At 74.1% G+C, this 57,205-nt stretch carries 45 protein-coding genes, 5 tRNA genes, 1 pseudogene and 1 riboswitch (2 of these 52 cut by a window edge); of the genes and pseudogenes, 29 read left to right on the top strand and 22 right to left on the bottom strand.

What is annotated here, in order from left to right; genetic code table 11:
• Nucleotides 1-1,060, top strand: partial view of a hypothetical protein gene (locus tag ACZ5WK_RS19875; protein WP_465548683.1) — the 3' portion only. 107 nt of this gene lie to the left of the window's left edge; only the last 1,060 of its 1,167 coding nucleotides appear in the window; its start codon lies off the left edge, out of view; the stop codon is at nt 1,058-1,060.
• A 32-nt stretch (nt 1,061-1,092) separates the two neighbouring features.
• Here the strand turns inward: ACZ5WK_RS19875 and ACZ5WK_RS19870 are convergent, their stop codons facing one another.
• The gene (locus ACZ5WK_RS19870) at nt 1,093-2,742 is read right to left on the bottom strand and encodes a helicase HerA-like domain-containing protein (RefSeq protein ID WP_465548682.1); all 1,650 of its coding nucleotides are present in this window, start codon (nt 2,740-2,742) and stop codon (nt 1,093-1,095) included.
• 148 nt (nt 2,743-2,890) lie between these two features.
• Here ACZ5WK_RS19870 and ACZ5WK_RS19865 point away from each other — a divergent pair, with 148 nt between their 5' ends.
• Both ACZ5WK_RS19865 and ACZ5WK_RS19860 read left to right on the top strand, forming a co-directional pair.
• Nucleotides 2,891-3,187 (top strand): type II toxin-antitoxin system VapB family antitoxin, encoded by a 297-nt coding sequence (locus tag ACZ5WK_RS19865; RefSeq protein ID WP_030061387.1) that lies wholly within the window; start codon nt 2,891-2,893, stop codon nt 3,185-3,187.
• Between the two features lie 235 nt (nt 3,188-3,422).
• Nucleotides 3,423-4,094, top strand: coding sequence for a LytR C-terminal domain-containing protein (locus tag ACZ5WK_RS19860; RefSeq protein WP_465548703.1), 672 nt, complete (start codon nt 3,423-3,425; stop codon nt 4,092-4,094).
• Nucleotides 4,095-4,169: 75 nt separating this feature from the next.
• Here ACZ5WK_RS19860 and upp read toward each other — a convergent pair whose 3' ends face one another.
• On the bottom strand, nt 4,170-4,805 hold the full coding sequence (gene upp, locus ACZ5WK_RS19855; protein WP_329488640.1) for a uracil phosphoribosyltransferase: 636 nt from the start codon (nt 4,803-4,805) through the stop codon (nt 4,170-4,172).
• A gap of 150 nt (nt 4,806-4,955) precedes the next feature.
• On the opposite strand from upp, the gene ACZ5WK_RS19850 reads away from it, so the two are divergent.
• The 8 genes from ACZ5WK_RS19850 (at nt 4,956) to ACZ5WK_RS19815 (ending at nt 10,442) form a co-directional block, all read left to right on the top strand.
• Entirely contained in the window at nt 4,956-5,192 is a 237-nt protein-coding gene (locus tag ACZ5WK_RS19850; RefSeq protein ID WP_396324071.1) for a hypothetical protein, read from the top strand.
• Between the two features lie 313 nt (nt 5,193-5,505).
• Nucleotides 5,506-6,015: a tRNA adenosine deaminase-associated protein gene (locus tag ACZ5WK_RS19845; RefSeq protein WP_465548681.1), complete on the top strand. Its 510-nt coding sequence runs from the start codon at nt 5,506-5,508 to the stop codon at nt 6,013-6,015.
• A gap of 49 nt (nt 6,016-6,064) precedes the next feature.
• Entirely contained in the window at nt 6,065-6,667 is a 603-nt protein-coding gene (locus ACZ5WK_RS19840) for a nucleoside deaminase (RefSeq protein WP_465548680.1), read from the top strand.
• Nucleotides 6,668-6,802: 135 nt separating this feature from the next.
• Nucleotides 6,803-6,892 (top strand) — tRNA-Ser (locus ACZ5WK_RS19835).
• A gap of 450 nt (nt 6,893-7,342) precedes the next feature.
• The gene (locus ACZ5WK_RS19830) at nt 7,343-7,507 is read left to right on the top strand and encodes a hypothetical protein (protein WP_174315669.1); all 165 of its coding nucleotides are present in this window, start codon (nt 7,343-7,345) and stop codon (nt 7,505-7,507) included.
• 61 nt (nt 7,508-7,568) lie between these two features.
• Nucleotides 7,569-7,862, top strand: coding sequence for a Dabb family protein (locus ACZ5WK_RS19825; RefSeq protein ID WP_148643967.1), 294 nt, complete (start codon nt 7,569-7,571; stop codon nt 7,860-7,862).
• 598 nt (nt 7,863-8,460) lie between these two features.
• On the top strand, nt 8,461-9,306 hold the full coding sequence (locus ACZ5WK_RS19820) for an RNA polymerase sigma factor SigF (RefSeq protein WP_465548679.1): 846 nt from the start codon (nt 8,461-8,463) through the stop codon (nt 9,304-9,306).
• 188 nt (nt 9,307-9,494) lie between these two features.
• The gene (locus ACZ5WK_RS19815; RefSeq protein WP_465548678.1) at nt 9,495-10,442 is read left to right on the top strand and encodes an RNA polymerase sigma factor SigF; all 948 of its coding nucleotides are present in this window, start codon (nt 9,495-9,497) and stop codon (nt 10,440-10,442) included.
• A gap of 79 nt (nt 10,443-10,521) precedes the next feature.
• Here the strand turns inward: ACZ5WK_RS19815 and ACZ5WK_RS19810 are convergent, their stop codons facing one another.
• The gene (locus ACZ5WK_RS19810; protein ID WP_465548677.1) at nt 10,522-11,487 is read right to left on the bottom strand and encodes a tyrosine-protein phosphatase; all 966 of its coding nucleotides are present in this window, start codon (nt 11,485-11,487) and stop codon (nt 10,522-10,524) included.
• A gap of 413 nt (nt 11,488-11,900) precedes the next feature.
• On the opposite strand from ACZ5WK_RS19810, the gene ACZ5WK_RS19805 reads away from it, so the two are divergent.
• The 8 genes and pseudogenes from ACZ5WK_RS19805 to ACZ5WK_RS19770 all read left to right on the top strand — a co-directional run bounded on the left by ACZ5WK_RS19805 (nt 11,901) and on the right by ACZ5WK_RS19770 (nt 22,076).
• The gene (locus tag ACZ5WK_RS19805) at nt 11,901-14,282 is read left to right on the top strand and encodes a hypothetical protein (protein ID WP_465548676.1); all 2,382 of its coding nucleotides are present in this window, start codon (nt 11,901-11,903) and stop codon (nt 14,280-14,282) included.
• A 125-nt stretch (nt 14,283-14,407) separates the two neighbouring features.
• Nucleotides 14,408-15,910: a GT4 family glycosyltransferase PelF gene (gene pelF, locus ACZ5WK_RS19800; protein ID WP_396324078.1), complete on the top strand. Its 1,503-nt coding sequence runs from the start codon at nt 14,408-14,410 to the stop codon at nt 15,908-15,910.
• Entirely contained in the window at nt 15,907-17,433 is a 1,527-nt protein-coding gene (locus ACZ5WK_RS19795; protein WP_465548675.1) for a hypothetical protein, read from the top strand. Before pelF ends, ACZ5WK_RS19795 begins: the two co-directional genes overlap by 4 nt.
• A gap of 84 nt (nt 17,434-17,517) precedes the next feature.
• Nucleotides 17,518-18,510, top strand: a complete 993-nt coding sequence (locus tag ACZ5WK_RS19790; protein ID WP_465548674.1) for an SDR family NAD(P)-dependent oxidoreductase — start codon at nt 17,518-17,520, stop codon at nt 18,508-18,510.
• A 65-nt stretch (nt 18,511-18,575) separates the two neighbouring features.
• Nucleotides 18,576-19,283 (top strand): annotated as a pseudogene (locus ACZ5WK_RS19785) (nucleotidyltransferase family protein); the annotation flags it as partial.
• Nucleotides 19,284-19,411: 128 nt separating this feature from the next.
• Entirely contained in the window at nt 19,412-20,317 is a 906-nt protein-coding gene (locus tag ACZ5WK_RS19780; RefSeq protein ID WP_465548673.1) for an NAD-dependent epimerase/dehydratase family protein, read from the top strand.
• The gene (locus ACZ5WK_RS19775; protein WP_465548672.1) at nt 20,314-20,997 is read left to right on the top strand and encodes a spherulation-specific family 4 protein; all 684 of its coding nucleotides are present in this window, start codon (nt 20,314-20,316) and stop codon (nt 20,995-20,997) included. The genes ACZ5WK_RS19780 and ACZ5WK_RS19775 overlap by 4 nt, the downstream gene beginning before the upstream one ends.
• A 92-nt stretch (nt 20,998-21,089) precedes the next feature.
• Nucleotides 21,090-22,076 (top strand): endo alpha-1,4 polygalactosaminidase, encoded by a 987-nt coding sequence (locus tag ACZ5WK_RS19770; RefSeq protein WP_465548671.1) that lies wholly within the window; start codon nt 21,090-21,092, stop codon nt 22,074-22,076.
• 42 nt (nt 22,077-22,118) lie between these two features.
• On the opposite strand, the gene ACZ5WK_RS19765 is transcribed toward ACZ5WK_RS19770, so the two are convergent.
• On the bottom strand, nt 22,119-22,319 hold the full coding sequence (locus ACZ5WK_RS19765; RefSeq protein WP_465548670.1) for a hypothetical protein: 201 nt from the start codon (nt 22,317-22,319) through the stop codon (nt 22,119-22,121).
• A 151-nt stretch (nt 22,320-22,470) separates the two neighbouring features.
• Here ACZ5WK_RS19765 and ACZ5WK_RS19760 point away from each other — a divergent pair, with 151 nt between their 5' ends.
• Entirely contained in the window at nt 22,471-23,436 is a 966-nt protein-coding gene (locus ACZ5WK_RS19760) for an aldo/keto reductase (protein WP_465548669.1), read from the top strand.
• 93 nt (nt 23,437-23,529) lie between these two features.
• Here the strand turns inward: ACZ5WK_RS19760 and ACZ5WK_RS19755 are convergent, their stop codons facing one another.
• The 3 genes from ACZ5WK_RS19755 to ACZ5WK_RS19745 form a co-directional block, all read right to left on the bottom strand.
• Complete coding sequence (locus ACZ5WK_RS19755) at nt 23,530-24,591, bottom strand: C40 family peptidase (RefSeq protein WP_465548668.1); 1,062 nt, start codon at nt 24,589-24,591, stop codon at nt 23,530-23,532.
• Nucleotides 24,588-25,883, bottom strand: a complete 1,296-nt coding sequence (locus tag ACZ5WK_RS19750; RefSeq protein WP_465548667.1) for an SPFH domain-containing protein — start codon at nt 25,881-25,883, stop codon at nt 24,588-24,590. The genes ACZ5WK_RS19755 and ACZ5WK_RS19750 overlap by 4 nt, the downstream gene beginning before the upstream one ends.
• Nucleotides 25,884-26,068: 185 nt before the next feature.
• Entirely contained in the window at nt 26,069-28,660 is a 2,592-nt protein-coding gene (locus ACZ5WK_RS19745) for an Ig-like domain-containing protein (protein ID WP_465548666.1), read from the bottom strand.
• Between the two features lie 345 nt (nt 28,661-29,005).
• On the opposite strand from ACZ5WK_RS19745, the gene ACZ5WK_RS19740 reads away from it, so the two are divergent.
• Nucleotides 29,006-29,422, top strand: a complete 417-nt coding sequence (locus tag ACZ5WK_RS19740) for a globin domain-containing protein (RefSeq protein ID WP_465548665.1) — start codon at nt 29,006-29,008, stop codon at nt 29,420-29,422.
• Nucleotides 29,423-29,432: 10 nt separating this feature from the next.
• Nucleotides 29,433-30,635 (top strand): globin domain-containing protein, encoded by a 1,203-nt coding sequence (locus ACZ5WK_RS19735; protein ID WP_465548664.1) that lies wholly within the window; start codon nt 29,433-29,435, stop codon nt 30,633-30,635.
• Nucleotides 30,636-30,692: 57 nt separating this feature from the next.
• Here the strand turns inward: ACZ5WK_RS19735 and ACZ5WK_RS19730 are convergent.
• The 3 genes from ACZ5WK_RS19730 to ACZ5WK_RS19720 form a co-directional block, all read right to left on the bottom strand.
• Nucleotides 30,693-30,768: transfer RNA gene (locus ACZ5WK_RS19730), tRNA-Arg, on the bottom strand.
• A gap of 31 nt (nt 30,769-30,799) precedes the next feature.
• Nucleotides 30,800-30,875: transfer RNA gene (locus tag ACZ5WK_RS19725), tRNA-Arg, on the bottom strand.
• 207 nt (nt 30,876-31,082) lie between these two features.
• A tRNA-Ser gene (locus ACZ5WK_RS19720) sits at nt 31,083-31,176 on the bottom strand.
• Between the two features lie 176 nt (nt 31,177-31,352).
• Between ACZ5WK_RS19720 and ACZ5WK_RS19715 the strand changes: the two genes are divergently transcribed.
• A complete protein-coding gene (locus ACZ5WK_RS19715; protein WP_465548663.1) occupies nt 31,353-35,060 on the top strand; it encodes a hybrid sensor histidine kinase/response regulator in 3,708 nt (1,235 codons plus the stop codon).
• Between the two features lie 92 nt (nt 35,061-35,152).
• Here the strand turns inward: ACZ5WK_RS19715 and ACZ5WK_RS19710 are convergent, their stop codons facing one another.
• The 3 genes from ACZ5WK_RS19710 to ACZ5WK_RS19700 all read right to left on the bottom strand — a co-directional run bounded on the left by ACZ5WK_RS19710 (nt 35,153) and on the right by ACZ5WK_RS19700 (nt 39,592).
• A complete protein-coding gene (locus ACZ5WK_RS19710) occupies nt 35,153-36,814 on the bottom strand; it encodes a long-chain fatty acid--CoA ligase (RefSeq protein WP_465548662.1) in 1,662 nt (553 codons plus the stop codon).
• Between the two features lie 453 nt (nt 36,815-37,267).
• Entirely contained in the window at nt 37,268-38,635 is a 1,368-nt protein-coding gene (locus tag ACZ5WK_RS19705; protein WP_465548661.1) for a hypothetical protein, read from the bottom strand.
• A gap of 78 nt (nt 38,636-38,713) precedes the next feature.
• Nucleotides 38,714-39,592 (bottom strand): DUF1906 domain-containing protein, encoded by an 879-nt coding sequence (locus ACZ5WK_RS19700; RefSeq protein ID WP_465548660.1) that lies wholly within the window; start codon nt 39,590-39,592, stop codon nt 38,714-38,716.
• A gap of 152 nt (nt 39,593-39,744) precedes the next feature.
• Between ACZ5WK_RS19700 and ACZ5WK_RS19695 the strand changes: the two genes are divergently transcribed.
• The gene (locus tag ACZ5WK_RS19695) at nt 39,745-40,839 is read left to right on the top strand and encodes an EamA family transporter (protein WP_465548659.1); all 1,095 of its coding nucleotides are present in this window, start codon (nt 39,745-39,747) and stop codon (nt 40,837-40,839) included.
• 109 nt (nt 40,840-40,948) lie between these two features.
• On the opposite strand, the gene ACZ5WK_RS19690 is transcribed toward ACZ5WK_RS19695, so the two are convergent.
• The 8 genes from ACZ5WK_RS19690 to ACZ5WK_RS19655 all read right to left on the bottom strand — a co-directional run bounded on the left by ACZ5WK_RS19690 (nt 40,949) and on the right by ACZ5WK_RS19655 (nt 50,340).
• Nucleotides 40,949-41,731 (bottom strand): pyridoxal 5'-phosphate synthase, encoded by a 783-nt coding sequence (locus ACZ5WK_RS19690; protein WP_465548658.1) that lies wholly within the window; start codon nt 41,729-41,731, stop codon nt 40,949-40,951.
• Between the two features lie 559 nt (nt 41,732-42,290).
• Nucleotides 42,291-42,620: a hypothetical protein gene (locus ACZ5WK_RS19685; RefSeq protein ID WP_465548657.1), complete on the bottom strand. Its 330-nt coding sequence runs from the start codon at nt 42,618-42,620 to the stop codon at nt 42,291-42,293.
• A gap of 501 nt (nt 42,621-43,121) precedes the next feature.
• On the bottom strand, nt 43,122-44,486 hold the full coding sequence (locus ACZ5WK_RS19680; RefSeq protein WP_465548656.1) for an FAD-binding oxidoreductase: 1,365 nt from the start codon (nt 44,484-44,486) through the stop codon (nt 43,122-43,124).
• Between the two features lie 284 nt (nt 44,487-44,770).
• A complete protein-coding gene (locus tag ACZ5WK_RS19675; protein ID WP_465548655.1) occupies nt 44,771-46,096 on the bottom strand; it encodes an MFS transporter in 1,326 nt (441 codons plus the stop codon).
• 63 nt (nt 46,097-46,159) lie between these two features.
• Nucleotides 46,160-46,990, bottom strand: a complete 831-nt coding sequence (locus tag ACZ5WK_RS19670) for a MerR family transcriptional regulator (protein WP_465548654.1) — start codon at nt 46,988-46,990, stop codon at nt 46,160-46,162.
• Between the two features lie 82 nt (nt 46,991-47,072).
• Complete coding sequence (locus ACZ5WK_RS19665) at nt 47,073-48,188, bottom strand: peptidoglycan-binding protein (RefSeq protein WP_465548653.1); 1,116 nt, start codon at nt 48,186-48,188, stop codon at nt 47,073-47,075.
• A 196-nt stretch (nt 48,189-48,384) separates the two neighbouring features.
• Nucleotides 48,385-48,472 (bottom strand) — tRNA-Ser (locus tag ACZ5WK_RS19660).
• Nucleotides 48,473-48,540: 68 nt separating this feature from the next.
• The gene (locus ACZ5WK_RS19655) at nt 48,541-50,340 is read right to left on the bottom strand and encodes a S1C family serine protease (protein WP_465548652.1); all 1,800 of its coding nucleotides are present in this window, start codon (nt 50,338-50,340) and stop codon (nt 48,541-48,543) included.
• 255 nt (nt 50,341-50,595) lie between these two features.
• Nucleotides 50,596-50,744: riboswitch (TPP riboswitch) on the top strand.
• On the opposite strand from ACZ5WK_RS19655, the gene ACZ5WK_RS19650 reads away from it, so the two are divergent.
• From ACZ5WK_RS19650 to ACZ5WK_RS19635, 4 genes are all read left to right on the top strand, one after another.
• Nucleotides 50,737-52,224: a purine-cytosine permease family protein gene (locus ACZ5WK_RS19650; RefSeq protein WP_465548651.1), complete on the top strand. Its 1,488-nt coding sequence runs from the start codon at nt 50,737-50,739 to the stop codon at nt 52,222-52,224. It overlaps the preceding riboswitch by 8 nt.
• A 111-nt stretch (nt 52,225-52,335) precedes the next feature.
• Nucleotides 52,336-53,178 carry a glycerophosphodiester phosphodiesterase family protein gene (locus ACZ5WK_RS19645; protein ID WP_465548650.1) on the top strand — a complete coding sequence of 281 codons (843 nt, stop codon included), beginning with the start codon at nt 52,336-52,338 and terminating at the stop codon, nt 53,176-53,178.
• Between the two features lie 333 nt (nt 53,179-53,511).
• Complete coding sequence (locus ACZ5WK_RS19640; protein ID WP_396324128.1) at nt 53,512-54,105, top strand: ATP-binding protein; 594 nt, start codon at nt 53,512-53,514, stop codon at nt 54,103-54,105.
• A gap of 112 nt (nt 54,106-54,217) precedes the next feature.
• Nucleotides 54,218-55,204 carry a DUF5926 family protein gene (locus ACZ5WK_RS19635; protein ID WP_465548649.1) on the top strand — a complete coding sequence of 329 codons (987 nt, stop codon included), beginning with the start codon at nt 54,218-54,220 and terminating at the stop codon, nt 55,202-55,204.
• A 218-nt stretch (nt 55,205-55,422) separates the two neighbouring features.
• On the opposite strand, the gene ACZ5WK_RS19630 is transcribed toward ACZ5WK_RS19635, so the two are convergent.
• Nucleotides 55,423-56,064 (bottom strand): bifunctional DNA primase/polymerase, encoded by a 642-nt coding sequence (locus ACZ5WK_RS19630; protein WP_465548648.1) that lies wholly within the window; start codon nt 56,062-56,064, stop codon nt 55,423-55,425.
• Between the two features lie 597 nt (nt 56,065-56,661).
• On the opposite strand from ACZ5WK_RS19630, the gene ACZ5WK_RS19625 reads away from it, so the two are divergent.
• Nucleotides 56,662-57,205: the 5' portion of a PP2C family protein-serine/threonine phosphatase gene (locus ACZ5WK_RS19625; protein ID WP_465548647.1), read on the top strand. The gene runs 944 nt beyond the window's last position; only the first 544 of its 1,488 coding nucleotides appear in the window; its start codon is at nt 56,662-56,664; its stop codon lies beyond the right edge, outside the window.

The following is a 57,205-nucleotide window of genomic DNA, read 5'->3' as shown; positions in this document are numbered from 1 at the left end:
CTCGGTCTACCACGAGGCCCGGGACGTCTTCCCGCACAACCCGCACCGGGTGATCCGCTACCTGGAGCCCGGCGCCGCCTACTTCCGGCCCGACCCGGCCCGCTGGGCCGGCCGCCGGCTGCGGCCCGTCCCCTCCACCGCGATCGGCGACCGCGACCCGTTCGCCGAGGCCGCCGCCGAGGCCCGTCGCCGCGGGCTCAAGCTGCACGCGTGGACGGTCTTCTGCCACAACGACCGGCTCGGCTTCGAGCACCCGGACTGCGCCCCCGCCAACGCCTTCGGCGACCGCCACCTCACCGAGCTCTGCCCCGCCGGCCCGGAGGTCCGCGAGTACGCGGTGACCCTGGTCGGCGAGCTGGCCCGGTACGGGGTGGACGCGATCCGGGCCGAGTCGCTGCACTTCCACGGCCTGCGCCACGGCTACCACCACGAGCGCTACTTCGAGGACCTGGGCCCCGTCGCCGAGGCCCTGCTCGGGATCTGCTTCTGCGACCACTGCCGCACGGCCGCCGGCCGCGCGGGCGTACCGGCCGACGAGGTGGCCGCCGCCGTCCGCACCGAGCTGCGCCGCCGGCTGGCCGACGACGCGGCCGCCGCCGAGCCGGGCGCCCTGGACGAACTGGCCGGCGGCGCGTTCGCCGCCTACGTGGACGCCTCCGCCGCGACGGTGACCTCGCTCGCCGCCGAGGTGGCCGCGGAGGCGCGGCGGCACGGCATGCGGCTGAGCTTCATGGACGGCGGCGGCCCGGGGAAGGGCTGGCTCTCCGGCATCGACCTGCCCGCGCTCACCAAGGCCGCCGACCAGATCGAGACGCTCGGCTACGCGAAGACCCCGGAGGCCGTCCGCGAGAAGATCGCCGCGTTCGCCCTGCACGGCGTCCGCCCCCAGGAGATGGCGGTGATCCTGCGCCCGATGGCCTCGGACTGCGACGGCCCGGCCAACCTCGCCGCCAAGATCGCCACCCTGCGCGAGCTGGGCGTGCCGGAGGTCGAGTTCTACAACTACGGCCTGATGCGGCTCTCCTCGCTGGACCGGATCGGCGCCGCCCTGTCCGGCTGACGGCCGCCCGCCGCCCGACCGGGCGGGGGGCGTCAGCGCCGCCGCCGGGACGTCCCGAACAGGCTGCGCGAGATCTCCCGCCCGAGCTGCGTCCCGGCCGAGCGGGCGAAGGACTTGAGCGCCGGGTTGCTCAGCAGCGACCCGAGCAGCCCGCCGCCGTCCTTCTCCTCCCGCTCCTGCCGACGCGACTCCGACGGCGCCCGCTCCTGCGAGGACGCCGGAACGGGCTCAGGAGCGGACTCCGGAGCAGGAGCCGGCACCGGCGCCGCCTCGGGCCGCGCCGCCCGGGCCGCCAGCTTCTCGTACGCCGACTCCCGGTCGACGGCGTCCCGGTACCGGGCCGTCAGGGCGGACGCGTCCACCGCCGCCCGCAACGCCCCCGCCTCGACCGGCCCCATCAGCGACTGCGGCGCCTGCAGCCTGGTCGCCGCCACCGGCGTCGGCGCGCCCTTCTCGGAGAGCACCGTCACCACCGCCTCGCCGGTGCCGAGCGAGGTCAGCACCTCCCCCAGGTCGTACGCGGGCGACTTGGGGAAGGTCGAGACCGTCGCCTTGAGCGCCTTGGCGTCGTCCGGGGTGAAGGCCCGCAGCGCGTGCTGCACCCGGTTGCCGAGCTGGGCCAGCACGTCCGGCGGCACGTCCTTCGGCGTCTGGGTGACGAAGAAGATCCCGACGCCCTTGGAGCGGATCAGCCGGACGGTCTGGGTGATCGCCTCCAGGAAGGCCTTGGACGCGCCCTTGAACAGCAGGTGCGCCTCGTCGAAGAAGAAGACCAGCTTGGGCTTGTCCAGGTCCCCCACCTCGGGCAGCTCCTGGTAGAGGTCGGCCAGCAGCCACATCAGGAAGGTGGAGAAGAGCCGCGGCCGGTCCTGCACGGCGGGCAGCTCCAGCACCGAGACGACGCCCCGCCCGCCCCCGCCCTCCGGGTGGGAGGCGCCCCCGCCGGTCGTCCGCAGCAGCTCGGCGGTGTCGAACTCCGGCTCGCCGAAGAACGCCCCCGCGCCCTCGTTCTCCAGCAGGGTGAGCGACCGCAGGATCACCCCGGCGGTCGCCGCGGAGAGCCCGCCGATGCCCTTCAGCTCCTCCTTGCCCTCCGGCGAGGCGAGGAAGGTGATGACGGCGGTGAGGTCCTTGAGGTCGTACAGCTCCAGGCCGCTCCGGTCGGCGTAGTGGAAGACCAGCCCGAGCGAGGCCTCCTGGGTCTCGTTCAGGTCCAGCACCTTGGCGAGCAGCAGCGGGCCGAAGCTGGTGACGGTGGCCCGGATCGGGATGCCGGTGCCGAGGCCGCCGAGTGCGTAGAACTCGCTCGGGCAGCCCTGCGGCGACCAGCTCTGCCCGACCTCGGCCGCGCGGGCGGCCGTCCGCGCGCTCGGCGCGCCGGGCGCGCAGACGCCGGAGACGTCGCCCTTGATGTCGGCCAGGAACACCGGCACGCCCTGGGCGGAGAGCTGTTCGGCGATCAGCTGGAGGGTCTTGGTCTTGCCGGTGCCGGTGGCACCCGCCACCAGCCCGTGCCGGTTGAGCACTCCGAGCGGGATCCGCACCGGGGCGGCGGGGTAGGCGGTGCCGTCCAGCAGCACCGCGCCGAGGTCGAGGGCGGGCCCGGTGAAGGCGTATCCGTCGGCGATCTCCCGCACCTGATCGGGGACGACGGCGGAGGACGGCGGCTCGGCGGTGGACATCGGGCACACTCCAGAGGGAGAGCTGAGGAACGATGTTCGCGACATTTCCCATGAAACAGCCGCATTCGTCCGCCCGCAGCCTGCACCGGAGCGCGTGGCGGGGCCGCCGCTGCTGCGCCATCCGCCGCCCAAACGGTAGGCTTTCCGTGTGATCTTCAAGCGCATCGGCAATGGGCGGCCGTACCCGGATCACGGCCGGACCAGCACCCGCCAGTGGGCGGACGTCGCCCCGCGCCCGGTGCGGCTGGACCAGCTGGTGACCACCAAGGGCCAACTCGACCTGGAGACCCTCCTCGCGGAGGACTCCACCTTCTACGGCGATCTCTTCGCCCACGTCGTGAAATGGCACGGCGACCTCTACCTGGAGGACGGGCTGCACCGGGCCGTGCGCGCCGCGCTGCAACAGCGCCAGGTGCTGCACGCCCGCGTCCTCGAAATGGAGTGACGGGCCGCTCACGCGCACCCTCGCACCGCCTTCCGGTCATCCGCCGGAGGGCGGTCCGTTCGTACCCGGGTACCTCCTTTCGGGTACCGGCATGCTCCAGATGATGATCATTTAGTACCTTCGCAGCCATCCGGCACTAGTCTGCTGACTACGGCCGCGACCACGGCGAACGCCAAACCCGGCCGACCCGTCACCCGATCCCCGCCCTGGCACGAGGGGGAGACAAACCGTGAGCATGTTGACTCCCCAAGGCCTGAAGGGGAAGCAGTACCGCGTCACCGGCAACAGCTATCCACGGCTGGGCCGGCCGCCCAAGAAGAGCCGCAAGGTCATGGCCCTGATCGGCTCGCTGCTCGCGCTGGCGCTGATCGCGCTCGGCGGCGTCCAGCTCTACGACATCTTCACCGGCAAGGGCAAGAACGCCTCCGCCCAGGCCTGTGCGTCCCCGTCCGGCAAACCGCTGGCCGCGCCCACCCCCACCCCGGACGCGTCCCCGGGCGCCCCGGGTGCCCCCGCCGGCGACCCGCACGCCATCCCGCAGCCGGCCGGCTTCAAGCTGAACGTCTTCAACGCCACCACCAAGTCCGGCCTGGCCGGGCGGACGGCCGACGAGTTCACGAAGCGCGGCTTCACCGTGGACAAGAAGGGCAACGCCCCGGCCGAGCTGGACAAGAAGGTGCCCGGCACCGCCGTGGTGATCGCCGGCCCGGCCGGCGCCGGCGCCGCCACCCTGATCAGCTCGCAGATCGCCGGAGCCACCGTCACCACGGACGCCCGCACCGACAACAGCGTGGACGTCGTCGTCGGCGACAGCTACAACACACTGCTGGACGAGACCCAGGCCGCCGCCGCACTGGCCCTGGCCACCAAGCCCTCGCCCACCCCCAGCACCACCGGCAGCTGCTGAGCCCGCCGGCCGCCCGCGAACGTACGAGAGCCCCCCGGCACGGTGCCGGGGGGCTCTCCTCGTCAGTACAGGGGGTCAGCCGGCCGTGCCGTACAGACGGTCGCCCGCGTCGCCCAGGCCGGGGACGATGTAGCCGTTCTCGTTCAGCCGCTCGTCGACCGCGGCGGTGACGACGGTGACCGGCAGGCCGGCCAGCTCCTTCTCCATCACCGCGACGCCCTCGGGCGCGGCCAGCAGCACCACGGCGGTGACGTCGGTGGCGCCCCGCTCGATCAGCATCCGGATCGCCGCGACCAGCGTGCCGCCGGTGGCCAGCATCGGGTCGAGCACGTACACCTGGCGGCCGGAGAGGTCGTCCGGCATCCGGGTGGCGTAGGTGGAGGCCTCCAGGGTCTCCTCGTTGCGCACCATGCCGAGGAAGCCCACCTCGGCGGTCGGCAGCAGCCGGGTCATCCCGTCCAGCATGCCGAGGCCGGCCCGGAGGATCGGCACCACCAGCGGGCGCGGGTAGCTGAGCCGGGTGCCGGTGGTGACCGCCACCGGCGTGGTGATCTCCACCTCCTCGGTGCGGACGTCCCGGGTGGCCTCGTACGCGAGGAGGGTCACCAGCTCGTCGGTCAGGCGACGGAAGGTCGGCGAGTCGGTGCGCTCGTCGCGCAGGGTGGAGAGCTTGTGGGCGACCAGGGGGTGGTCGACGACGTGGATCCGCATGCATCGAGGTTAGCCCGGCCCGGACGCCCGTACGACACGCCGCGACGGGCTGCGGTCACTCTGCCGTGACACGCCGTGACGCACCGCGAATGTCCGGACGGAACGGCCTCCTGTGGTATCAATCGGGCCGATCTGGGAAAGTCACGTCCTATGACGAGCAACCCGAGGACCGGGGACGGCTCGGCGGACGGGCTCGCGGGCCCGTCGGGCGGGCGCTCGGACCAACCCCCGGAGCATCCGGAGACCGAGGCGGAGCGCCGTAAGCGGCGGGCCGTCTTCCTGCGCGAGCTCGCCGAGGCGCGCGAACTGCGGGAGCGGGTGCAGCCCCGCCGCACCAAGGAACGCCGGATGCGCGAAGCGATGCGGATGCGAACCTTCCGAATCTGACGGGCCTCCCACGCCCTCCCGGTGGCGTCCAGCCGCCGTTCGAGCGGTCCCGGACCGGCCCGGCGGTCCTTCACCGGCCCCCGGCCAACCCTTCCGACACGACCTGCAAAGACGCGCTGCCGAACACCCCCCGCAAAGCCGGGCTTTCTGTCACGATTCCGATGGGACGGTCCGAACAGCGGACCGCCTCTGGCGCGGGGGCGGCCAGATTCCGCGTTGCCCGAGCGCGCCGACAGCCGAGACCGAGATCTTGGGAGTGTCCCTGGTGGCGTACTTCGCTGCAGTGCTTGCTCGCACCGAGGACGGGTGGGATGTGAGCGAGACGGAACTCGATGACGTCGAAACCCTGGCCGATCTGGCCGACCTGGCCCGCGAGGCCGCCCAGGACGACGACAGCGTCCTGGTCTTCATCGAACAGGAGGACGCCTGGTTCGCCGTCGTCCGGGTGGACGGTGAGGAGGACCCGCGGATCTTCGTGTCGGACGGCGCCGCCGCCGCCCGCAGCTCGTACGGCTCCGTCCTCACCGACGAGCTGGTCGACCAGGCCGGCGAGAGCGAGTTCGGCGACCTCGACAACCTCGTCGCCGAGCTGGAGGAAGAGGAGGAGGCACAGGAGCAGGAGCAGGAGCAGGAGGAGGACGACGCCGGCACCCGCGGCGGCGTCCCCGTCGGCCCGCTGGGCGACTCCCACCTGCTCTCCGAGTTCGGGCTGCCCTCCGAGGAGCTGCTCGCCCTCAGCGGCGAGGGCGCCGTTCCGGGCGACGCCCTGGAGGAGATCGCCGAGGCACTCGGCTGCGGCGAGGTCCTGGAGTCGGTCCGGTAACGGCCGGCGGCGACCGGTGCCCGCCACCGGATGCCGGACACTGGATGCCATGCAGCCCGCGTCCGCCAGCCAGGCAGTCCCGCAGGAAGCCCCCCGGGCTGTCCCGCGGATAGCCCCGCTTCCCGCCCCCGTCCGCCCCGACCCGGTCCGCGACCGCTGGGCGGCGCCGATGCGCCTCGCCATCGCCGAGGCCGCACTGGCGCCGGCCACCGGGGACGTCCCGGTCGGGGCGCTCGTCCTGGGTCCGGACGGCCAGGTGATCGGACGCGGCCACAACGAGCGCGAGGCGGTCGGCGACCCGACCGCCCACGCCGAGGTGGTGGCGATCCGCGACGCCGCCGCGAATTTGCGGAGGGCCGCGCGAAGCGCGCCGAACAAGGACGGTGGCGGGCGACGGGAGGGCGAGTGGCGGCTCAGCGGCTGCACCCTCGTCGTCACCCTGGAGCCCTGCACCATGTGCGCGGGCGCCATCGTCCTCTCCCGGATCGACCGGGTGGTCTACGGCGCCCTCGACGAGAAGGCCGGCGCGGCCGGCTCGCTCTTCGACGTGATGCGCGACCGCCGGCTCAACCACCGCCCCGAGGTCGTCTGGGGCGTCCTCGCCGACGACTGCGCCGAACAGCTCCGCGCGTTCTTCGACACCCACCGCTGAACCCCGACCGCCGAACACCGAGCACCGAACCCCCACCGCCGAACCCCACCGCTGAACGCCCGGCCCGACACCCGCGGGACCGCCGCCCCGATACGGATTTCGTGACGGCGCCACCCGTCCGGTAGAGTTCCCCTCGGTAGCGTGTCCGAGCGGCCAAAGGAGCACGCCTCGAAAGCGTGTGTGGGGGCAACTCCACCGTGGGTTCGAATCCCACCGCTACCGCCAGCAACACGAGGGCCCCGTCCGAACCGGACGGGGCCCTCGTCGTTTCCGCGCACCCTCATACGCGGAAAGGGCTCCGAACCCGGGGCCGATGACCACCAACGCCCTTCGAGTACGGAGCCTGGAAGGGGGAGCGGTTCGGGGGGAACAACCGCTCCCCCGGCGGAGTCCCACAACCGGGGCCGCGTCGGGGGAAGCCGCGGCACCGGTCCCACAGCGGGGAGCTCCGGATCCACCTACCGGGGATTCCTGCCAGATCCTCGGTACATCAACCATCCTGCTCGACGCGTCGCTCGCGGGCACCCGGAGAAAGGCCCCAGTCACGGGGACCTTCGTCCCGCCGGGTGAACGCGTCGCACACTTGATAGGCCGTCCGGTGGATAAGCTGCCCAATGCAGAGGGACGCTCGGGGACCGAATGGCGGCGGCCCACGGCAGGGAGGAAGGTCACCCGATGGCGCAGGCGAAGAAGATCGGCATGGTTCTCCTGCTCGTCTTCGTGCTCTACACGATCATCACCTCGCCGGCCCGCGCCGCCGAACTCGTCCAGCTGGGCTTCGAGGGCATCTCGAACGCCGCCAAGGCGATCGGCACCTTCATGACCGGGCTGGTGAAGTAGCTCCTCCGGCACCGGCTACGGTGGGCCCGTCCCTCAACCCCCGTCCGCGAGGAGCGGCATCGTGATCCGGCACCTGGTCCTGTTCAAGCTCAACGAAGGCGTCAGCAAGGACGACGAGCGCGCGCTCGCCGGCGCCAAGGCCTTCGAGGCACTCGGCCCGGTCATCCCCGAGCTGCGCGAGTGGGAGTGCGGCTGGAACACCACCGAGCGCGACATCGCCCACGACTACGCGATCAACAGCCTGGTCGAGGACCGCGAGGCGCTGCAGGCCTACCTCACCCACCCGGCCCACCAGGCCGCGGCCGGCCAGTGGCGCGAGTTCGCCACCTGGGTGATCGCCGACATCGAGGTCTGATCCCGGAACATCCCCCGGACGGCCCCAGGCGCCCCTCCCGAGACCCGGGCGGGGCGCCTTGCCGTATCCCGGAACGGTCCTTCCGCGCCCCCGCCGGGAGACCTGGTGAAACGCCACCACAGCACCAACACACCTCTGCGTGGTGCTTGCCCGACCTGCGCCCGCCTTGTGATGCTATGACCGGTTTTGCCGGACATGGCGAGGTGGTGCACCGAGACGCGACACCCGATCCGCAAGTCCCACCATTGTCGACTTTGGGAGGGGTGACGTGTCCGTGCGGACACCAGGGAGCGCGCCGGGAACCGATACCGGGCCGGGCGCTGCACAGACCAGTACGACGGCCGCCACACCGGCGCCGGCACCACCCGCCCGAGGTCCGGACCAGCCCCCGGACCACACGCCTACCCGGGCCCGGCCACCGGCCGGGACCCAGCCACCGCCCCGACCACCGGCCCGGACCCAGCCCCCGACCCAGAGTCAGCCCCCGGACCAGCCCCAGAGCCCGACCCGGCCCGCAGACACGAGCCCGAGCCCGAGCCAGACTCAGAGCCAGGCCCTGAGCCAGGCCCTGAGCCAACCCCAGCCGCCGGCCCAGGCCATGCCGCCCGACGAGGTCCTGGCCGCCATCATCAGCCCGGCCGGCGAACTGCGCCCGGACAGCCTGCGCGGCCCCGGCGGCCGCCCCGTGGTGGACGTCCGGACCCTGACCCGGGTGCTCTTCGAGCGGCTCGCCGAACTGCCCCCGGACGCCCCCGAGCGGGAGCGGGTCCGGGCCGCCCTGATCGAGGTCAACATCCCGCTGGTCCGCTACGCGGCCACCCGCTTCCGCAGCCGCAGCGAGCCGATGGAGGACGTGGTCCAGGTCGGCACGATCGGCCTGATCAACGCGATCGACCGGTTCGACCCGGAGCGCGGTGTCCAGTTCCCGACCTACGCCCTGCCCACCATCCTCGGCGAGATCAAGCGGTACTTCCGGGACAACGTCCGCACCATGCACGTCCCGCGCCGGCTCCAGGAGCTCTGGGTGCAGGTCAGCGGCGCGATGGAGGAGCTGACGGTGGTCCACGGCCGCACCCCCAAGGTGCCGGAGATCGCCGCCAGCCTGCGCATCCCCGAGGAGGACGTCCGGGCCTGCCTGGACGCCGGGCGGGCGTACAACGCGGCCTCTCTGGAGGCCGCGCAGGAGCACGAGGGCGGGCTCGCCCTGCTGGACCGGCTCGGCTACGAGGACTCGGCCCTCGCCGAGGTCGAACACCGGGACATGGTCCGCCACCTCCTGGTGCAGTTGCCGGAACGGGAACGGCGGATCGTCATGCTGCGGTTCTTCGCCAATCTGACGCAATCGCAGATCAGCACCGAGCTGGGAATGTCCCAGATGCACGTCTCGCGCCTGTTGTCCCGAATCCTGACCAGGCTTCGGACCGGCAATTCCTGGGAAGACTGACCATCACAATCCCGGCAGAACACCGCGAAAAGGCAATCGGCCCGAGATTGCTCCGCGTTACCGACGCGTGACGTCTTGCGACGTTCGGGTTTGCCGGGGACCGTGTTCCGGTATGGAGGGGGAGGGCGTCGCCGGGAACCTCCGCGCGACAGCGCCCGTTCACGTGTCAGTCACAAGGGGGTGGGTGCATGTCCGGAGATCTGGGCGCTGCGGAGATCCACGGTGGTCAGGCCAGTGGCACGACGGTCGCCGTCGACCTGATCCCGGTCCAGCGGGGCCCGGCCGAAGCCCCGCCCGCCCCCGACGCCCCGCCGGGAGCAGCGGAGCAGGCCCCGACGGCGGCCCAGCCGCCCGCGGAGGCCGCCTCCGGCGCCGGGCTGGACACCCGGACGCTCTCCCGCTCGCTCTTCCTGCGGCTGGCCGCCCTGGAGGCCGGCAGCGCCGAGCACACGTACGTCCGCGACACCCTGATCGAGCTCAACCTGCCGCTGGTCCGGTACGCCTCGGCCCGGTTCCGCAGCCGCAACGAGCCGATGGAGGACATCGTCCAGGTCGGCACGATCGGCCTGATCAAGGCGATCGACCGGTTCGACCCGGAGCGCGGGGTGGAGTTCCCCACCTTCGCGATGCCGACCGTCGTCGGCGAGATCAAGCGCTTCTTCCGGGACACCAGCTGGTCGGTCCGGGTGCCCCGGCGGCTCCAGGAGCTGCGGCTGGCGCTCACCAAGGCCGGCGACGAGCTGGCCCAGCGGCTGGACCGCTCCCCCACCGTCGCCGAGCTGGCCACCTGCCTGGGCGTCAGCGAGGAGGACGTGGTCGAGGGCCTCGCGGTGGGCAACGCGTACACCGCCAGCTCGCTGGACTCCAGCCCCGGTGAGGAGGACGGCGACGGCCCGCTGGCCGAGCGGCTCGGCTACGAGGACCTCGCGCTGGAGGGCGTCGAGTACCGCGAGTCGCTGAAGCCGCTGCTGGCCAAGCTGCCGCCGCGCGAGCGCCGGATCATCATGCTGCGGTTCTTCGGCAACCTCACCCAGTCGCAGATCGGCGACGAGATCGGCATCTCGCAGATGCACGTCTCCCGGCTGCTGACCAAGACCCTCACGCAGCTGCGCGAGGGCCTGATCAGCGAGGGCTGAGCGGCCGGGCCCCGGCCGGACCGGACGAGGGCCGGACGAGGGACCGGGTGGGGCCTGAGGGCCGGACGGGGCCGCAGGGTCAGGGCGCCGTGAGCAGGTTGGCCCGCAGGCCCGCCAGCACCTCGTCGTCCAGCCCCAGGCCGTCCTGCCAGAACTTCTCGAAGGTGACCCAGCCGGCCGCGACCTCCTCGAAGGCCGCCTCCAGGTAGGCGCGCTCCGCCCGGAAGACCGGGAGCAGCAGCTCCGGCTCCTGCATCAGACCGCGGGTGAAGAAGCTGTCGACGATGGTCTCGACGATCGCGGCGGAGCGCTCGTTGGTGAGCAGGTAGTCGGCGAAGACCGTCTCCCGGTCCACCCCGAGGGCGGTCAGCAGCACCGCGGCCGTCCAGCCCGTGCGGTCCTTGCCGGCCGAGCAGTGGAAGAGCAGCGGTGGGCCGTCCGGCGCGGCCAGCAGGCGCAGCACGGTGGCGAAGCGCTCGCGGGCGACCGGGTCGGTGACGAACCATCGGTAGAGCCCGGTCATCATCGCGGTGGCCCTGCCGCCGCCGAGCAGGGCGCGCTGCTTCTCCGGACTGCGGTCGGCCAGGGCGTCGCGCAGGGCGACGTAGATGTCGAAATCGGCGGCGAAGACCGGCAGGTGGTGCAGGGTCACGCCGTCCGGGGTGGTGCGCTCAACGGTGATCGGGGCGGCGGAGAGCTCGGCGGCCGCGATCTCGGCGACCGGCAGGCCGGGAACGCGGTCGGGGCCGGCCTCGCGGACCTCGTCGAGGCTGCGCAGGTCGACCACCTGGCGCAGGCCGAGCGAGCCGAGCAGGCCGAGGTCCTCGTCGGTGAGCCGGTTGAGGCCGTCGCTACGGAGCGCGACGCCGTGCCGCAGCACCCGGCCGTCGGCCGTCCGGTAACCACCGAGATCGCGGGCGTTGGCGGCGCCGCGCAGGCCGAGACTCCGGGCCTGTGCGGCGGCCTCCCGGGCGCCCTGCGCCGACGTCTGAGCCGCTTTCCCGGTGGCCTGGATAGCGGCGGTCTCGGTCTGCTGCTCGGTCACGCGGTGGCCTCCATTGGATATTCGGACTGTGACATGGCACAACCCAGCGCGATATTGCATGAACCTGCCCGGCGGAACGCGGGATGTGCGAGAGTGTCATGCGCAACGCCGCCAGTGTAGGGCGCGGCGGCCCCACCCCCGCTACACGGTCGGTGAGCAGCAGTAACGCTCAGGTTCCGGTTTTTAATTTTCAATTCATTATTTGCGCCGAGGGTGCAGTTCCGGCCACAATCAGCGCCTTCATGGCATCGCCATGAACGTTGGTAACAGATTCGCTGCACTCCCGCCCATTTGGTCCCAATCGGTGCGGAGTATCCACCAGGATGGGCGCCGGGCAGCCTGCTGCCCGCGAACAGCGACAGGGCAGGAGAGCGCCGAGCAGCGGAGCGCCCTGCCCAGGGGAGGAACACCACATGGGTCGAGCGACCCGAAGAGTTGCCGCGTGCGCGGCAGCAGTCCTGCTGGCCGGCGGCCTGCAGTCGTCCCTCGCACACGGTGCCGGCACGGCCCCCAGGATCGACCTCACGGTCCTGGTGATCAGTGACGGCGGGCCCGCGACGGCGGCCGTCGCCGCCGAGCTGAAGAGCCAGGGCACCCCGTACAGGCTCGTCAACCTCAACGACGCCAACCGCCCGGTCATCGACGCCGCCTTCCTCAGCGACACGGTCAACGGGCAGCCCCGGGGCAAGTACCAGGGCATCGTGATGCCCAACAACAACCCGTTCGCGGCGGGTTCCGCCGAGATGACGGCCCTCGCCACCTACGAGGCCGCGTTCGGCGTCCGCCAGGTCGACGCCTACACCTACGCCCAGCCGGACGTCGGCCTGAACTGGGCGGCGGACCCGGGCTACATGGGCAAGCTGGACGGCGTCCAGGGCCAGGTCACCGGTGCCGGCCTGGCCGGCCCGTTCGGCTACCTCAAGGGCGCCGTCCCGTTCGAGGACAACGACCCGTCGGTGGACGAGAGCTACGGCTACCTGGCCACCCCCCTGGCCTCCCTGCCGGCCGGTGCCTCGTTCACGCCGCTGGTGGACGCCCCGATCCCGGGCTCCACCGCGCGCGGCTCGCTGGTCGGCGAGTACAGCCACGACGGCCGCAAGGAACTGGTCGTCACCTTCGTCTACAACCAGTACCAGCAGCAGTACCGGCTGCTGGCCCGCGGCATCGTCGACTGGATCACCCAGGGCGTCCACCTCGGCTACGACCGCAACTACTTCGCGGCCCACGTGGACGACGTCTTCCTGGCCGACGACCGCTGGGACACCGTGCTCAAGTGCACCCCCGGCGACGTCACCTGCCCGCCCGGCACCCCCGAGACGGCCAACCCGATCCGGATGACGGTCGCCGACGCGCAGTACGCGAAGCAGTGGCAGACCGCCAACAACTTCACCATGGACATGGTGTTCAACGGCGGCGGCAGCGAGGACTGGAAGGCCGACCGCACGGCCACCACCGACCCGGTGGCGGACCAGATGATCGCCGACCAGGCCAGCTACCGGTGGGTCAACCACACCTACACGCACCCGTACCTGGGCTGCCTGCAGGACGTCTCGGTGGTGCCGTGGAAGTGCACCAAGGACGCCACCGGCAACACCGTCTGGGTCGACCAGGCCACCATCACGTCCCAGGTCAAGAACAACCTCGACTGGGCCGCGGCGCACCACCTGACCGTCGACAAGACCGAGCTGGTCACCGGTGAGCACTCCGGCCTGCTGACCGCCCCGCAGGAGACCAGCGACAACCCGTACCTGGCGCCCTCGCTGGCCGCCAACGGGGTCAAGTGGACCGCGAGCGACGCCTCCCGCGAGCCCGCCCAGCGGGCCGTCGGCTCGTCCACGCTGACCGTGCCGCGGTACCCGATGAACGTCTTCTACAACGCCGCCACGGCGAAGGAGGAGACCGACGAGTACAACTGGATCTACACCAGCGCGGCCAACGGCGGCAGCGGCGTCTGCGAGAGCAACGCCAACTCCACCTGCCTGCCGGCGCCGCTGGACGTCAACACCGGCTACCAGTCGTACATCGTGCCGCTGGAGGCCCGGATCGACCTCGGCCACGTGCTGAGCAACGACCCGCGGCCGCACTTCATCCACCAGTCGAACCTGTCCGAGGACCGGATCGTCTACCCGGTGCTGGAGAAGGTCCTCTCGACCTACCGCTCGCTGCACGCCGACAACGCCCCGGTCGTGAACCTGGCGCAGAAGGACATCGGCGTCGAGTTCCAGCGCCGGGCGGCCTGGAACGCGGCCGTCGCCGCCGGCCAGGTCACCGCGTACCGGGTCGGCGACACCGTGACGGTGTCCGCCCCGGCGGGCGTCCAGATCCAGGCCACCATGCCCACCGGCACCACCCAGAAGCTGTCCATCGGCTCGACCGCGTTCGGCACCGCCTACGCCGGTACGCTGTCCGGCTGGGTGAAGCCCGCGGCGCTGCAGAGCACCGTCACGCTGAAGCTGGCCGCAGCCCCGGCCGCGGTCCCGGCCGTCGCGCCGAGCATCGCCGCCAAGTCGGTGACCGCCCCGGCGCCGGCCGACAAGAAGGTCGTGCCGCAGGGCACCGCCGACGCCGTCCCGGCCGGTCCCGGCGACACCGCCCGGACCGACGCGCCGGTGCTGGTCCCCGGCAGCGGGGCACCGGTGGCCGGCAAGGGCGTCACCACCGGCACCGCCGGAAAGGGCGCCGCCGGAAAGAGCACCACCCAGGGCAACGCCAAGGGCGGCGCCCAGAACGGCAAGGCCTCCGGGGGGAAGGCCGACCCCGCCAAGAAGACCGCCGGCCAGACCGGCACCCGCTGAACAGGTGATACCGGTGGTGGGGGGGGGGGGGGGGGGGCCCCCCCCCCCCCCCCCCCCCCCACCACCGGCACCCGACCCGGCCGCCAGGCCGGGCGCTTGACGCAAGGACAGGAGGGGGGAAGACCATGCGCGTCACCCTGCTCACCGAGGGGACGTACCCGCACCAGCACGGCGGCGTGAGCGTCTGGTGCGACCAGCTCGTCCAGGGCATGCCGGACGTCGACTTCGACGTCATCGCCGTCACCGGAACCGGCCACGAACCGCTGGCCTGGGAGCTGCCCGCCAACGTGCGCTCCGTCACGACCGCACCACTCTGGGGCCCGGCCACCGAGGGCAGAGCCCCGCGCGGCAAGGAGATGCGCCGCTTCCTCAACGCGTACGAGCGCTTCCTGCACTCCATCCTGGACCCGGTCTACACCACCCACTTCGGCACCGAGCTGTACGGCTTCGCCGACCTCGCCCGGCGCGGGCTGCTCAGCCCGGCGCTGCGCAGCGAGCGCGCCCTGCGCACCCTCCAGCACGTCTGGACCCGCGACTACCTCTCCACCGCCGTCTCCCGGCCCACCCTGCACGACGCGCTCAACGCCACCGACCTGCTGGAGCACGCGCTGCGCCCGCTCTCGGTCGAACCGCCCAAGGAGGGCGTCGCGCACGCGGCCAGCGGTGGCCTGGCCACCCTGCCGGGGCTGATCGCCTCCCAGCAGTACGGCGTACCGTTCCTCCTCACCGAGCACGGCATCTACCTGCGCGAGCGCTACCTCGGCTACCGCACCGGCCCGTACCGCTGGCCGGTCAAGGCGCTGCTGCTGGGCTTCTACCGGATGCTCGCCGAGGAGAGCTACCGGCGGGCCGCGCTGGTCACCCCCGGCAACCGGTACAACCGGCGCTGGGAGGAGCGCGGCGGCACGCCGTCCGCGCACATCCGCACCGTCTACAACGGCGTCGACCCGGCGGCCTTCCCGCCCGCCGGGCCCGAGCCCGAGACGCCCACGCTCAGCTGGGCCGGCCGGGTCGACCCGATCAAGGACCTCGAGACGCTGATCCGGGCCTTCGCCATCGTCCGCCGCGAGATACCCGACGCCCGGCTGCGGCTCTTCGGCGGCACGCCCAAGGGCGGCGAGGCCTACCGCGACGGCTGCATAGCCCTGGCCGCCGAGCTCGGCATAGCCGACTCGGTGGCCTTCGAGGGCCGCGTCGCCGACATCACCGACGCGTACGCGGCGGGCAACGTGGTGATGCTCTCCAGCATCAGCGAGGGCTTCCCGTTCACCCTGATCGAGGCGATGTCCTGCGGCCGCTCCACCGTCTCGACCGACGTCGGCGGCGTGCGCGAGGCCGTCGGTGACACCGGCCTGGTCGTCCCGCCGCGCGAACCCGAGCCCATGGCCGCCGCCGCCGTCGAGCTGCTGCGCGACCCGGAGCGCCGCGCCCGGCTGGGCGAGCAGGCCCGGCTGCGGGTGATCGAGCAGTTCACGCTCCGCCAGAACATCGACGGCTTCCGCGGCATCTACACCGAGCTGCTGGGCACCGCCCGCTGGCTGCCGAACGGCGTCGTCGCGGTGACGGACGCGGTCCCCGACGCGTGGGAGCCCGTGGCCGCCGCCGAGCGCAGCGAGGTGGGCGCGTGAGCGGTCCCCTCCGCCTCGTCCCGGACGAGGCCGGCCCCGACTGGGCCGAGCAGACCGTGCAGCTTCGCACCCTCCCCCGCAGGAACCGCCGTCCGGCGGTGCCCGTGCAGCCGGCCGCGCCGGAGGAGCAGCTCGACCTCTCCCCCGACCCGTTGGACGAACTCGCCGAGCGCCTGGCCGACGTCTGCGCGGACGCCGTCCACCCCTACGAGATCGCGGCCTTCCTGGAGTCCGACGGCCTTTCCGACGAGCAGGCCGGGCTCCTGTACGGCCGCCCCGACGCGTTCACCGTCGCCGAGGAGCTGTTCGAGCGGGTCGAGCGCCGCTACCCGGGCCCGAGCGCCGAGTTCGCCAACCCCTGGCGGGCCGATCCCTGGCGCTGCGTGGTGCGCGGCCTGGTCTTCGCCCTGCCCGGCCTCGGCTACCTGCTCGGCGCCAACCTGTTCGCGGCCACCCGGATGCGCTTCGGCCTCCCCTCGGGGATGCTCGCGCTCTCCCTGTCCACCCTGGTCAGCTGGTCCTGGAACCAGGCGCTGGCGCACCGCTCGTACGCCTGGCTGGGCCGCGGCCGGCGCCGTGCGGCCGGGCGCTGCCTGGCCGTCGGCGCACCGGTGGGGGCGCTGGTCGCGGCCACCACCGGGTACGTGGTCGGCGGCCCGCTCGGCGCTCTCTGTTTCGCCGCCGGGCAGTCCGGCTACCTGGCGGCGGCCACCGTACTGCTGGTGCTCGGGCGGGAGAAGTTCCTGCTGGTCGCACTGGCGCCGTCGGCGGTCGGAGCCGGTGTGGTGCTGGCCGTGGACGTGCCGCAACTGGCCCGGACGGTCGTCCTGCTGGCCTCGCTCGGGCTGGCGGTCGGGCTGGCCGCCCGGGAGATCCTCCGCTGCCTGCGCAGCGAGCAGGACGCCACCGAGCTGAAGCTGCCGGTCCTGCACGAGCTGCCGCACCTGCTGTTCGGGCTGGCGGTCGGCGCGCTCACCCTGATCGCCGGTCTGGGCGCCACCGTCCACCAGGCGGTCCGGACCGGGGCCGCCGAAGGCGCGTCCGCCAGCCCGACGGGGCCGGCCATGATCGCGCTGACGCTGAGTCTCGGACTCGCCGAGTGGCTGCTCTTCCGCTACCGGGCGATGGCCGTGGCCGCACTGCGGACCACTCACACGGCCGCCGCGTTCACCCGCCGCACCGGCGGCATCCTGCTGGGCTGCCTGTTCATCTACCTCACCACCGTGGCCGCGCTGGACGCCGCCGCCACCGTGCTCTGGCCCGGCGCCCCGGCGCTCGGCGTCCCGGAGCTCGGTGCGCTGCTGCTGCTGGGCGGCTCGCTCTGGCTGGCGCTGCTGCTGAACGCCTTCGGGCTCAGCTGGAGCACCGCCCTGATCTGTCTGGCAGCCGCCGGCGCCGAGTGCGCCGGGCTGCTGACCGGTGTGGATCCGACCGTCCTGCAGCTGATCGGCTGCGGGGGCGCGGCGGCCCTCCTCACCGCCATCGCCGGGCCCGTGCTCGGCCGCACCACCAAGCACCGCTGAACCGTCGGACACCACTGACACAGCGCCGGGCCACCACGCACCGTCCCCGCCCGGCCGTCCCGAAGAACAGAAAGCGATTCACGTATGAGCAGCGTCGCCGTCACCGGAGCCGAGGGCTTCATCGGCTCCCACCTCGTCGAAACCCTGGTCGCCGACGGCCACCAGGTCCGCGCCATGGTCCAGTACAACTCCTTCTCGTCCTTCGGCTGGCTGGAGACCCTCTCCAAGGACGTGCTGGAGTCGGTCGAGATCGTCCTCGGCGACGTCCGGGACCCGGGCTCGGTCAACGGCCTGGTCAAGGGCACCGAGGCGGTCTACCACCTGGCCGCCCTGATCGCGATCCCGTACTCGTACCGGGCCCCGCACTCGTACATCGAGACCAACGTCACCGGCACCCTGAACGTGCTGGAGGCCGTGCGCCACCTGGACATCCCCCGTCTGGTGCACACCTCCACCAGCGAGACCTACGGCACCGCGCAGACCGTGCCGATCACCGAGGACCACCCGATCAACACCCAGTCCCCGTACGCCGCCTCCAAGGCCGGCGGGGACCGGCTGGCCGACAGCTACCACGCCAGCTTCGAGACCCCGGTCGTCACGCTGCGCCCGTTCAACACCTTCGGCCCGCGCCAGTCGATGCGCGCCGTCATCCCCACCGTGATCGCCCAGCTGGCGGCCGGCGAGACCGAGATCACCCTCGGCGACCTGCGCCCCACCCGCGACTTCACCTTCGTCAAGGACACCGCCAACGCCTTCCGCACGGTCGGCACCGCCCCGGCGGAGGCCGTGGTCGGCAAGACCTTCAACGCCGGCACCGGCGGCGAGATCTCGGTCGGCGACCTGGTCGCCCTGGTCGGCAAGCTGATGGGCGTGGACGTCGCGGTGAAGGAGGACGAGCAGCGCATCCGCCCGGCCAACTCCGAGGTGATGCGCCTGGTCGCCGACGCCACCCGGCTGCGCGCCGCCACCGGCTGGGCCCCCGCCTTCTCCCTGGAGCAGGGCCTGGAGCAGACCATCGAGTTCTTCCGCGACCCGGCCAACCTGGCCCGCTACAAGACCGACATCTACAACGTCTGACCCTCGTACACCTGCCAGTCCTGGCTCCAAGGCTCCTGTCGCACTATTTCCGTGGGGGAAACACCATGCATGCAGTGATCCTGGCCGGCGGTAAGGGCGTTCGCCTCCGTCCCTACACCACCGCGCTCCCCAAGCCGCTCGTCCCGATCGGCGACCAGCACGCGATCCTCGAGATCGTGATGCGCCAGCTCGCCGCCGCGGGCTTCACGACCGTCACCCTGGCCATCGGCCACCTCGGCCACATCATCCGCGCCTACGTCGGCAACGGCTCCCAGTGGGGCCTGCGGGTCGGCTACGCCGTCGAGGACAGCCCGCTCGGCACCATGGGCCCCCTGCTCACCATGCAGGACCGGCTGCCCGAGCACTTCCTGGTGATGAACGGCGACATCCTCACCGACCTGGACTTCGCCGGGGTGCTCAAGCACCACGAGGCCTCCGGGGCGCCGCTCACCATCGCCACCTACGCCCGCCAGGTGAAGATCGACTTCGGCGTGCTGACCACCGAGTCCGGCTCCATCACCGGCTTCCAGGAGAAGCCGAGCATCGACTACCGGGTCTCGATGGGCGTCTACGGCGTCTCCCGCTCGGCACTCGCCAAGTACACCCCCGGCCTGCCGCTCGGCTTCGACGAGCTGGTGCTGGACCTGCTGGCCGCCCGGACCCCGCCGTCCGCCTACGAGTTCGGCGGCTACTGGCTGGACATCGGCCGCCCGGACGACTACGACCGGGCCAACGCCGAGTTCGCGCTCATCCGCTCGCAGCTGATGCCGGGCGAGCCCGAGGGCCTGTACGCCGTCCCCGGCGGGCCGGAGCTGCCCGTCCCGGCCGCCCGCACCGCACCGGACGACGCCGACCGGCCCGCCGTGGCCGCCACCGGCCCCGAGAACGACGGACGGGCCGCGTGAGAATCCTGCTGCTCGGCGCGGACGGCTTCCTCGGCCGGCACGCCGCCACCGTCCTGCGGTCGGTGCCCGGCGCCACGATGCTGACCGCCGGACGCCGGCCCGACCACGACCTGCGTCTCGACCTGGCCACCGCCCAGGCCGGCCCGCTCGGCGAGGAACTGGCCGCGCTCGCCCCCGACGCCGTGGTCAACTTCGCCGGCGCGGTGGCCGGCAGCGCGGTCACGCTCGCCGAGGTCAACGCCCGCGGCCCGGCCGTGCTCTGCGAGGCGCTCCACCAGGGCGCCCCGAAGGCCCGGCTGGTGCACATCGGCTCGGCCGGCGAGTACGGCGTCTGCGCCCCCGGCAGCTCGCTCGCCGAGGACGCCGACGCCCGCCCGGTCGGCGTCTACGGCGCCACCAAGCTGGCCGGCTCCCTCGCGGTGGCCGGCTCGCCGCTGGACGCCGTGGTGCTGCGGGTGTTCAACCCGGTCGGCCCGGGCGCCCCGGCCGGCTCGCTGCCCGGCCGGCTCGCCGCCGAGCTGCGCCGGGCCGCGCCCGAGGGTGCCGACGGCGTCGTGAAGGTCGGGGACCTCTCGGCCCACCGCGACTTCGTCGACGCCCGGGACGTCGCCCGCGCGGTCGGCCTGGCCGTCGCCGCCGAGCGCCCGCTGCCGCGGGTGCTCAACCTGGCCTCCGGCCGGGCCCAGCCGGTCCGGGCGATCGCCGACGGCCTGGTCGCGGCGGCCGGCTTCACCGGCCGGATCGACGAGAGCGGCGCCGGCTCCGAGCGCTCGGCCGCCGTCTCCTGGCAGCAGGCCGACGTCTCGGCCGCCGCCCGGGAGCTCGGCTGGCACCCGGAGACGGACCTCGCCGACACCCTGCGCGACCTCTGGCTCAGCACCGAACCACTGGTCACCGCATGACCGGCGCGAGCCTGCCCGACGGCCGCCTGCTGGTGCCGCTGTACGTCCACCCCGCGGTGGACCCGGCGGCCTGGCAGGCGGTCGCCGCCGCCGCCCCCGACCGGATCGCCGCCGTCGTGCTCAACCTCGCCGACGGCCCCGGCGACACCCCCGACAACGTCTTCGCCGAGGCCGCCGAGGAGCTGCGCAAGGCCGGCCTCCCCCTGCTCGGCTACGCCGACACCGACTACGGGCGCCGGCCGCACGCCGCCGTGGTGAACGACATCCTGACCTACCGCCAGCGCCACGGCATCACCGGTGTCTACCTCGACCAGGTCGCCACCCACCCGGGCGCGCTGGCCCACTACCGGCGCCTCGCCACCGCGGCCCGCGCCGCCGGGTGCGCCACCGTGGTGTTCGGCCACGGCGACCACCCCGACCCCGGCTACGCCGACTTCGGCCTCGCCGACCTGCTGGTCACCTTCGAGGGCGACTGGACGGCGTACCGGGAGATGACCCTGCCGCTCTGGACCGGGCGCCACGCCGCCGCCCGGTTCTGCCACCTCGTGTACGACGTGCCCGCCGACCAGGCCCGGGACGCCGTCGCCCTGATCGCCGCCCGGCGGGCCGGTGTCGGCTGCGCCGTGCCGGGTGCCGGGGAGAACCCCTGGAGCACCCTGCCGCACGGCCTGGCCGTCTGACCGCCCGACCGCTCCCCGTACCGTCGCCGCACGCACCACCGCCGCACGCACCGTCGCCGAGCCGACCTGATCCGACCCGGAGTTCGACTACCGTGACCCGCCGCACCCGGCCCCTGCTGGCCGCCCTCGCCCTGACCACCGCCCTGCTGGCCACCTCGTGCAGCAGCTCGGGTTCGGAGGACGAGGACGACCCCTCGGCCGACGCCACCGGCGCCCAGCCGCCCGCGGCCACCGCCGCCCCCGTCCCGGGCACCCCGTCCGCACCCGGGACGACCACCCCCGGGACCACGCCAGGCACCCCCGGCACCCCCGGCACCCCCGGTACGCCGTCCGCCCCCGGCACCCCCGGCACCCCCGGTACGCCGGCGCAGCCCGCCGGCACCCGGTGGCAGCCCGCCCCCGGCCTCGCCTGGCAGTGGCAACTCGGCGGCGGCGTCGACCAGTCGGTGGACGTCCCGGTCTACGACATCGACGGCTTCGAGACCGACGCCGCGACCGTCGCCGCCCTGCACGCCAAGGGCCGCAAGGTGATCTGCTACATCAACGCCGGCTCCTGGGAGGACTTCCGCCCCGACTCCAAGGCCTTCGCCAAGGCCCTCCAGGGCGACAGCAACGGCTGGAAGGGCGAGAAGTGGTTCGACATCCGCAAGCTCGACCAGCTGAAGCCGCTGATGGCGGCCCGCTTCGACATGTGCCGGACCAAGGGCTTCGACGCGGTCGAGCCGGACACCATCGAGGCCTACAACCAGAACAGCGGCTTCCCGCTCACCGCCGACGACCAGCTCAGGTACAACCGCATGCTGGCCGGGCTCGCGCACGAGCGCGGCATGGCGATCGGCCTGAAGAACGACCTGGAGCAGATCCCCGCCCTGCTGCCCGACTTCGACTTCGCCGTGAACGAGGAGTGCGCCCAGTTCGACGAGTGCGCCCGGCTCTCGCCGTTCGTCCAGGCGGGCAAGGCGGTCTTCCATGTCGAGTACAAGCTCGGCACGGAGAAGTTCTGCGAGCGGACCAAAGCCCTCGGCTTCAGCTCGATGCAGAAGAAGCTCGAACTGGACGCCTGGCGGAAGCCCTGCTGAACCGGCAGAGCGGGCAGTCCGCCAGGCACTCCGTCGAGAGGGTTACTTGACCGCCAGCCAGATGACGGCACCCAGAACGGCCAGCGCGACGACGGCGATCACCGCGATCACGCCGGTCCGGCTGCTGCCGCCACTGCTGCCGTAGGTGGAGACGGAGCCCGGTGCCTGCGGTGCCGGGCTCTCGTCGACGAACGCCCGGAACATCTGGGTGCTGCCGGCGGGGTCGTAGTCGTTGTCAGCCATGGCACGGACTCTAACGAATCCACGGACCCCGCCGACACCCCGGACCCTCCTCCGGTCCGTTCCCCCCACCAGTGCGACACAGGTGCGACAGGCGTGTGAAGTCCGTCCGGATCATGGAATGCCCGCCCGCCCGATCCGGTTGACCCCGGGCATGACCGGAAACCGCAGTGACGCCCCCGGCCGGGTCCGGCTGGGCACCTCCGACCTCGCCGTGCACCCGCTCTCCCTCGGCGGCAACGTCTTCGGGTGGACGGCCGACGAGCAGCAGTCCTTCGCCGTCCTCGACGCCTACGCGGCCGCCGGCGGCAACTTCGTCGACACCGCCGACACCTACTCCTCCTGGGTGCCCGGCAACACCGGCGGCGAGTCCGAGACCATCATCGGCAACTGGATCCGCAGCCGGGGCAACCGCGACGACCTGGTGATCGCCACCAAGGTCGGCCTCCACCCCGAGGCCCGCGGCCTGGGCGCGGCCACCATCAAGTCCTCGGTCGAGGGCTCGCTGCGCCGCCTGGGCACCGACCGCATCGACCTCTACTACACCCACCAGGACGACGACACCCCGGTCGAGGAGTTCGTCACCGCGCTGACCGAGCTGGTGAAGGAGGGCAAGGTCCGCGAGATCGCCGCCTCCAACATCGGCGCCGAGCGGCTCGCGGAGGCTTTGGCCTTCGCCGAGCGCGAGGGCCTGGCCAAGTACGTCGCCGTCCAGCCGCACTACAACCTGGTCTCCCGCGCCACGTTCGAGGGCCCGCTGGCCGACGTGGTCGCCGACCACGGCCTCGCCACCGTCCCCTACTACGCGCTCGCCTCCGGGTTCCTCACCGGCAAGTACCGCCCCGGCGGCGGCGAGGTCGCGAGTGCCCGGTCCGAGGGCGCCTCCCGCTACCTGGCCGACCCGCGCGGCCCCAAGGTCCTGGAGGCCCTGGACAGCGTCGCCGCCGAACACGGCGCCGAGCTCGCCACCGTCGCCCTGGCCTGGCTCAACACCCGCCCGACGGTCGCCGCCCCGATCGCCAGCGCCCGCACGGTCGAGCAGCTCCCCCCGCTGCTGGCCGCCGCCTCCCTGCGGCTCACCCCGGAGCAGCTCACCCTGCTGAACACCGCCTCCGCCTGAGCCCGGCCCGACCGGCAACCGCCGCACCACGGCAACGGCCCCCGACGGATCCGATTCCGTCGGGGGCCGCTGTCCCCACCGCGGGGCCGGCTGCTACGGGCGGCCGAAGTGGGTCGGGTAGAAGCCGCTGCTGATGGTCGAGACCCGGACCGTCTTGCCCGGCCGGGGCGCCTCGACGAACTTGCCGCCGCCCAGGTAGATCCCCACGTGGTGGATGCCGGAGGCGCGGCCGGTGTCCGACCAGAACAGCAGGTCACCGCGGCGCAGCTGCCCCACGCCGATCGGGGTGGTGGCCGCGTACTGGTCGTCGGCCACCCGCGGCAGGCTGATCCCGCTGCGCAGGTACGCCTGCTGGACCAGCCCCGAGCAGTCGTAGCCGGACGGGCCGTTGCCGCCCCAGACGTACGGCTTGCCGAGCTGGGCGAGTGCGTAGTCGACGGCCGCCTCGACACTGTCGGAGGCCGGCGTGCTGTCCGGCGCCGGGGCCGGCTCAGCGGGCGAGGAACCGCCGCCGGACTGGCCGGTGCGGCTCAGGTAGATGTCGTAGTGGCTGGTGTACCGCCACTCGCCGCCGCTGTTCTTGAACCAGTACCTGGAGCCGTCCCAGCCCTGCCGCATCCCCGAGGACGCGGCCGAGCCGTTGGAGGCGCCCGCCGTACCGGACGACGTGCCGGATCCGCCGGACTGGGCGGGCTTGGCCGGTCGGGCGGGCTTGCCGGTGCGGCCGGCGTAGACGTCGTAGTGGGTGGTGTACCGCCACTGGCCCTTGGCGTTCTGGAACCAGTACTTCGACCCGTCCCAGCCCTGCTTGCCGGCCGCGGCGTGCGCGGACCCGGCTCCGGCCGTCAGGCCGACCACACCGGCACCGGCCAGCACGGTGGTGGCCAGGCAGGTATCTCGCACGGCGCGGCGTATTCGTCCGCCACCGGACGCCGCGGAGGGGCGCGCGGTGCGCGGCCGGGCCGCGCAGGCCAGGCAGGCGCACCCCGTGACCGCGGGGATGCTGCCGAGGCTCTCCTCGAAGCCGATCAGCGCGGCGTCGGTGTCGAAGCCCGCGAACTCCGCGTCGAAGGCGGCGAACTCCACGTCGAATCCCGCGAGCTCCGCGTCGCGGTCGGTCCCGAAGTCGGCTTCCGAGCCGGTGGCTATCTTCATGCCGGTCGTCCTTCCTTCCGCCCGGCCCGGGCGGCCGGGGACGGTACCGAGGCGGCCACTCCGGCCGGGGCGACGAAGGCCACCAGCAACTGCCCCATCAGGGCGCTGCGGGCGGCCTCGTCCAGTTCGTGCGCGGTGGCGCGCTCCAGCCGGCGGACGGCGAGCGCCGCCGCCTCCACCGCGTCGTCCACCAGCACCGTGCGCAGGCCCGCGTCCAGATCGGCCAGCCGGCGGCGGCGCATCGACTCGGCGACCTCGGGCGCGTAGTCCAGCGCCAGCGGCTGCACCGAGTACACCTCCAGGCCCGCCGGGGCGACCTCGGCGGCCAGCGCCCGGGTCAGCTCGTCGGCGAACCACTGGCCGTCGCGCAGCGCCGGACCGGGCGCCGCGTTGCTGTCGCACGGCAGGGTGGACGCGGTGCGGGTCAGCACGGCCTGCACCTGCTCGCGCAGGTAGGCCTCGTGGTCCGCGATCGCCAGCAGCGCCCGGGCGGTGTCCTTGACCCGCCAGACGATCAGCAGCCGGACGACGATCGGCGTGCCCGTCCGGTCGACCACCTTGACCGGCTCGCTGCGCCAGTGCCGCAGCCGGACGTCCACCCGGCGGCGGCGCAGCAGCGGGTTGACCCAGAGCAGACCGGTCCGCCGGACGGTGCCGCGGTAGCTGCCCCAGCGGCTGAGCACCCGGGTCTCGCCGCCCGCGTTGGCCAGCAGCCCGGCCAGCGAGAAGACGATCAGCAGGCCGGCGGCGGTGACGGCGGTGACCGACCGGGCGTCGACGTCGGCCCGGCCGCCCGCCCGGGCGGCGGTGCCGCGCAGGTCGGGCAGCGCGTCCCAGTACGGGACGACGCCGTCGTGCAGCAGGACGAGCAGGACGGCCGCCAGGCCGACCAGCACCGCCAGCAGGGCGATCCAGCCGGGCAGTGCGGTGGCGCCGTGCTCGCGCAGCGCCTGATCGGCACGCGGGGGTCGGCGGGAGGTGGTCGCGATGACCGCGCCGGCCGGGGTGGCCTCCGGGACCTCCACGGTCTCCGGGCCCGCCGTTTCCAACGGGTCCCGCAGGTCGACGGGCGTGACCGCCGGGCTGGGGACAACCGCCAGCGGCATGGTGGCCGGGCCGCCGTCGACCGGCTTGGCGGTCTTGGGCGCCGCGGTCGCCGGGGTCGCCGGCGTCCTGGCGGCCGCCCGCCCGGCCAGCGGGCTGGAGCCGGAGGCGAAACGTTCCGGCACGGTCGGGGGCAGCGCCTTGGGCGGGTTGTCGGGTCGCTGCGAAGAGTCGCGGGTGACGTCCATGCACGGATCCTCGGGTTCGGTGTGTCGCGCAACGGGCGGCCCGGATCTGACGGGCAGTGCCAGAGCCAGGCTAAGTTCATACGTCATCAAATGCGACATTTGCGATAAGTACGTGTCGACATTTCCTGACGAATCATCCGAAGCCGACCTGACGCGCAGGCACACGAGCGGATGGTCGGGGTGGTTCAGCGCCGCCGTGCGCCGAGGCCGCGGGCGAAGACCCGACGGGTGATCAGCCCGACCCCGGTGAGCAGCAGCAGGACACCGGCGAGGCCGCCGCGCCAGCCGTCCGACCGCGGCCGGTCGGACGCCGCCTGCGACGCCTCCGCCGCAGCCCCGACGGGCTGCTGGTCCGGCGGCGCGGCCGGTACCCGGGAGGTCTCGGCGGACACCTGTCCGGGGGACACCGCCTCCGCCGTCCCGGGCGGCGCGACCGCCGGGGCGGCGGCCACGGTGGCGGACGGGGACGGCGAGGCCAGGGACGACGGGGACACCGCCGGAGCCGCCCCCGGCGACGCCGCCGGAGCCGCCCCCGGCGACGCCGCCGGAGCCCCGGCCGCCGCGACCCGGACGGTGACCGCGTCGGCCGCCGTCCCGTTGCCCGCCCGGTCGGTCGCCGTGACGACCAGCCACTGCTCGCCGTCCGCCAGGTCCCGGCCGGCCGTGCAGCTCCAGCTGCCGTCCGCGGCGGCGCTGACCCCGCAGGCGACGATCCGCTCGGCCGAGGCCGCGCTGCCCGACCGGGCGGTGACGGTCACCCTGGCCCCCGGCTCCGCCCGCCCGGCGAGCTTCGGCCGGGCGGCCCGGACGGTCTCGCCGGCGGCGGGCGTCGTCAGCACCGGCCGGTCCGGCGGGGCGGTGTCCACGATGAGCGCCACCGGCCGCCCCGGTGTCCGGTTCCCGGCGGCGTCGACGGCGGCCGGGGTGAGCTGGTGCCGCCCGTCCGGCAGGTTCTCGACCGGCAGGCAGGACCAGCCGCCGTCCGGCCGCACCGCCGTGCTGCACAGCTCGGCGGTGGCGCCGCCGTGGGCCCCGTCCGGCTGGTCCGCGACCGAGACGGTGCTGCCCGGCTCCCCGGTACCGGTCAGCTGGAGGCCCGGGTCGCTGGTGTACTCGGGGGGGCTGAGCACGGGGGCGGCCGGCGGCGCGGTCTTCACGGTGATCCGGACCGGTTCGCCGCGCAGCACCACCCCGCCGCCGGTGGTCTCGACCGGGGTGAGGCGGTGCGCCCCCGCGCCGAGCGGGCCGCCCGGCCGGCAGGACCAGTCGCCGCCCCTTTCGACCCGGGCCTTGCAGACCACCGCGTCGCCGTCCCGGACCTCGACCGTCGCACCGGCCACCGCGCCCTCGCCCCGCACCTCCGGGCGGGCGTCGGAGACGATGGTGCCGTCGACCGGGGTGGCGATCTCGGGCCGGGAGGTGCCGACGGTCAGCCGGATCCGCTGGTCGGAGACCTGCCCGGAGTCGGCGAAGCCGCCGGCCGGCACCAGCTGCGCCGCGTCCCGGCCGATCCGCAGCCGGGCCCAGGTCTCCCCGGACGCGGCGTCGGCGGGGACGGTCCACTCCAGGGTCGCGCTGTCGGCGCCCGCCGGGATCTCGGTCTGCGCCCGCTCGACGGGGTCGAAGTGCCCGTTGCGGTCGAAGTCGACCCAGCCGGCCAGGGTGGCGGGCGCGCCGCTCACCGCGACCGGGACGGTGAGCCGGTAGTAGCGGCCGATCGCCGCCTCCGCCGGGTAGCTGACGGCCGGGTCGGCGCCCTGGTACTCGCCGCGCCCGGGCTGGAGCTTCGGCGGCACCGGGCTGGACCAGACGCTGCGCCGCGCGGCGCCGTGGTCGAGCTGGACCAACGGCTCGTCGGCCGCCCCCCGCGCGACGGTGGCGGGGGGCCGGGCGAGCCGGGTCGCGTCGGTGGCGTCCGCACCGAGGAAGAGGTCGGAGAGCACGTGGGAGGCGTTTCCGTAGACCTGCGGGGCGGTCCCGACGCCCTCGTCCAGGGTGATGGTGGCCGCCAGGTCCAGCGGCTGCGGTGCGGTGGTGGAGCCGGCCCGGGCGGTGGAGCGCTGCTCGACCCGGAAGACGGCGGTACGGAAGGTGCCGGCCAGCTCCAGGCTGCCCTCGGCGGCGGCCCCGGCCTCGGCGTCGGCGCTGCCGTCCGCACCGGCGGGGGCGAGGGTGTTGCCGTCGACCGTCCAGCCGGGCCAGTCGGTGCGGTTGACCAGGGTCGGGGTGCTCGGCGAGCCGCCGGTGAGCGTCAGCCGGGTCACGGTGCTGGTGGCGCCGTCCTTCCCGGTCGCCGTTCCGGCGAGTCCGCCGAGATGCAGCCGGGGATTCCGGACCGGCCTGGAAAAGCCGAGCTGAAGTGTTCCGACCGTGCGCCAGGAACCATCCGTCTGTGGACGGTCCTCCGCGATCCGGAAGATCTGCGCGGGATCTCCGGGCCGAACTCCGTCCGTATAGAGAGCGGCCGCCCGGCCTCCTCCGGCCCGGTCGGCCAATTCACCCGGTTCGGCCGCGGCGGCCGAACCGGGTGCGGCGGAGAAGTCGAGCTGGACGACGAGACCGGAGGGCAGGACCGCGCGGTGATCTCCCGACCAGGTGTCAGGGGACTGCTGGGCCGAGGAGAGCGGCGGGTTCCAGGCGATCAGCAGGCCGGCCGCCAGGGCCGCCGAAGCGCCGACCGCCGCCGGCCGGAGCCGTCGCACCCCTCCTGCCCGGGCGCCACGCCGGTGCGGGGCCGGGGCGGACAGGGCGGCGTCGTAAGGAAACTGTCGGCTCATCCGGCTCTCCCTCGGTATCGGCTGCCGGGGGGCCGGTGGCCAGTGACCGAGGGCCAGTGATCATCGGCCGGCAGTCTGGGCACAAGATCCGACAAAACGGAATCATGATCCTGAGCCGGTCATACCGCGACACCTGCACTCATGGTCGAATGCCACCCGATCGGCGGTCATCCGACCGGGAGGACAGGATGTACCCGAAAGGGATGTATTTCATCCGTTAGGCGGCGCATCGAGGCGAATCACGGCGAATCCCGGTGGTTCCAACCAGGCGCCGACGTCGGGCACCTGACTATTCACCGGGCTGCTCTGTTCGAATTACCGGACCGCTCAGTACAGTCGGGGCCCGTGACTATTGACCCCGTTCTCGTCAAGAGCAGTTTCGCGGTCGTCGAACCCCACGGCCCCGCCGTCGCCGGGTACTTCTACCAGCATCTGTTCGAGCACAATCCCGGTGTCCGCGGCCTCTTCGCCGAGCACCTGGACGAACAGCAGGACCGGCTCTGGGCCGCCCTCGGCGCGCTGGTCACCCATCTGGAGGACACCGACACGCTGGTCGGCATCCTGCGGGACCTCGGCGCCCGGCACGCCGGGTACGGGGCGGTCACCGACCACTTCCCCGCCGTCGGCGCGAGCCTGCTGGCCACCCTCGCCCACTTCGCCGGGGACGCCTGGACCCCGCAGGCCGAGGCCTCCTGGACCGCCGTCTACGGCGTCGTCGCCGACACCATGGGCGAGGCCCTCACCGCCGCGCAGTCCGCCTAGCCGGGTCGCGGTGCCCTTCGACCCCGCGGTCATCCGCGCCGGCTTCGCCGTCGTCGAGCGCCGCGCCGACCACGTGGCCAAGTACTTCTACGCCCACCTGTTCACCCACAACCCGGGGTTACGGGCGTACTTCCCCGCCGAGATGGCCGAGCAGCGGGACCGGTTCTTCGCCGCACTCACCCGGATCGTGCTGCGACTGGAGAGCGCCGAACAGCTCACCGGATACCTCCGGGCGCTCGGGCGCGACCACCGCAAGTTCCAGGCCGCGCCCGAGCACTACCCCGCCGTCGGGGCCAGCCTGATCGCCGCGGTGCGGCACTTCTCCGGCCACTCGTGGACGCCCGAGACCGAGAAGGCGTGGACCGAGGCGTTCACGGTGATCGCCCAGGTGATGACCGAGGCCACCGCCGACGTCCCGGCCGACACCCCCGCCTGGTGGGAGGCCGAGGTGGCCGTCCGGCGCCGCGCCGCCGCCGACATCACCGTGCTCACCCTCGCCCCAATGCGCCCGTACCCGTTCGTCCCCGGCCAGTACCTCACCCTCAGCAGCCCCCGGGCACCGAAGGTCTGGCGCCCGTACTCGATCGCCAACGCCCCGCGGCCGGACGGCAGCCTCGACGTGCACGTCCGCCGGGTGGCCGGCGGGCTGCTCAGTACCGCGCTGGTCGACGACGTCGTCCCGGGCGAACTGCTGCGGCTCGGGCCCGCGCTCGGCGACGCGGTGCTCGACCCGGGCTCGCACCGGCCGCTGCTGGCGGTGGCCGGCGGCACCGGCTGGGGGCAGACCCTGGCGCTGCTGGAACAGCTCGCCGCCGAACGGGCCACCCGCCACGTCACCGTGGTGCTCGCCGCCCGCTCGGAGGCCGAGCAGTACGACTTGGCCGCCGCCGAGCGGCAGCTCGCCCGGAACAACCGGCTCCAGGTGCTGCTCGCCGCCCCCGCGCCGGGGAACCGGCGCGACGACGCGGTCGGGATGGTCCGCGACGTGCTGCTGCGGCACGGCGACTGGTCCGGCTGGGACGTCCACCTCAGCGGACCGCCGGACCTCGCCCCGGCACTCGCCGAGCTGCTGGCCGGCCTCGGCGCCGACCCCGGCCGGATCCTGCACGACCCGGTGCCGGTGACCTTCAACCGGACCCGGCCGCTGACCTCCTCCGACTGGTTCCTGGACCAGCGGGACGTGCCCTGGATCAACCGCACCGACCTGGGATGAGCCCGGCCGGCGCCGGAAACGGGAGAAGCCCCCGGCCGGTGGCCGGGGGCTTCTCGCTGGTGCGCTCAGCAGGATTCGAACCTGCAACCTCTTGATCCGTAGTCAAGTGCTCTATCCGTTGAGCTATGAGCGCAAGTGCCGGGCGGACCCGGCCTTGCGGGGTTTGGTGCGCTCAGCAGGATTCGAACCTGCAACCTCTTGATCCGTAGTCAAGTGCTCTATCCGTTGAGCTATGAGCGCTCGCCCTGGTGAACGTGCCACCGGGGCGGTGCGGGGACAACATTACATGACCTGCGACGCGGGGCGAAATCGATTGATCCGGGCACCCCCGGGCGCCGTCCCGGGCCCTCACCGGCCCCCTCCGGCCACCTGCCGCGAGCTGCCCGGCGCATCGGGCCCGGACATGCGAAAAGCCCCGCCGACGTGATCGTCGACGGGGCTCCCGGCTGGCGGAGGCTGAGGGATTTGAACCCTCGATGGGCTTTAAGACCCAAACCGCATTAGCAGTGCGGCGCCATAGACCGGACTAGGCGAAGCCTCCCCACATGAAACGCGCCCGCGTGGCGGACCCGCTCCGTGTGCCAGTGATGATGCCACAACCCGGGGGCTCGGCACCAACCACCGACAACGTTACTAGGCGGGTCGTCCCCGTCGCAAAGAAGAATGAGATACTGCCGTCTCCGGAGGAGCTGCCCTGAGCCGAGGAGACCTGTCGACGTGAGCAGCAGGCCGATCCGAGGCGCTGCTCGCCTCGCCGCCATACTCGACGCCCTGCCCGACGCGTTGCTGCTGGTGAACAGCAACGGCACCGTCGTCGATGCCAACAACGCAGCCGTCCAGGCGCTCCAGACGCCCGGCACCTCGCTGGTCGGCATGGGCGTCCTCGACCTCTTGCCGGAGTTCGACCCGAGCCGGATCCCCGGCTCGATGCGGCCGACCCCGCGCGAGGACGACGCCCTCGACCGCCCGGTGCGGATGACCGCCCGTCGCACCGACGGCACGACCTTCCCGGTCGAGGTCTCCGGCAACGACTTCGCCGACGACGGCGCCTCCGGCGAGGGCCGCGGCTACGCGCTCTCGCCGCTCGTCCCCTACGACCCGTACCGCGAGAGTTCCCGGCCCTCCGGCAGCGACCTGCTCCTGCTGCTGGTCCGCGACCTCTCCAGCCGGCTCGGCGTCGAGGCGGAGCTGCGGCGCCAGCACAAGCAGACCGAGATGATCCTGCGCGCCGCCGCCGAGGGCGTGCTCGGCGTGGACCTCGAAGGCCGCTGCGTGCTGGTCAACCCGGCCGCCGCGCACATCCTGGAGTACCGGGCGAGCGAGCTCGGCGGTCGCGAGCTGCACCCGCTGATCCAGCACTCCCGGGCCGACGGAACCCCGCTGGCGCTGGAGGAGTCCGCACTGCTGGACACCCTCACCTCCGGACGCAAGCACCGGGTGCGCGGCACCGTGCTCTGGCGCAAGGACGGCCGGCCGGTCACCGTCGACCTCACCACCGCCCCCGTCCGGGACGGCGACCAGCTGGTCGGCGCGGTGATGACCTTCACCGACCGCAGCCGCGAGCTGGCCCTCGTCGCCCGCAACGAGCACCTCACCGCCGTCCTGGAGAGCGAGCTGGGCGGCGCGCTGACGGCGCTGCACCGCCGGATCGACGCACTCGCCGCAGACCCGGCCGGCCAGCTCTGGCCCGAGGCCAACTGGACGCTGCGCCGGCTGGCCGACGAGTGCCGCCGGTTCGGCAAGCTGATCGACGGCGTGCTCGCCCACCAGCGCTCCGAGGCGGGCGAGGCCTCGGCCGGCTCCGGACCGGGCGACGCCGGGGACGAGGGCAAGGGCGACGGCAAGGCCGGCCGGAAGGCCCCCGAGCGCGTCCCGGTCGCCCTGGACAAGGTGGTCCGGCAGGCCGTCGAGCACGCGGGCGAGCTGGTCGGCGCCGGCCGGGTGCGGTTCTCCGTGCACGCCGCCGCCGTCGAGGTGATCGCGGACGAGCAGCGGCTCGCCCAGGCGCTGGCCCACCTGGTCGCCGACGTCAGCGGGGTCGCGCTCTCGCTGGACGCTCCGCCCGTCCTCCCCTCCCCCGGTCCGGCCGCCCCCGGTCCGGGCATCGCCGCCGGGGAGACCCTGGCGTCCACCGGCGGCGATGCGCCGATGGTGGTGCTCGCCGCCGCCCAGCGCGGCGACGTCGCGCGGGTGGAGATCCGCGGCCCCGGCCGCGGCGGCAGCCCCGTCCACCTGCCGATCGCCCGCGCGGTGGTCGAGCGGCACGGCGGCGTACTCCAGCCGCACGAACTGCCCGGCAAGGCCGGCACCACGTACGTCGTCGAGCTGCCGCTGGACCCGGTCGCGGCGAAGGCCGCGGCCGAGCGCGCGGCGGCCGAGGGGCGGTCGGACCGTCCCAAGGAGACCGACTCCGCCGTCCTGCCCGACCTGCCGGGCATCCCGCAGCTGCCCACCGCGCACCACCCCGAGGACGACGCCGACACGGCGTCCGGGGGTGAGAGCCCGAAGCCGGTGACGGAGCAGCGGGCGGACGAGCAGCCCGCCGAGGAGCCGGTCGCCGAGCGGCGCGGACGCCGCGGCCGGCCGGCCGTCGAACAGCCGCCGGCTCCCCCCGCCGCGCCCCCCGCTCCGGCGGCTGACGCTCCCGCCGGGGCCGCCGACCAGTGGCCGCACGCCCCCGCACGGGTCGAGCGGGCCGTCCCCGAGCAGTGGCACGGCACCGGCAACGACCCCGCGTACGGGCGGCAGGGCCTCGGTGGCCCGACCGCCCAGCCGACCGACCCGTGGGGCAAGGACGACGGCCGGTCCGGCACCGCGTACGCCGTGCCGGTCGACGGTCTCGACGGCGCCGACGGCCGCCCGGAGGACCACCGCGCCCAGGCCGGCACGGCCGGCCCGCGCGGCCCGCTCGCGCTCGGGCCGGCGCCCGCGCCCGCGCCCGCCGCCGAGGCCCCCGGCACGCCGGCGGGCGGGACTCCCGTGGACGCCACCCCGGCTGCCGGCACCCCCGCCGACGGCACGCCGGCCGGCGGCACCCCCGCCCAGGGAATCCAGGCCGACGGCACCCCCGCCGACGGAACGCCGGTCGGCCCGGACAGCGGCCGGGCCGACGACGGGCAGGCCCCCAAGCCGTCCCGGCGGCGCCGGGCGCTGCCGGCCAACGAGGACTCCTCCGGCGGGTTCGCCCTCCCCGGCGTCCCCGACCCCGCCACCGTCTACCCCGGCCTGGAGCACGCGCTGCCGGCCGGGCCCGCACCCGCGCTGCCCGAACCGGCCACCGCCGCACCGACCGGCCGCCGCCGCCGGCTGGCCGTCCCGCCCGGCCCCGGCGCCGAGGCCCAGGAGCCGTCCGCCCCCGACGCCGTCCCCACCGTGCCGGCCCCCGCCCGGCCCGCGCTGCCCGCCCCCGGGTCGGACGGTCCGGCCGCGGCCGGCCAGGCCGACGGCCCGCAGCCCGTCGGCACCGGGCTCGCCGAGCTGGCGCCGCCGCGTCCGCTCCAGGCTCCCGGGGCACCGGGCGGCCCGGCCGCCCTCGCCCCGGAGGCCCCCGCCCCGGCCCGGCCTGCCGGTGCGCCGCAACTGCCCGCCGTACCGGAGGCCCGGACCGCGCCGCGGCCGATGGCCGAGCTGCCCGCCGCCGGCCACGACGACCCCGCCGAGCACCCCGCGCTGCCCGCCCCCGGCGGGGACGGCGGCCCGCGCCGCCTGCTGGTCTGGCCCGAGCCCGACCCGGCCACCAAGCAGGCCCTCCAGGACCGCGGCTACCGCCCGGTGATCGTCCGCTCCCGCGAAGAGGTGGACGCCCAGGTCTCCGGCTTCCCCGCCGCGCTCTTCGTCGACCCGCTGACCGGCCCGATCACCCGGACCGCGCTGCAGTCGCTGCGCACCGCCGCGCTCAACAGCCGGGTCCCGGTGCTGGTCACCGCCGGCCTCGGCCAGGCCACCCGGGACGCCGCGTACGGCGCCGACCCGGCCGTCCTGCTGCGCGCGCTCGCCCCGCGCGACGGCGAGCACCACGCCCCGCGCGTCCTGCTGGTCGAGGGCGACCCGGACATCGCCGCCGCCATGATCAGCAGCCTGGAACGGCGCGGCATGCACGTCGAGCACGCGGTGGACGAGAACGACGCCGTCTCCCGGGCCAGCAGCGTGCAGCCGAACCTGGTGGTGATGGACCTCTTCCAGATCCGCCGCCGCCGGGTCGGCCTGCTCGACTGGCTGCGCACCAACGACCGGCTGCACCGCACCCCGCTGGTCGTCTACACCTCGGTGGACCTCGACCCGCGCGAACTGCCCCGGCTGCGCACCGGCGAGACGGTGCTCTTCCTCGCCGAGCGCTCGACCAGCGCGGACGTGCAGTCGCGGATCGTCGACCTGCTCGGGCGGATCGGCGCCATGGGCGAGGCGGGCGTCCCGGCCGCCGGGTGACCCCGGACGGACACGGCTGAGGGCCGGTCACCCCGTGCGGGGTGACCGGCCCTCAGCCGTGGTCCCGGCCGTGGTCCCGGCCGGCCCGTCGGCTACTCCTTGCCGAGCACCGTGACGTCCAGCTCGTCCGCGGCGTACTGGGCGCGGATCACCTTCTTGTCGAACTTGCCGACCGAGGTCTTCGGCACCGACTCGACGATCGCCCAGCGCTCCGGCAGCTGCCAGGAGGCGATCCGCCCGGCGAGGAAGGCGCGCAGCTCCTTCAGGCCGGCCGTGGCCCCCGGCCGCAGCACGACGGTGGCCAGCGGCCGCTCGCCCCACTTCTCGTCCGGCACGGCCACCACGGCCGCCTCGGCGACCTCCGGGTGGGCCATCAGCTGGTTCTCCAGGTCCACCGAGGAGATCCACTCCCCGCCGGACTTGATCACGTCCTTGGCCCGGTCGGTCAGGGTCAGGTAGCCGTCCGCGGTGATGGTGCCGACGTCACCGGTGCGCAGCCAGCCGTCCTCGGAGAACTTGTCCTCCGGGCGCTCCGGGTCGTGGCCGGCGCCGCCGTAGTACGCGCCGGCGATCCACGGCCCGCGCACCTCCAGCTCGCCCGCCGAGACGCCGTCGTGCGGCATCCGCTCGCCGGCCGGGCCGATCAGCCGGGCCTCGACCGAGGCCGGGAAGATGCCCTGGGTGACCCGGTACGGCCACTCCTCCTCGGGGGTGAGCCCGCCGGGCGGCTGGGCGAAGCAGCCGAGCGGCGAGGTCTCCGTCATCCCCCAGGCGTGCACGACCCGGATGCCGTGGCGCTCGTCGAACCCCTGCATCAGCGACGGCGGGCAGGCCGAGCCGCCGATGACCACCATCCGCAGGCTGGAGGTGTCGTAGTCGCCCGCGTCCAGCTCGTCCAGCAGGCCGCTCCAGATCGTCGGCACGGCGGCGCTGACGGTGGGCCTCACCCGGGCGATCATCTCGGCCATCGGCTTCGGCTGGAGGAACCGGTCGGGCATCAGCAGGCCGGCGCCGGACATGAAGGCGGCGTGCGGGATGCCCCAGGCGTTCACGTGGAACATCGGGACGACCGGCAGGGCGATGTCACGGGGGGTGAAGGCGAAGTTGTCGCCGGTGTTGACCTGGAGACAGTGCAGGTAGACCGAACGGTGGCTGTAGAGCACGCCCTTCGGGTCGCCGGTGGTGCCGGAGGTGTAGCAGAGCACGGCGGCCTGGCGCTCGTCGATGTCGGTCAGCCAGGGGTACTCGGCCGGCCGGCCGGCGAGCAGCTCCTCGTAGTCGTGCACGGTGCCCGCGAAGCCGGCCAGCACGGACCGGTCGCCGGGGCCGCTGACCACGATGTGCCTGAGCGTCGGGCCGAGCTCCGGGAGGACGGCGGCCAGCAGGGGCAGCACGGTGCCGTTGACGATGATCACGCGGTCGGCGGCGTGGTTGATGATGAACGACAGCTGGTGCGCCGGGAGCCGCAGGTTCAGCGTGTGCAGCACCGCGCCCATCGACGGCACCGCGAGGTACGCCTCCAGGTGCTCGGCGTTGTTCCACATCAAGGTCGCGACCCGGTCGTCCCCGGTGACCCCGAGCTCGTCCCGCAGCGCGCACGCCAGCTGTGCGGCCCGCGCCCCGACCTCGGCGTACGTCCGGACCACCGGCCCGGTGCCGTCCCAGGTGGTGACCGTCGACCGCCCGTGGATGGTGGCCCCGTGGGTGAGGATCCGGGCGACGGTGAGCGGTACGTCCTGCATCGTGCTGAACACGGGTCCTCCTTGACCGGGCGGCACTGCGGCTGCGACCGCGCCGCCACTACTCGTCGGTAATGCGGGTGGTCGAGCCCGATTGTGCCTCTCCGCCCACCCGATGTCAGCATCCCGACCCCGTTGCACGGATCACGGATTCACCGCGGATGCCGCACTCCGCGCCCACCCGGACGCCCGGACGCACCCTGCTGCGGCGCCCGGGGGTGGCAGGGGCGGGCGATACTGATGGGCATGAGTGGCAGAGACGGGGATCGCCGGGCCGACCGGGGGGCGGGCGGGTTCCGGGTGCCCTGCCCGTGCTGTTCCGGCGGGGTGCGGATGCGGGCGCGGCTGGGGGTGCGGGCGGACCGGTCGGGGACGGGGCACATCTCGGAGACCTGCCAGGACTGCGGAGGCCTCGGCTGGCTGACGCTCGCTCTGAAGGAGTAGGAGCCACCACAGAGTGACGCCGGGTCAGCCCTGCTCCGGGCGGTGGAGGCGGACGCAGTGCTCGGGCTCCGGCGTGTAGGCCGGGTCGAGGACGTAGCCCTGTTCGGCGGCGATGCGCAGGACCGCCTGAGCCCCGGCGCCGCGGTAGGTGGCGAGATTGATCCGGATGCGCCGCGGAAGGCCCGCGCCCGGGGAGTCGGACCGTTGGCGGGTCCCGCGGGCCAGGACGCGGCGGATGTGGCGGTCCCAGGCGGCGGCACTGCCGGACAGCTCGGCCCAGAAGGCGCACGGGCCCACCGCCCAGCGGGCACCCCAGCGGTCCCAGTGGTCCGGCTCCGGGTGGTTCACCCAGAAGGCCAGCAGGCTGAGCACCCCGTAGACGGGGACGTAGACGATCTGCAGGACGAACATGAACGGCAGCAGAAGGGCGAACCGGCCCGGACGCGGCCCCCACGGCGTGCCGGGGGCGGCCGGCGGGTCCTGCGGGCCCGGAGCGGGCAGCCGGGGCGGGGCAGGGAACACGCGGCGGATCCAGACGCTGCCCTCGCCGGCGCCGACGGATCCGCGCTCCCAGCCGTACCGCTCGGCGAGCCGCACCACGCCGGCCGCGCCGAGGCCCCGGTAGAGGCGGACCGAGAACTTGACGTGCATCACGCGGGTGAGGTCGTCGCCGACCTCACCGCCGCCGGCGGCGTGCGTCGCCTCGGCCGCGCGGATCCGCCGTTCGAGGATCGGCGTGAGGTACCGCTCCCAGACCTCCGGCCGGCCGGTGAGCTCCGCCTTGAGGCGGCGCGGCGGGATGAAGGTGCGGTTGACCTTCAGCCAGGAGTCGGAGCCGGACGGGCCACTCGCACCGCTCCAGAGCAGGGCCACGAACAGGGCCGCCAGGGCGGCGATCCAGAGCGGCGCGTAGATCCACTGGAGGGTGAACTGGAGCAGCACGCCGACCCGGCTGCGGCGCGGCCCCGGGCCGAGGTGGCCGGTAACCAGGGGTGCGGCGGGCGGCGCGGCGGGCGCGGGCCGTGCGGGCGTCGGCTGCGGGTACGGGGTGCCCTGCGGGTACGGGCCGGGCTGCGCGTACGGGGCAGGCTGGGCGTACGGGCCGGGCTGGGCGTACGGGCCGGGCTGGGGGCCGGGCTGGGCGTACGGGCCGGGCTGGGGGCCGGGCTGGGCGTACGGGCCGGGCTGGGGGCCGGGCTGGGCGTACGGGTTCGGCTGCGCGTACGGGTTCGGCTGCGGCGCGCCCTGCCCGTACGGACTGCCCTGCGCGTACGGGTTCGCCCCGCCCTGCGCGTACGGGCCGGGCTGCGGACCCCCCTGCGCGTACGGGTTCGGCTGCGGCGCGGCGCCGTGCCCGCCCGCGCCGCCGTAGTACCCCTGGCCTTCCGACACGCTCGTCCCCCTCCACGTGATCGAGCTCTGCCTGCCCGAGTCGACGGGACACCCTATCCGCCCACGGGTGGCGGACCGTCAGCCCGCCAGCGGGGCGTCGACCTGATTGCGGTCGATGGTGAGCGTGGCACCGCCGTACGTCTCCTCGACGTTGCCGTGGTACTGGTGGACGCGCTGGCGGTCGGCCCAGAGGTCGGGGGTGAGGGCGCCGCCGCCGGCCGTGTCCGCCTGGTCGTTCCAGCGGGCGTACCAGAGGGTGTCGGGCAGCGGGGAGCTGCCGGCGCGGGCGGCGGCGGCGAGGTCGGCGATGCCGGAGTCGAGGCTGGAGTAGAAGCCGGACCGGTAGCCGGCGTTGTGCAGGCCCTGGGTCCAGCCGAGGGCGAAGTCGACGACGGCCTGACCGCAGGCCGGGTCGCGCATGGGGTAGGCCTCGATGTCGAGGAAGACCGGGCTGCCCTTGCCCAGGCCGACGGCCTTGAGGCCGCGGACCGCGTCCGCCGCCTCGTCCCGGCCCTGCTGGGCGGCCCGGGCCGGGTCGATGCGGCTCGGCTTGCCCTTGAGTTCGCTGCACGGCGCCTGGAGGCCGACGTGGACGGGGAGGAACCGCCAGCCCATCGCCCGCGCCTGGCGGACCCAGTCGGCGGTGAGCCTCGGCTGGGCGCAACCGCGCTGGGCGCCGCTGGTGTAGATGCCGAGCGCGCCGTACGGCGAGGCGCCGCGCCAGGCACGGAGGGCGTCGAGCGGCGGCGCGGTGCAGGCGTCGAAGGCGGCGCCGCTGTAGAGGTCGCGGACGCGGACGCCGGGGGGACCGGCCCGGTCCTGGAGGACGGAGGCCCGGATGCGAGGCACGGCGGCGGCCACCGGGGCGGTCGCCTCGGCGCTCACGTCCGTCCCGTCGGTGGCCAGCAGGAGGACGAGGGAGGCGGCGGCCACGGCCGCCGGGCGGAGATAGCGCACCCGGCCTTGATACTGACGGACCATCGGACGAATCCGGCAGCCGCGCCGCGGACGCCGGAGAACCCCACCCTTTCGGTCGTACCCGTCCGCATCCGTCCCGATTTTTGTAACGAGCTTGCCCCTGCCTGACTCCTTACGGCAAACTCGCCAGCATGCCCACGCCCAACCCCAGCGAAACCGTCGCCCGGACGCCGGCCTCCGCCGTCGCCGAGGCCCTTGCCATGCCGCCCGCCCCCAAGGGCGAGCCGGCCGGCGAGCGGGGCGGCTGGCGACGAGGCGGGGCGCCCGGCACCGGGACGCCACCGGACACGGTCTCCGGCCGGCCCGCCGGCCCGCGGTTCCCGAAGTTCCTGCGGCGCCCGATGGGGGACCCCCCGGCCGAAGGCTGGGGGAGGATCCCGGCGCCGCTCTTCTGTCTGGTCGCGATGTTCCTGGTCCAGCTCGGCATCGCGTTCTCCAAGCCGCTGTTCGGCCCGCTCGGGGTCAGCGGCACGACCTTCCTCCGGCTGAGCTTCGCGGCGGTGATCCTGCTCGCCGTCACCCGGCCCCGGCTGCGCGGTCGCCGTCCGCGCGACCTGGCCGCCGCCGGCCTGCTCGGCATGGCCTCCGCCGGGATGACGCTGCTGTTCGCCGGGGCGATCGACCGGCTGCCGATGGGCACCGCCGCGACCATCGAGTTCCTCGGGCCGCTCGCGGTGGCGCTCTTCTTCGCGCGCCGGGCCAGCCACCTGGTCTGGGCGCTGCTGGCGGCCGGCGGCGTGGCGCTGCTGACGCTGCTCGGCGAGGGCGGCGGCGGATCCTCGCTGGACCCGGTCGGCCTGATGTACGCCTTCGGGGCCGCCGCCTGCTACGCCGCGTACATCCTGTTCACGGACAAGGTCGGCGCCGCCTTCCAGGGCTTCCAGGGACTCGCCGTCTCGATGACGGTGGGCGCCCTGACGCTGGCGCCGTTCGGGCTCGGCCAGGCCTGGGACGGGCTGACCGCGCCCGGCGCCTCACCGCTGACGCTGCTGCTCGCGGTGGCCGGGGTGTCGCTGCTGCTGCCGGTGATCCCGTACGCGCTGGAGATGACGGCGCTGCGACGGATGCCGCAGCGGGTGTTCAGCGTGATGGTCAGCCTGGAGCCGGCGGTCAGCGCGCTGGTCGGGCTGGTGGTGCTGGGCCAGCTGCTGGGTGCGGCCCAGCTGGCCGGAATCGGCTGCGTGGTGGCCGCCAGTGTCGGGGCCACGCTGACCGGTCGGCGCTGAGCCGCGCCCGGCGGGGTACGCCGTGCGCCGGGCGCGCGGCGCACGGCGGGCGGGCCGGTGGCCGGCGGGGCGCGGACCGGCTGCGGCCGGCGCCCCACCGGCGGACCGGCTACGGCCAGAGCAGCGTCCGCGACCACTCCGGGGTGCGGACCGGGCCGGTCCGGGTGTAGCGCAGCCGGACGTGGCGGCGGTCCGCGTCGCCCTGCCAGAACTCCGCCTCGTGCGCCCAGAGCGTGTAGACGGCGTGCCCGGCGGCCACCGCGTCCGGGGTGGCCTCCAGGCGGCGGCGGGCGACCGCGACCGCCTCGTCGTACTCGGCCAGGGAGGCCAGCGGCTCGCTCTGCCGGCCGACCAGCGCGCCGACCCGGGCGGCCGGGGAGCGGGTGGCGAACTCGGCGCCGGCGACCTGGTCGGCGGCCCGCTCGACGGTGCCCCGGACTCGGACCTGCCGGCCCAGCGGCGGCCAGTACAGCGTGAGCGCGGCAGCCGGATGATCCGCGAGCTGGCGGCCCTTCGGGCTGTCGGCGGCGGCCGAGAAGACCCAGCCGGTGCCGGCCGCGTCCACGTCGCGCAGCACCAGCACCCGGGCGTCCGGCAGGCCGTCGGCGTCGACCGTGGAGAGGGTGGCGACCTGCGGGTCCAGCACACCGGCCGCGAGGGCGGTGGCGAGCCAGTCGACGAAGAGCGGGCCGGGCTCGGCCGGGGCCGCCTCGGCGTCGAAGGACGGCAGTGGGCGGGCCATCGGCGGGCGGCCGAGCAGCAGCTCGGGTACGGACCTGGGCTCGGGCCTGGTCTCGGGCCTCGGCGCCGGCCACGACTCGGGCCCCGACTCCGGTCCCGGTGCGGCCATGGCCTCGCCCGGACCGGTCAGGCCCTCCTCCTCCGCTGCCATCGCGCCCTTCCTTCCGGTTGCCGCGGTCGCAGCCCCTCGCCGGACGGGCCTCGGGGGCCCGGGCGCGGGGTGCGCTGTCGGAGCGCAACCGTACCGCCGAGGGGTGACGGCTCCGCGCGCGCCCTGGCTCGACGAGGGTCCGTGGGCGGCCGGGTCGGCGGTCGGGTCGGCGACCGATGACGCGGTCGCCCACGCGGTCGGGCGGCTGCCGGATCGGCGACCGGATCGGCGACCGGATCGGCGGGCGGGCACGCGTTCGCGTCGGCGCCCGCGCATGCCCGGGGCGGGCGGCCCCGTTCCCGGGCGAGATGTCCCCGGCCCGGGCGGGCTGCCCCCGGCCGGCACCGGTGCGTGCCGGAAGGACCCGCGCCCGGACGCACTCGTGGGCGGCGCCGTCGATCGGCACCGCCCACGAGGCCGGTTGGCGGTGACCCTTTCCGCTGCCCCGGTCGTTCCCTGCGATTTTCGCGTCGTGTCGCTTCGAGCCCCACCGCGAGTGCTCAGCTCACCCGCGGCCGACCACCCCCGGCGCCCCCGCCGGCGGTGGTACCCGTTCGGGTCAGTGGAAGACCGGGGCGAAGACGAGGTTGACGTTCTTGTTGGACTGGCCGGCCAGGATGACGCCCGAGTTGTCCTTCACCGCCAGGGTGTTGGCCTGGTTCGAGGCTCCGGAGCCGGTGGCCGTCTGCTGGGTGGAAACGTAGTTGCCGTCGACCGAGCCGAAGACGGTGCCCGTGCCGACGTTCGACACCACGCCACTGTTGGAGCCGTCGTTGGCCGCCGCGCCGTTGTCGGCGGCGGCGGAACCAGCGCCCGCGAGCAGCAGAGCGGCCGCGAGCGGAGCGGCCAACAGAAGTCCGGCCAGTCGGCGATTGCGGATTCGAGCCATGAGTTGCCTCCAGGAAAAACTGTCAATCGGGTATTCGTGCATTGGTGCGGGAGTTCGTCGGCCAGACGAACACCTGCGGGCTGCGACGCCGAGGGACAGACTTCCGCAACAAATCGACAAAGCACCACCTCGCACCGGCAGTTTCGCCCGTTAGCGTGATATCGAGGGCGGCGAGGAATAACGGACAGCCCACCGGAAAGCGCTCCGACACACCGCTGTCGACCTGGGACTTCGCCCGATGGATGGCAGGATCCGGAGCCCTCGGGAGCCCTCGGGAACAGCGCACGGGGAGCACACGGAGAACTCAAGCGCGCCACCCTGGCGCGGGGATCCGCCGGTCAGGCCCCCTCAAGGTGGCGCGACCGACCCATGTCGATATATCCAGCCATCCTGCGACTATTCCAACAATCCTATTTAGCCGACGACGATAGCCTTCGGTCTGCGGCGGTTTCCGTCGGGAAAACCTCCGGCCGGGGTCGGCAGAGCACGAAAAGCCGACCATCAGACCGCCTTCCCGGGATTGAGGATGCCCAACGGGTCGAAGACCGCCTTCACCTGCCGCTGCAGCTCCACCGCCACCGGCCCCAGCTCGCGCGCCAGCCACTCCCGCTTCAGCAGCCCGACCCCGTGCTCCCCGGTGATCGTGCCGCCCAACTCCAGCCCCAGCGCCATGATCTCGTCGAACGACCGCTGCGCCCGGGCCGTCTCCTCCGGATCGGCGGCGTCGAAGATGACGATCGGGTGCGTGTTGCCGTCCCCCGCGTGGCTCACCACCCCGATGGTCAGCTCGTGCCGTTCGGCGATTCCGGCCACGCCGTTCAGCATCTCGGCCAGCCGGGAGCGCGGCACCGCCACGTCGTCGATCATCGTGGTACCCAGCCGGTCCAGCGCCGGCAGCGCCAACCGCCTGGCCTCCAGCAGCATGTCCGACTCGGTCTGGTCCTCGGCCGGCACCACCTCCGTCGCGCCCGCCGCCCGGCAGATCTCCCCCACCACCGCCAGCTCGGCCGCCGGGTCCGTCCCGTCGAAGGCCACCAGCAGCAGCGCCTGCGTCGACTCCGGCAGCCCCATCTGCCCCAGCTCGTTGACCGCCCGCACGGCCACCGAGTCCATGAGCTCCATCAGCGACGGCGCGAGGCCGCGGGCCATCACCTCACAGACCGCGGCGCCCGCCGCGTCCGCGCTCGGGAACTCCGCCGCCAGCGCCAACTGCGGTGCGGGCGCGGGCCGCAGGGACACCACCGCCCGCACCACCACCCCCAGGGTGCCCTCCGAACCGACCAGCAGCCGGGTCAGGTCGTAGCCGGCGACGCCCTTGGCCGTCCGCCGCCCGGTGGAGAGCAGCCGCCCGTCCGCCAGCACCACGTCCAGCCCGAGCACGTACTCGCTGGTGACGCCGTACTTGACGCAGCAGAGCCCGCCCGCGCCGGTGCCGATGTTGCCGCCGATCGTGCAGGACTCCCAGCTGGACGGGTCCGGCGGGTAGGCGAGCCCCAACTCTCCTGCTGCCCGCGAGAGTTCCGCGTTCACCACACCCGGCTCGACCACCGCGATCCGGTTCACCGGGTCGATCTCCAGGATGCGGTTCATCCTGACCATCGACAGCACGATGCAGCCGTCGACGGCGTTGGCCGCGCCGGAGAGCCCCGTCCGGGCGCCCTGCGGCACCACCGGGACGCGCAGCTCGGTGGCGGTCCGCAGGACGTGCTGCACCTGCTCGACCGTCTCCGGGAAGACCACCACAGCCGGGGTTCCGGCCTCGCAGAACCCGGCCATGTCGTGGCTGTAGGCGGCCATCACATCCGGGTCCACCGCCAGTGCGCCGGCCGGGAGCCCCTGTGCCAGCCGGTCCGTCAGATCACTCATCGCCGCCTCCGATCACCACCCGGCGCACGCCGTCCGGCGGTACGCCGCTCTGCCACGCGCGCCGCCCGACGCCGTACGCCGCCCGGCGGCCGCAGGTGCCCGGACGCGGGCCACGCGGTCGCACGCCGCCCGACGCCCCTGTCCGCACTCTGCCCGGCGGCCGGACGACCGGCAAGTACGCCGCTCCGGCGCGACCCCCGGCCCGGCCCCGCCCACCCACGACCGAGAGCGGCCCCCAGGGAGCCGTTCGGGGAGCTGCGCGGCGCGCCACGCAGCGGCATCCGTCAGACCCGGCGCAGTGCGGCCGACGTCAGCGCGGCGAACCCGGCCGCACCGGCCGCGAGCGCGCAGAGCACCATCGGCGTGCGCGCACCGGCCACGTCGGCGAGGACGCCGAGCAGGCCCGTCGACAGGACCAGCGCGGCGCTCTGCACCAGCGTCAGCAGGGCCTGCACCCGGGAGAGATGGCCGGCCGGGGCGCTCCCCAAAACCAGCGGTCCGAGGTGGCAGGCGAAGAGACCCGATCCGGCCCCGGCCACCACGCCGCCCGCGACCGCCGCCGGCACACCGGGTGACCAGGCCAGCACCGCGATCCCCGCCGAGGCCGTGCAGAGCCCGGCCGCCGCGCCGACCCCGGCCCGCCGCAGGGCACCCCGCCAGGAGATCAGACCGGCCACCACGAGCACCCCGGCCCCCTCCCCGCCGGCCACCAGCCCGGTGGCCCCGGCACCCCAGCCGTTGGCCCTGGCGAGCAGCGGCGCCAGCAGCGAGACCACCGGCAGCAGCGCCCCGGCAGCCGCCCCGGTCAGCAGCAGCGCCGCGCGCAGCAGCGGATCGGCCGGCACCAGCCGGACCGCGTCGGCTGCCTCGCGCAGCAGCCCCGGGGCGGCCGCGGAACGGCCCGGCTCCCGCTCCCCGCGCCGCTCTCCCTCCCGTTCCTCCGACGGCCGGACCCGCAGCAGCACCAGCAGGACGATGCCGAAGCTCACCGCGTCCGCCAGCGCTGCCCCGGGCAGCCCGCCCACCGCCACCAGCGCCCCACCGACCGGCGCCCCGAGCAGCACGGCGATCTGCCCGCCCGCCTGCCGCAGCGCGAGCGCCCGGGGCAGCTGCTCGGCGGCCACCAGGCGGCGCGGCATCGAACCGCTCGCCGGGAGGTGGAACGCGTCGACCGTGCCGATCACGGCGGCCGCCGCAACCAGCAGCCAGAGCGGCGTGCCCCAGCCGGCCGCTGCCCACCCCAGCGCCACCGTGGCGGCCAGCATCACCGCGTCCCCGGCGAGCATGACCGGGCGGGCGCCGAACCGGTCCGCCACCGCGCCGCCCAGCAGCACCAGGGCGGTGCGCGGCAGCGTGATCGCGGTCAGCACCACGCCCGCCGCGCCCCCGCCGTGGACGGACGCGGCCCAGCCCAGCGCGAAGTGGAGCGCGGCATCGCCCAGCAGGCCGGCCTGGGCACCGGCCAGCCAGAGCAGGTACGGGCCCGGGAGCGCGGTCCGCCGTACCGGTGCGGCGTCGGTGCCGGCGGGCGTGGTACCGGCGGGCGGGGCGCCGGCGGGCGTGGGTGTCGTCGTGCTCCCGGTGGCCGTGTTGTCCGTGGTCGTCGCCATACCCGCCGACCGTAGGACCCTCGACCGGGTCGAGGGCAAGCCACCTCCACCGGCGCCGCTGAACTACCCCCGGACCACCGGCTCCTGGAGCTCCGTCACCCAGTCCGCCGGGGCGTCCGGGCACTCCAGGTACACCTCCCGGGCGTACCCCGCCGAGCGGTAGCCGTTCTCGTCGACGAAGCGGGCCAGCGTCTGGAAGGCACCCACCGTGTCGTCCATCGACCCGCGGTGCACGATGGTCGCCGCCTCCTCGATCTCCGGCAGGTCGACCACCGCGAAGCCGTACTCCCCCTCCCCCGCCAGGGACGCCGAAACAGGGACCGCGACCCGGATCAGCACCGCGCCGTCCCCGTCCGGCACGTCCTCGTACCGGGCGACCGACGGGCCGGCCTCCGCCACCCCGGCCTCCGCCAGCCGGCGGCAGAGCTCGGCGAACAGCGGGCCGATCACCGGCCCGATGTCCTCCGGCTCGTAACTCGCCGCGACGCCCGTCAGCTCCGCCACCCGGACCGACGGCACCCGCTTCACCACCACGTCGTGCGCAGACATCGTTCCCTCGCTCTCGATCGTCCGGAGCCTCGCCTCGACCCGGGCCAGCCGCTGGGCGTCCGCCGCCATCGCCGCGGCGAGTTCGGCCCGCCGCAGCCGCAGCATCCCGCGCAGCTCGGCCGCGTCCACCCGGTCGTCCAGGACGGCCAGCACCTGTTGGAGCGTGAAGCCGAGGTCCTTGAGCGCGATGACGCGGTTGAGCCGGGCGAGTTGGGCGGCCTCGTAGAAGCGGTAGCCGCTGGCCGGGTCGACACGCGCCGGGCGCAGCAGCCCGATCGCGTCGTAGTGGCGCAGCATGCGGACCGACACTCGGCCGTGCTTGGCGAAGTCTCCGATGTTGAACATGATTCCTCCAGTGCAGGCCCTCACACCGTGTCATGGTCAAGCACCCGGTCCGTCCTCCCGGCCGCCGGCCCTCCGCCGCCCCTCAGTCGGTCACGTCGAACCCCCGCCGCTGCCCCAACTCCCGCAGGCTGCGCTGCCCCGGGATGCCGTTCGCGTCCGAGCCCGCGTAACCGAGGCTGCGCTGGAAGGCCGCGTACGCCTGCACCGTCCTGGTGCCGAGCGACCCGTCGACCCAACGCTGCTCCAGGAACCCCTCGTCGGCGAGCGCCTGTTCGACGATCCGGACCTCGCCGCCGTAGGTCTGGTGCCCCTGCTCGGCACCGGGGTCGGTCCGCGCCGCCGTGACGATGTGGGCCAGCGAGACCCGGTGCGGCGAGGGCAGCCGGCCGAGCAGCCGGCGCAGCGAGTCCTCGCCCGGCACGCCGTCCGCGGCGGATCCCGAGTAGCCCAGACTGCGCTGGTAGTCCTGGTAGTTGAGGGTGTCGGCGTCCCGCCAGTCCTCGTCCGGCCCGGCCGTGTAGTGCGAGCCGTGCCCCGACGCCACCAGCGCCTCCCCCACCTCCCGGACCTGCGGGCCGTGGGCGCCGTAGCCGTACTCCAGGCCGTTGATGGTCACCCGGTACCGGGCCGGCCCGGTGTCCGGCCGCGGCGGCGGCAGCGGTGTGCCCGTGCCGCCCGCACCCGCGGCGATACGGGGCAGCACCACGTCCCTGAACTGCTGCACCCGCGCATCGCCGGGGCAGGCGGTACCGCCGTCCGACCAGTCCGGAAAGAGCCGGTGGTACCCGAAGCCCGGGTCGTCCGCGCTGCGGCAGACCCGTACGGGGATCCCGTGCTCCCGGTGCAGCCAGACCCCGAGCGCGATCAGCGCCGCGACCTGCGCGTCCGTCCACGGATCGGTGTGCTGGTCGTTGCTGGCCGACTCGACACTCACCGCCCCCGTCCCGTCCGCCCGCCGGTTGGCCCGCATGTTGGCGTCCGCCCGGGTCTGCGTGCCGATGAACTGGCCCACGCACCCGTCGTAGCCGACCCCGAAGTGCGACTCCAGATTGGTCGAGTCCCGCCAGTACTCGTACATGCGCCGCGGCGTCCACGGCGCCGCGATGCTGTGGAAGATCACCTGCGTCGGCACGATCGCCGGCTGCTCGTCCGACTCGGGCTGAAGCTCCATCTTCTCAGCGCCGGGGTACCAGGCCATCCGTCTCTCCTCGCCGGGCCCAGGGCGGTCCGCCCCTTACCCCCGACTAACGAGACCTCCGCCCCCTCAAGAGGACACCCCCTCCCCAAACCCCCCGTTCAGGTGAAACCGGACACCCCTCACGACCCCGGAAACGCAGAAGGCGGGTGCCGACTCGATGTCGGCACCCGCCTTGAGCAGGTGGTTCTCCTACCAGCGGAGAGCGTGGGATTCGAACCCACGGTACGGGGTCACCGCACGACAGTTTTCAAGACTGTTCCCTTAGGCCGCTCGGGCAGCTCTCCAGGCGGAGGTCAGCCTAACGGGTCCGGCGGGGTTCGGTGCACCGGGTTTCGGGGGTCGAGGGGGCCGGTCAGTCGCCGACGCGCTCGGCGAGGGTGACCTTGGTGGTGAAGGTCTGGCCGTTGCGGGTGTACTCGACGTCGACGGTCTCGCCGGGCTTGTGCGTCCAGATCTTGCTGACCAGGGCGGGGCCGTTCTCGATCGGGCTGCCGCCGAGCTTGGTGATGACGTCGCCGGGCTTGAGGCCGGCCTTGTCGGCGGCGCCGCCGGGGGTGACGGCGGGGGTGCCCTGGATGTCCCGGGTCTGGATCTGGGCGCCGTCGCCCTTGTAGTCGTCGTTGCGCAGGACGTCGAGCTTGGCGTAGACCGGCTTGCCGGTCTTGATCAGCGTCTCGGCGACCCACTTGGCCTGGTTGATCGGGATGGCGAAGCCGAGGCCGATGCTGCCGGCCCGGCCGGTGCTGGAGGTGTTGGACTGGATCGCCGAGTTGATGCCCATCACCGCGCCGCTGGAGTCCAGCAGCGGGCCGCCGGAGTTGCCGGGGTTGATGGAGGCGTCGGTCTGCAGGGCGTTCATGTATGAGGACTGGGCGCCGGTCTCGTCGCCGGAGGCGACCGGGCGGTCCTTGGCACTGATGATGCCGGTGGTGACGGTGGACTCCAGACCGTACGGCGCACCGATGGCGATGGTGGAGTCGCCGACGTTGACCTTGTCGGAGTCGGCCAGCGGAAGCGGCGTCAGCTTGCCCTTGGGCGGGCTGTCGAGCTTGATGACGGCGACGTCGTAGCCCTCGGCGCGGCCGAGCACGGACGCGTTGTAGGACGATCCGTCGGCGAACTTGACGGTCAGTTTGCCGCCGCTCGAGGCGGGCGCGACCACGTGGTTGTTGGTGAGGATGTGGCCCTCGGTGTCGAAGACGAAACCGGTGCCGGTGCCGGACTCGCCGTTGCCCTGCGCCTTGATGGTGACGACGCTGGGCAGCGCCTTCTGCGCGATGCCGGCGACGGAACCGGGGGCGGGCTCGTTCCTGCCCGGGTTGCTGGCCTGGACGGGGGTGCTCTTGTGGTCGTCCGCGGCGGAGATGCTGGTGTCGTTGCGGTCGGCGATGGTGACGCCGACCGCGCCGCCGGCCACACCGGCGACCAGGGCGACGGCGGCGACCAGGGCGATCAGGCCGCCGCGCTTCTTGCGCGGGCCGCCGGGCTCGGGGGCGGCGGGGTACTCGCCCGGGTAGCCGAGCGGGCCGCCGGGGTAGCCGGGGCCACCGGGCGTGCCGGCACCGCCGGCGCCACCGGCGGTGGAGTCGTGCATGCCCCAGCCGCCGAGCGGCTGGCCGGCGCCGAACGGGTGGTGCTGGGCCGGCGCGCCGGGAGCCGCCGGGGCGCCGTACGGGTCGTGGGCGGGGGTGGCCGCCGCGACCGGGGCGACGGGCGCGGCCGGGGTCGCGTACGGGTTGCCGGCCGGAGCGGCGGGCGCCGGGGCCGCGTGGGCCGCCGGGGCCGCGTGGGCGGCGGGCGCGGGCGGGGCGGGCGGCAGGACCGGCGGCGGTGCGTCGATGTACCCGGCGTCGGTCACCGCGGGGGCGGCCGGGACGGCCTCCGCAGCGGGCGCGATGGCCGGCTCGGACGCGGCTGCCGGCTCGGGGGCGGTCACCTTGCTGAACGCCAGCGTCGGCGTCGACCGGCCGGCGGCCGGCGTACCCGCCGCGGCGTCGGTCAGGGTGTAGTCGGCCTCGGGCGCCTCTGCGGGGGCGGAACCGGCGGACGCGGACTGCGCCGGACCGTCAGGAGCGGGACCCACCACCCCCTGGCCACCGGAGGGCTGCTCCCCCTGCGGCCCGGTGGACCCAATCTCGCGCTCGGTGCTCACGGACGACCTCCATAGCTGACAGGACCAACAACCATAGTTTTTCGCACACTCGATTCGATTGCCGTAAGGACCCTTCTGAAGAACTCATAAGAATCCTTAGCCCGGTCCAACAGCAGCCCCGATTCGACGCCCCCGACCGGCACCCCGACCGGCACCCCGGCCGGCGGCCCCCGCCGCCCTCCGCGGCGTCCCGCGATGCGGACCGCAGGCGCCTGGCCTTGGCGTACACCCCCGCGCCGGTTAGCCTGTCGCTCCAAACTGACACGCGGGAGCTTGGACCAACCAGGCTGAGAGTGCGCCGGTCGACCGTACGCCACGGACTCCGTGGACGGATCGTCGAGGGGGCGCAGACCGCCGGAACCTGTCCGGGTAATGCCGGCGTAGGGAGTATCGGCCATGCCGCCTGCTTCGCCATCCTCTTCTTCGGGCGCGCCCGCGTCCAAGGATTTCCCCGGGTCGTCCCCGGACGTCCACCCCACGGCCGCTGATTCCGACGCGGCCGCCCCCGCCTCCGGTTCCACCGCCGTGCTGGACCGTCCGCAGCGGACCGAGCGGGTCGAGGCGCCGCTCGTCCTGGACACCGCGCCGCCGCGCACGCTCCGCTTCCGGGACCACTTCGCGCTCTGGATGAACCTCGGCGTCAGCCTGATCGGCTTCACCACCGCCGCCACCGTGCTCGGCGCGCAGGGCAGCGAGCTGTCGCTGGCCGCCGCCGTCACCGCGATCGTGGCCGGCACCGTGGCCGGCACGGCGATGCTCGGCGTGGCCGCGCTGATCGGGGCGCGCACCGGCGCGCCGGCGATGGCGAACCTGCGCGGGCTGTTCGGGACGCGGCTCTCGTACGTGCCGACCGTGCTGAACATCGTCCAGTGCATCGGCTGGGGCGTGTACGAGCTGCTGGTCATCGCGATGGGCGCGCAGACCGTGGCGCACACCGAGGGCTACCGCTGGGTGTTCGTCGTGCTGGCCGGTGCGGTGACGACCGCGCTGACCATCTGGCCGCTGGGCGCGATCGCGGTGCTGCGCCGTTTCGTCGCCGCCGCGGTGGCGGTCGCGATGGTGTACTTCACCGTCCAGCTGGGCCGCCACGGCGTGCCGGACCCGGGCGCGGGCAACTGGCACGGCTTCCTGAAGGCCACCGACGCGATGATCGCCGTCTCGATCTCGTTCGTGCCGCTGGCCGCCGACTACACCCGCCACTCGCGTACGCCGCGCGCCGCGTTCTGGGGCAGCTTCTCCGGCTACACCGTCGCCCAGGTCTGGTGCTACGTGCTCGGGCTGTTCGCGCTGCTGCAGTCCGACGGCGACGCCACCAGGATCTTCGACTCGTTCCTGGGCGTCTGGGCCGGCTGGTTCTTCCTGCTGGTCCTGGTGCTGCGCGAGACCGACCAGTCCTTCGCCAACGTGTACTCGACCGCGATGTCGGTCCACAACCTGCTGCCGAAGGTGGACCGCCGGGTGCTCACCGGCGGGACCGGTGTGCTGATCACCGTGCTGGCGCTGCAGATCACCGAGTTCACCGACTCCTACTATGCCTTCCTGGGCCTGATCGGCTCGGTGTTCGTGCCGATGTTCGCGGTGCTGGCGGTGGACTACTTCCTCGGCGCCGGCCGGCGTGGCTGGAACCTCGCCGACGACGCGCCGTCCCGCTGGCTGATGCTGCTGCCGTGGGCGCTCGGCTTCGCGGTGTACCAGCTGATCGCGCCGACCGCGATCGCCGGCTGGTGGACGGACTTCTGGACCTCCGTCCAGGAGGCGCTGCACTTCACGCCCCAGGAGTGGACCTCGGCGTCGCTGTTCGGCTTCCTGGTGCCGGCCCTGGCCACCTGGGCGCTCACCCCGCTGACCCGCCGGTCCGCACCGGCCGGGAGCCCCACCGCCTGACCCCACCGCCTGACCCCGGCCGCCCGAGCGGCGACGGCTCCACCGAAGACGGCCCCGCCGATTGGGGCCGTCTTCGCCTTCGCGTCACTTCCGCCACCTATCGTGGAGGGTGTGACCAGCCCAGACCTCTCCCCGGCGACGGCGCGCACCGCGACGCCCGTCCAGGTGATCGCCCACCGTGGTTCCTCGCACGCGCTGCCCGAGCACACGCTCGCGGCCTACCGCCGGGCCCTCGAGGAGGGCGCGGACGCCGTCGAGTGCGACGTCCGGGTGACCGCCGACGGGGAGCTCGTCTGCGTCCACGACCGCCGGATCGGCCGGGTCTCGGACGGCCGCGGCACCGTCTCCGCGATGACGCTGGCGCAGCTGGAGGCGCACGACTTCGGCGCGTGGAAGACCGGCGTGCCGAGCGAGGACCCGGAGCTGCGCGGCGTGCTGCGGCTGGAGAGCCTGCTGGAGCTGGTCGCGGACTGCGGACGGCCGGTTGACCTGGCGATCGAGACCAAGCACCCGGTCCGTTTCCGGGGGCGGGTGGAGAGCGAGCTGCTGCGGATGCTCGACCGGTTCAAGATCGGCGGGGCGCAGCAGGGCGAGGAGCCCCGTGAGGGCGACCGCCCGCAGGCCCGGATCATGAGCTTCTCCTCGCTGGCCCTGACCCGGGTGGCCGCCGCCGCGCCGGAGTACCCGCGGGTCTTCCTGTTCGAGCGGATGCTGGCGCTCCAGGGCCGGCTGCGCCCGGGCGCGCCCCTGCCGGGCCGGGCCCGGATCGCCGGGCCGGGCATCGACCTGGTGCGGGCCAGGCCCCGGCTGGTGACGCGGCTGCGCGAGCTGGGCCACCAGGTGCACGTCTGGACCGTGGACGAGCCGGCCGACGTGGAGCTCTGTCTGGAGCTCGGGGTGTCGGCGATCATCACCAACCGCCCGGCGGAGGTGCTGGCCCAGCTCGGCCGGTGATCCCGTTCCGGTTCGTTCGCCCGGTCGCCCCCGCCCGTCCGCCGGTTCGCCCATCCCGCCCGCCCGTCGGTCCGCCCGGTCTCCCGCCCGTAAGTCCGCCCGGTCTCCCGCCCATCCGCCGGTCGGTTGATCGTTCCGGGAGGAACTCAAACCTTCCACGATCGTTTGTGCCGGAGATTATCCGTTTTAACGACGGAGGGTGAGCACCGAATCACCTGTCGCGCACCGAGGGTCGCGGGTCTTGAAATGTCCGCGCGGGATCGCCGCGCGGTCGTTTCCGACGCATTACCAAGGGGCATCCATCCCTCGGCATACGCTGAAGGAGGTCCGGGGGTGGCGTTGATGGTGGCGCGTGAAGTGCCGACTTCATCGACCATGGCAGTGCCGCACGGCCCAGCGAGTGTCGGGGTCGCACGGCGCCGACTGCGTCGAGATCTGGGTGACCGGGAGATACCGGAACCGGTCATTGATGATGCTGTTCTGATCCTTTCCGAACTGCTGAGCAATGCCTGTCGATACGCCCGGCCGCTCGGCCCGCTCCTCGCGCTCGGCCGCAGTGCCCGCGCCGAGGTGGTGGACCAGGTGCTGGTCGGCGTCCCCTCCGGGGCCGCCGGTGCAGCGGGCGCCAAGACCCGGGCGCAGGCCCAGCCGGCCGACGGAGAGGCCGACGGCGGCATCCTGGTCCGCTGGCAGATGCACGCGGACGGAATCCTCACCCTGGAGGTGACCGACGGCGGGTCGCAGACCCGGCCGTCCCCCGCCAGCCCGTCGCTGACCTCGCGCGGCGGCCGCGGGCTGGGCATCGTCGGCCGGCTGGCCAGCGACTGGGGCGTGCGCGACGCGCCCGGCGAGGTCACGGTGTGGGCGGCGCTGCCCGCCCGGGCCCGGCACGCCCGGCGCGCAGGCGGTGATGCCCGCAGCGCCTGACCGTCTGCGGACACCCCCGCCCCGCTCGGCGTCCCGGTGCGTGCCCATGTGCCGGGAGAACGTCAGTAGGCTGCCCGGAGCACAACACAACCGTCCCCGGGAGAGCCGCACCATGGGCAAGAAGGCCGCCAAGAAGGCGCCGCAGCGCAGCCAGTCCACCACCGCCGTCACGGGTGAGATCCCCGTGGTCGGGGCCCGCGAGAACTGCCCCTGCGGTTCGGGCCGCCGGTACAAGGCCTGCCACGGCCGGGAGGCCTCGCACGCCGTGCAGGAGCTGGTGCACCGCCCGTTCGAGGGCCTGCCGGGTGAGGCCGACTGGGTGGCGCTGCGCGAGCTGGTACCGGCCGCGACGGCGCCGCTGACGCTGGCCGCAGGGGTGGCCGAGGCCGCCAACGGTGACGTCCCGTCGGTGACGCTGGCCACCGTCCTGCCGCTGGCCTGGCCGGCGCTGCGCCGCCAGGACGGCTCGATCCTGCTCGGCCTGCAGACCCAGTCCGCCTCCGGCGACCTGAGCCGCGACCTGGCGGACGCCCTGGAGCTGGCGCTGGCCACCGAGCCGGGCACCCCGGTGCCGGCCCGCCGCACCGTCCCGGGCGGCCGCCGCCTGCAGGACCTGCTGGACCTCGACGCCGCCTTCGCGCCCGCCGTGCACACCGGCTTCGAGTTCTGGCTGGAGGACGCCGAGACCGCCACCGGCGAGGTGGCCGCCTCGCTGGAGCGCGCCAACGCCTCGGCGATCCCCACCGAGAAGCTGGCCAGCGTCGACTCGGCGTACTGGTGCGGCACCCCGGACAAGAACCACCTGCGCTGGGTGATGACCGTCCCGGAGGAGCAGCTGCTGGACGCGCTGGCCCGGCTGACCGCCGCCGACCGGTCCTCGATCGGCGAGGACACCCGCCTGGTCGGCTCGTTCCGCGCGCACGGCCTGACCGTCCCGGTCTGGGACCTGCCGCTCGCCATGACGGCGGCCGACTGCGAGAAGCCGGCCGCCGAGTTCGCCGAGCGGCTCGCCGCGACGCTGGCCGACGCCACGCCGCTGACGGCCGAGGAGCGGCGCGCCCGGGCGAACCTGGTGAACCGTCAGGTCACCCTGAACTAAAGGCACCCGGGATCCGGGTGATACGCGTCACATTGGCCGTCGGGGCCGCAATTTCCGGGCTGTGAAGGCCTCTTGGAAATTGGCGTGGCCGCGGATCCTTGTTACTGTCTAAAGAGTCCGGTCGCTGGTGCATCCCCCGTCGCCAGCGGCCGGATCTTTGTTTTTCCGGATCATCCGGTTCGGCCGCGCCGAGGATCATCCGGTTCGAGCGTGCCCGATCAGTATGCCGAGCGCCCGCTGTCCAGCCGGACCGTCGCCTCGACCAACTCGCCCAGTAGCGGCCCGACCTGGGGCAGCCAGACCCCGCCGTCGGCCGCCGGGCGGGGCGCCAGCACCCAGCGCACCCGGCCGCCCGCCCCGCCGCCGGGCGGCAGCGGCAGGAAGCCGCCCGTCCCGTGGTAGCGCAACGAGCCCGGCACCCAAGGGAGTTGGGCGAGCATCTCGCCGAGCGCCTCCAGTGAGTAGGGGGCGACCAGCAGCGCGTAGCGTCCGGGCAGCGCCAGCACCGGGCCGAGCGGCAGACGCAGCGCGCCGAGATAGGCGAGTGCCCGGGCGCCGGCCGCCGCCGGCAGGCTGACCGCCGAGACGGTCCCACCGGTCGCGGCCAGGACGGGCGCGTCCGGGCTCTGCCGCTCCCACCACCACCGCACCATCCGGGCGTCGGTGGTGGCCGCGAGCAGCGGCGGGTCGTGCGGGTGGGCGCCGGGGACGGGGCAGTCGGGGTCGCCGCAGGAGCAGGCGCCGCCCAGCACCAGCGTGCCGGGCACGACGGGCCAGCGGTGGTCGACGGCGGCCGCCAGGGCCTCGGCCAGCCGGGCGGCCCGGGCCTCCGAACGGCTGTTCCTCGGGTTCTCACGCATGGCGCTCGTTCCTTTCCGTGACCGCTCGGTTCGCTCCGGGCCCGCCGGCCCGCGTCGGGGTACGCCGCACCGGCCCGGAGAAATGGGGGCGGGAGGGCACGACGACCGGCGTGGCAGCGGTGGAGCACGGTGTGGAGCACGACCTGAAAGGACCGCGGATTAGAACAGCCCTTGGAACGAGAATCCCGTATGCGACCGGATGGACGCCGCCCGGGCGCGGTTGGTTCCACCGTACGAGTGAGTGACTTCCGGCCGACCCGGCTCACGGGCGGCGGAAGCATACGATCCGGACGGCCACCGGAGCCGTCCTCACGGTTCTGCCCGTTCTCGGCCGCTCCATGCCCTCGGCACCGACCGGCGCGCGCACAGACGGAACGCGCCCCCAGAGCGGACTCCGGGGGAGGTGGAACCGGCCGCCCGCGTCGTCACGGATCTGGACATGCCCCGAATGGCCTGTGTAGAAGTGGTGGCATTGCTGTCGATTCAATGACGAGTAGTAGCGAATCGAGGCGAAACGCGCCCTGTGGCCGTCCTCGCTCCACCCGGCCGTACCTGGGGGTTCCGCATGACACGTACCACCGCGTCAGGAGTGGCGGCATGACCGAGTCCCACCCACCGTCGACGTCCTCCGAGCCGGGTGAGCCCTGCGGCGCCAGCGGGCTCTCGGTGCTCGACCATCCGGCCTTCCCCGGCCCCGCCGCCGGGGAGGCCGACGAGCACACCGGACCGTCCGGGGAGCAGGACGGCCCCGTCGGCGATCAGGGCGGCGTCACCGAGGGCCGCACCGCGCCCCCGTCCGGCGTGCAGGACCGTTTGGCCGGACGGCTGTCCGATTTCACCAGCCTGCACGAGCACACCGAGCTGCTCGCCCGCGCCCGCGGCCTGACCGCCACCCTGGACACCGTGCTGGCCTCCGGCACCGCGCTGCTCGGCGCCCGCCGCGCCCTGCTGGTCACCGCGCTGCCCGGCGGCGGCCCCAGCCAGCCCGTCGGCCACGGCCTGGACCGCGCCAGCCTCGGCTCGCTGGAGACGGTACCGCCGGACCAGAGCCTGGTCGCCCGGCTGCTGCGCGAACACGACCGCCCGGCCGAGTTGTCCTCCCACGACCTCGCCGACGACCCCGCGGTCGGCGCCCGGCTGC

It is taken from the genome of Kitasatospora sp. NPDC032757 (assembly GCF_055579305.1).
Note: the sequence above shows the minus strand (reverse complement) of the source record. Positions and strands in the feature narration are given on the sequence as shown.

What these genes read in the sequence shown, in the direction of transcription:
- ACZ5WK_RS19830 (WP_174315669.1), top strand. Translation starts at nt 7,343, where the DNA reads ATGGCGCAGGCGAAGAAGATCGGCATGGTTCTCCTGCTCGTCTTCGTG.
- ACZ5WK_RS19870 (WP_465548682.1), bottom strand. Translation starts at nt 2,742, where the DNA reads ATGTCCACCGCCGAGCCGCCGTCCTCCGCCGTCGTCCCCGATCAGGTG.
- ACZ5WK_RS19675 (WP_465548655.1), bottom strand. Translation starts at nt 46,096, where the DNA reads ATGGCGACGACCACGGACAACACGGCCACCGGGAGCACGACGACACCC.
- ACZ5WK_RS19815 (WP_465548678.1), top strand. Translation starts at nt 9,495, where the DNA reads ATGTCCGGAGATCTGGGCGCTGCGGAGATCCACGGTGGTCAGGCCAGT.
- ACZ5WK_RS19850 (WP_396324071.1), top strand. Translation starts at nt 4,956, where the DNA reads ATGACGAGCAACCCGAGGACCGGGGACGGCTCGGCGGACGGGCTCGCG.
- ACZ5WK_RS19790 (WP_465548674.1), top strand. Translation starts at nt 17,518, where the DNA reads ATGAGCAGCGTCGCCGTCACCGGAGCCGAGGGCTTCATCGGCTCCCAC.
- ACZ5WK_RS19860 (WP_465548703.1), top strand. Translation starts at nt 3,423, where the DNA reads ATGTTGACTCCCCAAGGCCTGAAGGGGAAGCAGTACCGCGTCACCGGC.
- ACZ5WK_RS19635 (WP_465548649.1), top strand. Translation starts at nt 54,218, where the DNA reads ATGGGCAAGAAGGCCGCCAAGAAGGCGCCGCAGCGCAGCCAGTCCACC.
- ACZ5WK_RS19840 (WP_465548680.1), top strand. Translation starts at nt 6,065, where the DNA reads ATGCAGCCCGCGTCCGCCAGCCAGGCAGTCCCGCAGGAAGCCCCCCGG.
- ACZ5WK_RS19765 (WP_465548670.1), bottom strand. Translation starts at nt 22,319, where the DNA reads ATGGCTGACAACGACTACGACCCCGCCGGCAGCACCCAGATGTTCCGG.
- ACZ5WK_RS19665 (WP_465548653.1), bottom strand. Translation starts at nt 48,188, where the DNA reads ATGGCCTGGTACCCCGGCGCTGAGAAGATGGAGCTTCAGCCCGAGTCG.
- ACZ5WK_RS19755 (WP_465548668.1), bottom strand. Translation starts at nt 24,591, where the DNA reads ATGAAGATAGCCACCGGCTCGGAAGCCGACTTCGGGACCGACCGCGAC.
- ACZ5WK_RS19805 (WP_465548676.1), top strand. Translation starts at nt 11,901, where the DNA reads ATGGGTCGAGCGACCCGAAGAGTTGCCGCGTGCGCGGCAGCAGTCCTG.
- ACZ5WK_RS19650 (WP_465548651.1), top strand. Translation starts at nt 50,737, where the DNA reads ATGCCGCCTGCTTCGCCATCCTCTTCTTCGGGCGCGCCCGCGTCCAAG.
- ACZ5WK_RS19680 (WP_465548656.1), bottom strand. Translation starts at nt 44,486, where the DNA reads ATGAGTGATCTGACGGACCGGCTGGCACAGGGGCTCCCGGCCGGCGCA.
- ACZ5WK_RS19820 (WP_465548679.1), top strand. Translation starts at nt 8,461, where the DNA reads ATGCCGCCCGACGAGGTCCTGGCCGCCATCATCAGCCCGGCCGGCGAA.
- ACZ5WK_RS19690 (WP_465548658.1), bottom strand. Translation starts at nt 41,731, where the DNA reads ATGGCAGCGGAGGAGGAGGGCCTGACCGGTCCGGGCGAGGCCATGGCC.
- pelF (WP_396324078.1), top strand. Translation starts at nt 14,408, where the DNA reads ATGCGCGTCACCCTGCTCACCGAGGGGACGTACCCGCACCAGCACGGC.
- ACZ5WK_RS19760 (WP_465548669.1), top strand. Translation starts at nt 22,471, where the DNA reads ATGACCGGAAACCGCAGTGACGCCCCCGGCCGGGTCCGGCTGGGCACC.
- upp (WP_329488640.1), bottom strand. Translation starts at nt 4,805, where the DNA reads ATGCGGATCCACGTCGTCGACCACCCCCTGGTCGCCCACAAGCTCTCC.
- ACZ5WK_RS19750 (WP_465548667.1), bottom strand. Translation starts at nt 25,883, where the DNA reads ATGGACGTCACCCGCGACTCTTCGCAGCGACCCGACAACCCGCCCAAG.
- ACZ5WK_RS19670 (WP_465548654.1), bottom strand. Translation starts at nt 46,990, where the DNA reads ATGTTCAACATCGGAGACTTCGCCAAGCACGGCCGAGTGTCGGTCCGC.
- ACZ5WK_RS19745 (WP_465548666.1), bottom strand. Translation starts at nt 28,660, where the DNA reads ATGAGCCGACAGTTTCCTTACGACGCCGCCCTGTCCGCCCCGGCCCCG.
- ACZ5WK_RS19695 (WP_465548659.1), top strand. Translation starts at nt 39,745, where the DNA reads ATGCCCACGCCCAACCCCAGCGAAACCGTCGCCCGGACGCCGGCCTCC.
- ACZ5WK_RS19775 (WP_465548672.1), top strand. Translation starts at nt 20,314, where the DNA reads ATGACCGGCGCGAGCCTGCCCGACGGCCGCCTGCTGGTGCCGCTGTAC.
- ACZ5WK_RS19630 (WP_465548648.1), bottom strand. Translation starts at nt 56,064, where the DNA reads ATGCGTGAGAACCCGAGGAACAGCCGTTCGGAGGCCCGGGCCGCCCGG.
- ACZ5WK_RS19685 (WP_465548657.1), bottom strand. Translation starts at nt 42,620, where the DNA reads ATGGCTCGAATCCGCAATCGCCGACTGGCCGGACTTCTGTTGGCCGCT.